Genomic DNA, 57,671 nt, shown 5'->3' with positions numbered 1-57,671 from the left:
TGGTCTCGTCCAGCTCCACCTCCAGCAGCGTGGAGGACTCGGATACGCGCAGGTACTCGTACTGGAAGGACGCCGCCACGCGCGCCTTCACCAACGTGTCGAGCGCGCTCGACACCTTCTGCTTGAGCTGCCCCCACTCCTGCTTCAGGTGGTCCAGGACGACCAGCTGCGGGTCCAGCCCCAGCCGCTCCAGGATGCCGCGAAGCTGGGCCTGCTCCTCGGCGCTGAGCACCTTGTCGAGGGCCTTGTCGACCAGCTCCTCCACCTTCGCCTCGGCCTGTCCGGTGATGGCCGTGAGCACCTCGCCGAGCCGCTTGCGCACCGCCTCCGCGTCCGCCAGCTCCACCTGGAGGTTGAGCCCCGCGCCCAGCGTGGCCTCGCGCGACTTCGCCTTGCGCACGGCCAGCTGGATGCGGCTCGCGGCGGGGCGGGAGAAGACGAGCTGGTAGTCGTCCGTGAGCGACACGCGCGCGCCCACCTTCGCGTCGAGCGCCGTCTTCAGCTCGATGAGCTCGCTGGTGCGCACGAAGGCCAGGTTCGCCAGGTTCGTGGTGAACAGGTCCGCCCAGTTCAGCTCGAGCCCCGCCTCCAGCGTCCCGCGCACCTGCCACGCCACCGCGTCACCCGGGCCCAGCTTGGTCAGGTCCGTGGACAACACCAGCAGCCGTGGATGCGACAGGTCCTCCTTCACCGCCTCGCGCATGTTCCGCGTCAGCGGGTGCGCACGGTAGTCGCTGAGCGTGGCGAACACCTCGCTCTTGCCCTGTCCGGACACGAACGGCAGCGAGCCGGTGGACCCCGCGGACTTGATGCGCGCCGTGGCCTGGTAGCGCATCCAGCCGGTCTCTCCTCCCAGCAGCAGCTGGGGCCGGGAGCCGTCGGAGGCCGGCGCGTTGGCGGCGGCGGGCTCGCCCACCACGCCGTTCTCGTCCACGTCACCGGGCGAGTTGAAGTTGCGCACCGTGGCCTCCACGGCCCCGTCGAACGACAGCGTGAAGTCCGCGAGGCTCAGCTTGGGCGGCAGGATGTTGTCCCGCGTGAGGCCCTCCTGCGCGAGCGTCACCCGGATGTCCTGGTCCTGCAGCTTCACGTCCGGAAGCTTCTCGGCCAGCGCCGGCGGAAGTTGGGCGAGCAGCGACTCGATGACCTTCATGGGCTTCCCCTCGGACGGAATGGATGGCCGCTCCAGCATGCTCCAGGTTCTACCGGGAGGCACGTGCTGTCGGTTCCAAGGGGTAATTCTGGACTGACGCGGAAGGCCGCCTGCCCACCGGGGCGCGGCGCTCACGCCTCGTCGGCGAGGCCGTACTCCTTGAGCTTGCGGGCGAGCGTGTTGCGGCCGATCTCCAGCACCTTCGCGGCGGCGGTGCGGTTGCCCTTCACGGCGTCCAGGACGCGCAGGATGTGCAGGCGCTCCACCTCGGCCAGGGACTTCAGGCCCGGCTCGGACGCGGCGGGCGCCAGGGTGCGCACGGGCTCCGCGGGCGTGCTCCCGGGGATGCGGTCCAGGTCCGGCAGGGGCAGGTGCTCCTCGAGGATCTCCCCCTCGCACAGCACCACGGCACTCTCGATGCAGTTCTCCAGCTCGCGCACGTTGCCCGGCCAACGGTAGCGCTTGAGCCGCTCCAGCGCGGCGGGGCTGAGACGGGGCGTCACCAGCCGGTGGCGCCGCGCGGCGGTGGCGACGAAGTGCCGGGCCAGCCGCTCGATGTCCTCGGCGCCGCGCTCGCGCAGCGGGGGCAGCACCACCTCCACGACCTTGATGCGGTAGTAGAGGTCCTCGCGGAAGCGGCCCTCGGCCACCATGCGCGCCAGGTCTCGATGCGTGGCCGCGACGATGCGCACGTCCACCTTGATGGCCTGCGTGCCGCCCACGCGCTCGAACTCGCGGTCCTGCAGGACACGCAGCAGCTTGCCCTGCACGGGCAGGGGCAGCTCGCCAATCTCGTCGATGAACACGGTGCCGTTGTCGGCCGCCTCGAACTTGCCGGGCATCCGGTGGTCCGCGCCGGTGAAGGCGCCCTTCTCGTGGCCGAACAGCTCGTTCTCGATGAGCGTGGCGGGCAGGGCGGCGCAGTCGACCTTGATGAACGGCTTGTCGCGGCGCGGGCCGTTGACGTGCACGGCGCGCGCGAAGAGCTCCTTGCCGCTGCCGCTCTCTCCGCGCAGCAGCACGGTGGCGTCGGTGGGCGCGGCCTTGCGCACCAGCCGGTAGATGCTCTGCAGCTGCGGGGACTCGCCGATGATGCGGTTGAAGAAGTAGCCCACCGGCGCCTGGGGCTGGTCCTTGGCGCGCTGCAGCTCCTGGTAGAGGCTGGTGCTCTGCAGGGCGGAGCTCACCTGCGACGCGATGGCGTCCAGCCGCTCGGTGTCCTCATGCGTGAAGCGGTCCGCGCCCCGGCGGTTGAGCACCTGGAGCACGCCGTACAGCGCGCCGTCCACGTCGCGCAGCGGCACCGCGAGCAGGCTGGTGGTGCGGTAGCCCGTCATCCGGTCGATGTCCGCGAAGAAGCGCTGCTCGCCGCGCGGGTCCGGCACGTTGATGGGCTGGCCCTGCTGGGCCACGGTGCCGGCGACGCCCTGGCCCAGCTTCACGCGAATCTGGGACACCTCCGGCAGGTGCGCCGCGCGGCTGAACAGCTCGCGCCGTGCGGGGTCCAACAACCACAGCGTGCCCCGGTCCGCCTGCATGGTGGCGGCGATGCGGTCCATCAACGTCTGGAGGAAGGCGTCGAGGTCCACCTCACGGCCCACCAGCGCCCCGAAGGGGAGGAGGACCTGGGTGACATCCGGGGCGGGGGGCATGGTGGGCAGGGGCGGGAGGATGAAGGCCGAAGCGTCACCATAGCATCCGTGTGGCATCGTCCGGCCCACCTCTCAGGCCGCGCGGCCCAGCACCAGTCGTTGGCCCTCGCGCGCCGGCTCGCACACCGGGAACAGCGTCCGCGCCTGCTCGGCCATGTCCTCCAGCACCTCGTCCGAGTGCGCCGGGTCATGGTGGAACAGGCACAGCCGCCGCGCGCCCACCGTCTTCGCCACGCCCGCCGCGTCCATCATCGTCGAGTGGCCCCAGCCCTTCTTCGGGATGCCCTTCTTCCCGTCGTACTCGTCGGGCGTGTACTGCGCGTCCAGACACAGCACGTCCGCGCCCTCGAACAGCCGCGCCACCTCCGGCGACAGGTCCTCCAGGCGCAGCTCCACGTCCGTGGCGTAGATGAACGAGTGTCCGTCCGCCTCCACGCGGTACGCCAGGCACCCCTGCGGGTGCGGCACGTCGATGGGCGTCACCTTGAACGGGCCCACCTCCACCGTCCTCGCGTGCAGCGCGGACAGGAAGTCCATCTTCGAGCGCATGGTGCTCAGCGGCACCGGGAAGTGCGGCGGCTGCATCTGCGCCGCCAGCTCCGACTGGAGCGCCTGCGCGCCATTCGCGCCGGGGCCGTACATCGTCAGCCGCGACGTGGGCAGGTACGCCGGGGTGAAGAAGGGGAAGCCCTGCACGTGATCCCAATGCAGGTGCGAGAAGAACATCGTCACGTCGTGCGGAATCGGCTCGCGCATCATCGACTCGCCCAGCGCGCGCAGGCCCGTGCCCGCGTCGAGGATCAGCCGGTGGCCCTGGCTCGTCACCTCCACGCAGGCCGTGTTGCCGCCGATGCGTGAGCCAGAAACCGCGATGCTGCCGCGAACGCCGTAGAACCGGATATCCATGATGTGCCTCCTCAAGCTGGCGGGCCTCCTCGGGAGGACGCCCTGATGCCCCGTGCTTCAGCACGTGGGATGCCATGGCCAAGTGGCTGGAATTATTGGCGAGAGGTCTGACATTCCGGGGCGCTGCACCATTCTGGAGCGCCCCCGGATGGTGCGGCCGTACCATTCCGGAGCGTCCGGAATTCATGGGTGTTCTGGGAGGTGCCGGGGCGTCGGAGGGGCTCGCCGGGAGGCCGGTGGCGGCGTGGGAGATCCGGTATAGGACGGGCCCATGGCGTTGATTGCGTTCTGCACCATCAAGGGCGGCGTGGGGAAGACCACGCTCTGCGCGCACGTGGCCTCGGCGCTGGCGGACGCGGGCCGGCGGGTGCTCGTGCTGGACCTGGACCCGCAGGCGCACGCGTCGCTGGTGCTGGGGTTGGAGAGTCGTGAGGGGCCGTGCCTCGCGGAGGCGCTGGGGCCGCGGCCGAAGTACCGGCTGGACGACGTGGTGGTGGCGTCACCGAAGCGTCCCACGCTCTTCATCGCGCCGGCGGCGCCGCGCATGGCGGCCCTGGAGCGCGAGCTGTTCCAGTGGGGTCACCGGCTGCAGGCGATTCCACGGGCGCTCAAGACGCTGAGCTGGACGCCGGACATCATCCTGGTCGACACGCCGCCGAGCATCGGCGCGTACACGGAGGCGGTGCTGGCGTTCGCGGACCTGGTGGTGGCGCCGGTGCCCACGGGCGCGTTCGCGCTGCAGGGGCTGGGCGAGATTGAGGCGGCGTGGCGCGACGTGCGCGAGGCGCAGGGCGGCGAGCTGGTGGCGGTGGTGAACCTGTGGGACCGGCGCACTCCGGCGACGAACGGGGCGATGGAGGAGGCGCTGAGGGACTCGACGGTGCCGGTGCTGCGGGCGCGCATTCCGCGCTCGGAGTCCATCAATCAGGCGGGGTTGGGCTACGAGGTGGTGTTCGACACGAGCCCCGCGGCGCCGGGGGTCGAGGAGCTGCGCTCGCTGGCGCAGGAGCTGGCGAAGCGGGTGGGGCTGCGCTGAGGGAATCGTCGACGCCCGTCCCTCTCGACGGACGGGACGGGCGCCTCAAGGGCCCTCAGAGGTGGTAGTGGCCCGAGGCCTCGGGCTGGTACGGCACGGCGACGATGCGCAGCCGCTTGGTGCGGCCGTTCGGCAGCGGCCAGACGATGGACTGGCCCACGGACAGGCCGATGAGCGCGCTGCCGATGGGCGCCAGCACGGAGATGCGGCCCTCGTCGCTGCGCGCGTCCTTCGGGTAGACGAGCGTCACCTGACGCTGCTCGCCGGTCTGCTCGTCCTCGAAGAGCACGGTGCTGTTCATCGTCACCACGCTGGGGGGCACCGTCTCCGAGCTGACGACGTGGGCCCGGCCCAGCTCCGACTCGAGCATCTCCACGAGCTCGGCCGTGCGGCCCCCTCCATGGTGGTCGATGACCTGGCGCAGACGGTCCAGGTCGGTCTCAGTCACGATGAGGGACTGCTCGCTGCTCATGGCGATGACTCCGGGGAAAAAGAAATGAGGATAGGGTGAACACTGGGGCAACGGTTGGGAGAAATATCTATTCCCGGCGAGCCCGGAGAGGGCTTGCGGGGTGGGGGGTCACTCCCGCTCGCGCGAGGCGGGGAGCCGCAGGACCCACCACTCGATGCCCTGGGCGCCGTCGTCCGCGAGGAAGAAGGTCTGCGTGTTCGTGGGCGTGAACACGTAGGGGAGCGAGCCTGTCGGGCCCGGGGCCAGCTCCTGACGCAGGAGGGTGCCCGCCGTGGTGCCGTTGGACTCCCAGAGCTCGGGGCCGGTGCGGCCGTCGTCGGCGTGGAAGAGGGCGAGCGCGCCGACCGAGGTCATCCAGCGTGGCTCGGAGCCCTGGGGGCCCGGGTTCAGGTCCTTCACGAGGGCGGCGCGCGGAACCCCTTTGTCGGCGCGCCAGGGCTCTCGTCCGTGGACCCCGTCCTCCGCGCTGAAGAGGACGCTGGGGCCCAGGAGCGTGAAGTCCTGGGGGTAGGAGCCGGAGGGACCGGGGTGCACGTCGAACACGAGCGCGGTGCCGGGACGGGTGGCGTCGGTGGACCAGGGCTCGCGGCCGACGCTGGGCTCGGTGGCGGCGAAGTAGACGCGATCTCCCGTCGCGGTGAAGGAGGCGGGGGACGAGCCCTCGGGGCCGGGCCAGAGGTCTCGGAGGATATAGGTGCCGGGCGCGGTGCCGTCGCTGACCCAGGGCTCCTCTCCCTGGCGTCCGTCGTTCGCGGCGAAGACGATGCGCTGGCCGCGCACGGTGAGCGATGAGGGGAACGAGCCCGCGGGCCCGGGGCGGATGTCCTTGACGAGCCGGGTGCCTGTCTCGGTGCCATCGCTGACGCACAGCTCCCAGCCCAGGTCGGGGATGTCGGCGGTGAAGAAGAGGCGCGAGCCCAACGGCGTGAGGTGACGCGGGGAGCTGTTGTCGACACCCGGGGCGAGGTCCCTCACGAGCACGGTGCCCTGCGGGGTTCCATCGGTGCGCCAGAGCTCCTCGCCATGGAGCGCGTCGCGGGCGTTGAAGTACGCGACGCCGTTCATCACCACGGGAGTGCCCGCGCCCTGACTGCTTCCGAGGCCGGGGCGGATGTCCTTGATGAGCGTGGTGCCCTCGGCGGTGCCGTCGGTGCGCCACAGCTCGCGGCCGTGCACGCCGTCATCGGCGAAGAAGAGGACCCAGGGGCCGAGGACGACGAAGCCGGAGGGCTCGGAGGAGAGCGGGCCGGGGCGGAGGTCCTTGATGAGCGTGGTGCCCTCGGCGGTGCCGTCGGTGCGCCAGGGTTCCTGGCCCACGCTGCCGTCGTTGGCGTCGAAGTAGAGGTTGCCCGCGCGGGTCACCCAGGCGTGGGGTTCCGGGCCGCCCGCGCCGGGGTGGATGTCCTGGATGAGGCGCGCGGGCGCGGAGGTGCTCAGGCGCGAGTCCTCGTCGTCGCTGGCGCGGGAGAGGCGTCGGGAGAGGACGCGGAAGTCGTAGCCGAGGTCTCTTGCCCACAGCTCCGCGCCGGTGGCCCGGGTGTTGGCGGTGAAGAAGACGCGTCGGCCGCTGACGGTGAAGTCGCGGGCGGAGGAGGAGTACGCGCCGGGGGCGAGGTCCTCCAGGCGCGAGGTGCCGCGTCCGGAGCCATTGCTGGTCCACGGCTCGTGGCCCTTCCCTGGCTCACGGGCGGAGAAGTACAGCCGGCCGTGGGTCGCGCGGAGGGACGCGAGCGCCGAGCCCTCGGGGCCAGGGGTGATGTCCTTGATGAGGACGGTGCCTTCGGTGGTGCCGTCGCTGCGCCACAGCTCGTCGCCGTGCTCGGGAGTCCACGCGGAGAAGTAGAGACGTCCCTCCAGGGCGGTGAGCTCGCGAGGGTTGGCGCTGCCGGGACCGGGGGCGATGTCGCGCACGAGGAGCGTGCCCTGCGGTGTGCCGTCGCTGCGCCACAGCTCGTCGCCGTGCGTGGGCGTATGGGCGACGAAGTAGAAGAGGGTGCCCACGGCGATGGCTCGTGGTGAGGCATTGACGATGGGGAGTGAGAGGTCCGCGACGTGCTTCGTGCCGTTCGTGGTGCCGTCGCTGGTCCAGAGCGAGAGGCGCGGAGGCTGCGAAGGGAGGTCGTCCTCGCGTTCGTGGCGCACGAAGAAGAAGAGCTGTCCGGCCACGTCGGTGAGCGCGCTGGGGTGGAGGATGATGCCGGGCGGGGCTTCGAGGCTTCGGACGGCGTGGGTGCCTCGGGGCGAGCCATCGCTGCGCCACAGGGTGTTGCCCATGAAGAAGAAGAGGTGGCCGTTCGACGGGGTGAGGTGCGTGGGGATGGCGTCCTCGGCGTGCTTGTCGAGGGCCTTGATGAGCTGCGTGCCGGAGAGGGTGCCATCGGTTCGCCAGAGCTCGGTGCGGGACGGGGTCTGCGTGGCGAGAAAGTAGAGCGAGTCCTCGAGCACGGTGAGCGCCTGGGGGCTGGAGCCCTCGGGGCCGGGCATGAGGTCCGTGACGAGGCGCGTGGTGGAGGCCTTGCCGTCGCTGCGCCACAGCTCCTCGCCGTGGGTGCCGTCATCGGCGACGAAGAAGAGGGTGTTGCCCAGGGCGGTGAGCTCGCGGGGGTGTGAGCCGAGGCGACCGGGGCGGAGGTCCTTGACGAGCAGGGTGCCCTGGTCGGTGCCGTCGCTCTTGAAGAGCTCGGTGCCTCGGGAGCGATCCGTGGCGACGAAGAAGAGCAGGCCGCCGACGTCGGTCAGCGCGTGCGGGTTGGAGCTGAGGCGACCTCCGGCCAGGTCATCCACGGGGTAGGGTGCGTCCTGGACTTCTGGCGCCCCGGCGAGGCCTTGGGTCGACTGGGATGGTGCATCCTGGTCCCCGCAGCACAGGCCCGTGAGCAGCAGCAGCAAGTACAGCGAGGAGCGGAGGAGCCGCGGGTCCATGGTGGGCACCGATGCGATGGGGCGCACAAAGGTGGCTTGTTCCAGGCGCGCGTGAAGCCACCCCCTGGGGAGGGGAAGTGTTCGCTCGGAGGAGTATGAGTGCGGGGGCACCCAGGTGATGTGGAAGGAGGAGTTGCAGCAGGATGGTCGGCCCTGGAGCGCGACATGCCCTTGTCCCCTGAGTCTCTGGCTGCGTACCTGACGCCCTTCGTTCCTCGCGACTACCGGTTCCTCTTCGAGTCGGAGGTGCTGGAGCCGGCGGACCTCGTCACGATCGGCTCGGCGTTGGCCTGGATGCAGGCGGGCCAGCACGATGAACTCGTGGGGTGGTATCGGGCACTGGGAGACGTGTTGTTCGAGCGGTTCAGCCTCGGGGCGCTACCGCAGCGACGAGCACTTCGCGAGCTGACCTCGGGGTCCGAGCTGCTCCGGGCGTTAGGCATCGTCGGCTCGCCCGACTGGGATGACGCCCTGGGCCGGTCCTGGTGGATGCGCGGCCTGCTGTTGGGCCTGCCTGAGGTCGGCTCGGGGGCTCTCGCGGGGAATCCGTATCAGTTGACCCTCGACCGATCACGGATGCCGGTGGAGCTTCATCCTCTAGCCTCCGTGGTAGCTGATGAGCTGTCCGCGCATGTGCGGTCCGCGAATGCGCTGGCTCGCAAGCTGGACCGCGCCATCGTCGCGCTATGGGGCTGCCCGGTGGAGCGACTGGACCAGCGCGTCACGGTGGCCGAGCTGGTCGTGGGTGGCTTGGAGTTGCAGATCTTCGAGCCGTAATGACCTAAGCCCCTGACGAGGTCTCTCCCTCATCGAGGACCTGTCGAGCCGCATAAACGGTGATTGCGAGAGTGCCTCGGAGACGAGCCATCTTCGTCAGGGTGTCGACCTGCAGGGGCCAGATTGTCGAATGGGGCTCGGTCCCACCCTCGATGCCGATGTCGAAGCTGCGGGTCGTGCACGCATCCCAGAGGTCTCGCGCTCGACCCTCGAGAGAATCGACGACTGCGCACAGCCCCTGGATGGCCTCATCGGGATTCGTGGGCTGCTCATTCAGCTCGAACGTCGCTCGGGGTCCCTCCTGGGACACGAGCACGAGCTTCTGCTCGAGGACCGGAATCAGTTCCTCGAGGTTCTGCCCCTCGACATCGAGGTCGACGTTCAGGAAGTCCGTGCGTGCCATGAGGCCCATCATGCTCAGAACGGACTGTCCGCGCCGCGCGTCGGCAACACGGAGACACCGCCAGACAGGTACGCGTCGATGGACTTCGCGGCCTCACGTCCGTCTGACAACGCCCAGACGATGAGGCTGGCCCCTCGGCTCGCATCACCCGCGCTGTAGACGCCCTCCGCCGACGTGGCGAAGCGTGAGTCCACCTGCACCGTGCCCCTGGGCGAAATCGCAACGCCCAGCTCCTCGAGCCCCGTGGTCTCCGGCCCCGTGAACCCCATCGCGAGGATCAACAGATCCACCTCGAGCGTCGTCTCCGAGCCCGGCACCTCCACGAGCCTCGCCCCTCCACCCACGGAGCGCTGCACCTCCACCTTCACCGCGTGCAGTCTCTCCAGCTTCCCCTCCGTTCCCTCCAGCCGCTTCGTCATCATCGCGAACGCGCGCTCGCCGCCTTCCTCCTGACTCGACGACGTCCGGAACACCACCGGCCACCGGGGCCACGGGTTCTCCGCCGAGCGAATCACAGGTGGCGCCGGGAACAGCTCCACCTGCCGCACGCTCTTCGCGCCCTGGCGCAGCGCCGTGCCCAGACAATCCGAGCCCGTGTCACCACCGCCCAGGATCACCACGTTCCTCCCCGACGCATCCAGCCGCGCCTGCGCCTCGCCGTGCCCACCCACGAGCCGGTTCTGGTGCTCCAGGTACTCCATCGCCTGCACCACCCCGGACAGCTCGCGCCCCTCCACCTCCAGCTCACGTGCCCGACGCGCCCCCATCGCCAGCAGCAGCGCGTCATGCCGCCCGCGCAGCTCGCGGAAGCTCACCGAGCCCCCCACGTCCACGCCCGTGCGGAACACCACGCCCTCCGCCTCCATCAATGCAATCCGCCGGTCCACCACGGACTTCTCCAGCTTGAAGTCCGGGATACCGTAGCGCAGCAGCCCGCCGACGTGCGCATCCCGCTCGTACACCGTGACGGTGTGCCCGGCCGCGTTCAGCTGCGCCGCCGCCGCCAGGCCCGCGGGCCCCGAGCCCACCACGCCCACCGTGCGCCCCGTCCTCCGCTGCGGAGGCCGAGGCTTCACCCAGCCCTCCGCGAACGCCCGCTCGGAGATCTCCTTCTCCATCTGCTCGATCGTCACCGCGTCCCGGTCGATGGCGAGCACACACGCCGCCTCGCACGGCGCGGGACACAGCCGCCCCGTCATCTCCGGGAACCCGTTGGTGCGACTCAGCAGCTCATACGCCTCGCGCCAGCGGCCCCGGTACACGGCCTCGTTGAAGTCCGGGATGAGGTTCCCCAGGGGACAACCCTGGTGACAGAAGGGGACACCACAGTCCATGCAGCGTCCGGCCTGTCGCTTCGCCTCCTCGGCCGCGAGCGGCAGCGTGAACTCGCGGTAGTCCCCGAGCCGCTCCTGCTTGTCCCGCTTCGGCGCGTGGACGCGGCCCCACTCAGTGAATCCGGTCGGCTTGCCCATCGCTCAGCCCCTCCCGCCCACGACGTGTTGGAGCTGCGCACCCACCGAGGTCTCCGGGGGCTTCTTCGCCGCGCGCCGCGCCTGCAGCACGCGCTTGTAGTCCGTCGGCATCACCTTCACGAACCGGGGCACCATCAGCTCCCAGTTGTCGAGCACCCGCCGCGCCAGCGAGCTGTGTGTATGCCGCAGGTGCCGCTCGATCATCCCGTGCACGAGCCAGATCTCCGACTCGTCCACCAACGACTCCAGCTCCACCATCTCCAGATTGCACCGCTGCCGGAAGGCCATCTCCCGGTCCAACACGTACGCCGTGCCGCCGCTCATGCCCGCCGCGAAGTTGCGGCCCGTGGGCCCCAGCACCACCACCACGCCGCCCGTCATGTACTCGCAGCCGTGGTCTCCCACGCCCTCCACCACCGCCTGCGCGCCGCTGTTGCGCACCGCGAAGCGCTCACCCGCGAGCCCGCGCAGGTACACCTCGCCCGCCGTCGCGCCGTAGAGCGCCGTGTTGCCCACCAGCACGTTCTCCTCGGCCACGAACCGGCTCGACGCGTGCGGGTAGACGATGATGCGCCCACCCGACAGCCCCTTGCCCACGTAGTCGTTCGCGTCGCCCTCCAGCTCCAACGTGACGCCGGACACCAGGAACGCACCGAAGCTCTGTCCCGCCGAGCCCTTCAGCCGCACGTGCAGCCGCCCATCCGGCAGCCCTCGCGCGCCATGCCTCCGCGCAATCTCGCCGGAGAGCATCGTCCCCACCGCGCGGTGCGTGTTGCTCACCGGCCGCGTCAGCAGCATCGCCGGGCCGCCCTCCAGCACGGCCTTCGCGTCCCGCAGCAGCTCGTGGTCCAGGTGGTCCGACACGTCCTTGGACCGGGCCTCGACGCAGTGCCGAGGCTCGCTCTCCGGAGCGGCCGGAGCCGCCAGCAGCGCGGACAGGTCCACCCGCCGCGCCTTCCAGTGGTCCACCGACGCGCGCTGGCGCAAGAGGTCCACCCGGCCCACCAGCTCCTCCAGGCTCCGCGCCCCGAGCTCCGCCATCTTCCGGCGCAGGTCCTCCGCGATGAGCAGGAAGAAGTTCACCACGTCCTCGGGCTTGCCCTGGAAGCGCTCGCGCAGCGCGCCATCCTGCGTGGCGATGCCCGCCGAGCACGTATTGAGATGGCACTTGCGCAGCATCACGCAGCCCACGGCCACGAGGCTCGCGGTGGCCATGCCGAACTCCTCGGCGCCCAGGAGCGCGGCCACCAGCACGTCGCGCGCGGTGCGCAGGCCTCCATCCACCTGGACGCGGATGCGCGAGCGCAAGCCGTTGTGCACCAGCACCTGCTGCGTCTCCGCCAACCCCAGCTCCCACGGCAGCCCCGCGTGGTGGATGCTCGAGATGGGGGACGCACCCGTGCCTCCCTCATAGCCCGAGACGACGACGCAGCCCGCGCCCGCCTTGGCCACGCCCGCGGCGATGGTCCCCACGCCCACCTCGCTCACCAGCTTCACGCTCACCCGCGCCGATGGGTTCGCGGACTGGAGGTCGTAGATGAGCTGCGCCAGGTCCTCGATGGAATAGATGTCGTGGTGCGGGGGAGGGGAGATGAGCGTCACGCCCGGCGTGGACCAACGCACGCGCGCGATGCGCTCGTCCACCTTGTGTCCCGGGAGCTGGCCGCCCTCACCGGGCTTCGCGCCCTGGGCGACCTTGATCTGCAGCTCGTCCGCGTTCACCAGGTACTCGGTGGTGACGCCGAAGCGCGCGCTCGCCACCTGCTTGATGGCGCTGCGGCGCAGGTTGCCGTCGTCGTCCGGCGAGTAGCGACGCGACTCCTCGCCACCCTCGCCGCTGTTCGAGCGCCCACCCAGCCGGTTCATCGCGATGGCCAAGGTCTCGTGGGCCTCCGCGCTGATGGAGCCGAACGACATGGCGCCCGTGACGAACCGACGCGCGAGCGACAGCGCCGACTCGACCTCATCGAGGGCCACCGGTTGACAGCGCTCCGTCGAGATCTCCAACAGCCCGCGCAGGTTGCAGTGCTCGCGCGTCTCGTCGTCCGCCAGTCGCGAGTACTCGGTGAACAGCGCCGCGTCGTTGCCGCGCACCGCCGCCTGGAGCTTCGCGATGGTGGCCGGGTTCCACTTGTGTCGCTCACCCTGGCGCCGCCACCGGTACTGGCCTCCCAGGGGCAGCTCGCCCTCGGGCTGCTCGAAGCCCCGGGCATGTCGCTCCGCCACCTCGCGCCCCAGCTCGGGCAGGCCCACGCCCTCCACGCGCGAGGACGTGCCGGTGAAGTGCCGCTCGATGAGCCCGCGCTCGAGCCCCACCGCCTCGAAGAGCTGCGAGCCCCGGTAGGATTGGAGCGTGGAGATGCCCATCTTGGACATCACCTTCATCAGTCCTTCCTCCACCGCGTGGACGTAGAGGTCCTGCGCCTTCTCCGCGTCCACGCCCAGCTCGCCCGCGTCCGCCAGCGCTCGCACCGTGTCCAGCGCGAGGTATGGATTCACCGCCGCCGCGCCGTAGCTGAAGAGGCAGGCGAAGTGATGCACCTCACGCGCCTCCGCCGTCTCCAGCAACAGGCCCGTGTACATGCGGATGCCGTCACGCACCAGGCGCTGGTGCACCGCCGACATGGCCAAGAGCGCGGGAATCGCCGCGTGCGTGACGTCCACGCCCCGGTCGCTCAAGAGCAGGATGCTCGCGCCCGCGTCCACGGCGTCCACCGCCGCGGCGCACAGCTTCTCCACCGCGTCCTCCAGCGCGCCCTCGCCACCCTCCAGCGGGTAGAGCAGCGACAGGCGCCGCGTCTCGAACAGGCCCTCGCCCCGGATGCTCGCGAGCCTCGCGAGCTGCCCGTTGGTGAGGATGGGGCCGGGCAGCGACAGCCGGTGGCACTGCTCCGGCGTCTCCTCGAAGGTGTTGCTCTCCGGGCCCAGCGCCGTGGCCAGCGTCATCACCAGCTTCTCGCGCAGCGGATCGATGGGCGGGTTGGTCACCTGCGCGAAGAGCTGGTGGAAGTACGAGAAGAGGCTCGGGGCCTGGTCGCTGAGCACCGCGAGCGGCGTGTCCGTGCCCATGGAGCCCACGGGCTCCTTGCCCGTCTCCGCCATGGGCGTCAGCACCGTGCGGATGTCCTCCACCGTGTAGCCGAACGCCCCCTGCAGCCGCGTCAGCTCGTCGCCGCGCAGCCGCTCCGGCGCGGCCACGGTGGGCAGGTCGTCGAAGGTGAAGACGTTGCGCTCCAGCCACTTGCGGTACGGCCAGCGTGTGCTGATGTCCCGCTTCACCTCCTCGTCCTCGAGGATGCGTCCCTCGGTGGTGTCCACCAGCAGCATGCGGCCCGGCGTCAGGCGCCCCTTGCGGCGCACCTGCGCGGGCGGCACGTCGATGACCCCCGTCTCCGAGGCCAGGATGATGCGGTCATCCTCGGTGACGAGGTAGCGCGCCGGCCGCAGGCCATTGCGGTCCAACGTCGCGCCGATGAGCTGCCCGTCCGTGAAGGCGATGGCCGCGGGCCCGTCCCACGGCTCCAGCAGCGCGGAGGAGTACTCGTAGAACGCGCGCTTCTCGTCCGACATCAGCGCGTCGCCCTCCCACGCCTCCGGAATCATCATCATCATCGCGTGGGGCAGGGTGCGCCCGCCCAGGTAGAGCAGCTCCACCATGTTGTCGAACTGCGCCGAGTCGCTCTTGCCCGGGACGATGATGGGCCACAGCGGCTCCAGGCTCCCGCCCAGCCGCGCCGTCTGGAGCAGCCCGCGCCGCGCCGTCATCCAGTTGCGGTTGCCACGCAGCGTATTGATTTCGCCGTTGTGCGCGATGAAGCGGAACGGCTGCGCCAGCTCCCACGTGGGGAACGTGTTCGTGGAGAATCGCGAGTGCACCAGCCCCAGCGCGCTGACGAACTCGGTGTGCTGCAGGTCCAGGAAGAAGCGCGGCAGGTCCGCGGGCAGGAGCAGGCCCTTGTAGATGAGCGTCTCCGACGAGAGGCTGGCGATGTGGAAGCGGCCCTTGGGGTCCACGCCGCGCGCCTGCACGCGGTTCTCCGTCAGCTTGCGGATGCGGTAGAGCTTGCGCTCGAAGGCGCTGGGTACCACGCGCCGCCGCGCGATGAAGAGCTGCCGGATGACCGGCGCGGCCTCCAGCGCCACCGGCCCCAGGTGCTCGGGCGCCACCGGCACGTCGCGCCAGCCCAGCACGCGCTGGCCCTCTTCGACCACCACCTCCTCGAGCGCCGCCTCACACGCGGCCCTCGCGTCCACCTCCTTGGGCAGGAACACCTGCGCTACGCCGTACTGCCGACGCGGGGGCAGCTCGAAGCCCAGGTCCGGCGCCTCGTGCTCGAAGAAGCGGTGCGGCAACTGCACCAGGATGCCGGCGCCGTCGCCCGTCCGTGGATCCTTCCCCGCCGCCGCCCGGTGACTCAGCCGGTTGAGCAGCTCCAGCGCGTCCTCGACGATTCCTCGAGAGCGCTCACCTCGCAGGTGGGCCACGAAGCCCACCCCGCAGGCGTCGTGTTCGGTCTCGGGCTCATAGAGGCCGTACCGGCCGGGGAGGATCGCGGTCATCAACTTCCCCTTTCCCGCCTGACGCGGGAGGTCATCGCTGTGTAGCTCTACGCTAACGCGTCGCGTCGACTCTCGTAAAGACGGGCAGGAGCAGGGGGCCGTCAGAGGGGCGGTGGGGCAGGGTGCCAACAGGGGGCCCCTCTCGGACGCAGGCTCGGGCCGTGGCCCGTCGGCGGATCCGCTATGAAGCGCTCCGCCCGGGCGAGCTCTCCTCGCGCGGCGTCATGAGGAGCGCGCCATGCCCTATTCACCCATCATCGGCACCCTGGGCTACGTGATGTCGCCGGATCAGCGCCGCGTGCTGCTCATCCACCGCAACGCGAGGCCGGAGGACGCGCACCTGGGCAAGTACAACGGCCTGGGTGGGAAGATGGAGCGCGACGAGGACGTGGCCGCCTGCATGCGCCGCGAGATTCGCGAGGAGGCCGGCATCGAGTGCACCCGCATGGTCCTGCGCGGCACGCTCTCCTGGCCCGGCTTCGGCAAGCAGGGCGAGGACTGGCTCGGCTTCGTCTTCCGCATCGACGCCTTCGAGGGCACCCCGCTGGAGCGCAACGCCGAGGGCACGCTGTCCTGGGTTCCCCTCACCGAGCTGCCTCGGCTGCCCATGTGGGACGGTGACAGGCACTTCCTGCCGCTCGTCTTCGACGAGGACCCCCGCGTGTTTCATGGCGTGATGCCGTACTCCGGCGGCCGCGCGGTGAGCTGGAGCTACACGCGCCTTTGAGGGGTGTCCGGGTGCTCTTTCCGCTCGGGGTACGGGCGCTATCAGCCTGTGTGGAAAATTTCCCGACTTCGCGCGCGGTGCGTTGACGACGCTCCCCGAGAGGCGTACTTCTGGGGAACTTCAGATAATGAGAATGATTCTCAATATCGGCGCTCACGCAGTCTCCGCCGAGGCCCCCACCTCGGGTGTCGCGACTCCGTCCGGAACCCTCTTCCGGATGGGCGAGTCGTCGGAGGGCGTGGGCGTCGGGTCCCGGTGGGGACGTGCGCTGGCGGTGGCGGTGGCGGTCCACGCGGGTGGGCTGGCCGCCGGGCTGGCGTTCGCGGCGCACCCGGTGGAGCGGGTGGTGGAGCCCGAGCCGGAGCTGGTGCTGCTGACCTTCAGGCCGCCGCCGCCGGCCTCGGGTGGACAGCCGCGGCAGGCGGCGAAGGAGCGCGCCTCGCGGCCCGCGCGAGCCCGGGTGGCGCGCCCGGTGGTGGAGCCTCGGGCGGTGGTGCCCCTGCCGGAGCCGAAGCCGGAGGTCGTCGAGCCGCCCAAGCCCGAGGAGTCGCCGGCCGTCGCCCAGGATGAGTCGTTGCCGGAGTCGGACTCGGGCGCCCGGACGGAGTCGGGGCCCGGGCCGGTGGTGGCGGGCGGTGTCGCGGGTGGGGTGGAGGGTGGCATGCAGGGCGGCATCGTCGGCGCGTCCGGCGGCGCGGGGGACGCGGTGGGGCTTGGGCAGGTCCTGCGGGCTCCGGTGGTGTTGAAGCAGCCCCGTCCCGAATATCCGCGACGTGCGCGGAGCGACGGCATCCAGGGGCTGGTGCTGGTGCGAATCATCGTCGGCACGGATGGCGAGGTGGAGACGGAGCACACGCGCGTCATCCGCTCGATTCCGTCGCTCGACGCGGCGGCCATCTCCGCCGTCAACCGGTGGCGCTTCACGCCGGCCATCGGCCGACTGGGGCGTCCCGTGCGTGTCATCCTCGAGCTCCCCGTTCAGTTCTCGTTGAAGTGAAGCAGCCCATGGCCCTCCCGTTTCGCAAGACGCTGTTCTGGATTCATCTCGTCGTTGGAGTCGTGGTGGGCATCGTCGTCGCCATCATGTCGGTGACGGGGGTGGCCATCGCCTTCGAGCACCAGGTGCTCGACTGGGCGGACTCCGAGGCGCGCACCGTGTCCGCTCCCGGGCCGGGGACGACGCGGCTGTCGCTCGAGGAGATGATCGCCAAGGTTCGCGACGCGAAGCCGGACGCGCAGGTGTCGGGTGTGACGGTGTTCCCGTCGGAGACCTCGGCGACGCAGGTGGCGCTGGGACGCGCGGGCGTGGTGTTCGTGAACCCGTACACGGGCGAGGTGCGCGAGAGCTCGGCGAAGGGCTGGCGCTCGTTCTTCCAGGTGATGGTGGAGTGGCACCGGTGGATCGCGCTGGGCGGCGACAACCGCGCGGTGGGCAAGGCCATCACCGGCGCGTGCAACGCGGGCTTCCTGTTCCTGGCGATCTCCGGCCTGTACCTGTGGTGGCCCCGCAAGTGGACGCTGAAGACGGTGCGTCCGGTGCTGTGGTTCCGGCGGGGGCTGAAGGGCAAGCCGCGCGACTTCAACTGGCACAACGTCATCGGCTTCTGGACGCTGCCCGTGCTCATCGTCCTCACGGCGTCGGGCATGGTCATCTCGTACAAGTGGGCGTCCGACTTCGTGTACACGCTGACGGGCAACGCCCCTCCGGCGCAGCAGGGACCGGGCTCGGCGGCCGTGAAGGTGGCGCCTCCGTCCGAGGACGCCGCGCGCAAGGACCTTGGTTCGCTGCTGGCCGTGGTGCAGGGGCAGGCCCCGACGTGGGAGAGCATCACGTACCGGCTGCCGTCGCCTCCGCGCGGGGCGGGTGGCAATGCGCCGGGTGCACCGCGAGGTGACGGTGAGGGCAAGGCTCCGGTTGCCGAAGTCGCGCAGCGAGCCGGCAACGAGTCCGCTCCCGGTGCCAGGCCCCAGCGTCGCGGCCCTGACGATGCGGGCAAGTCCGACGGCAAGGTGGACACCGTCAACTTCAACGTGAAGGTGGAGGACGGCTGGCCGTACTTCGCCGCCACGCAGTACGCGCTGAATCCCTTCTCGGGCGAGGTCGCCAAGCGCGAGGGCTACGCCGACTTCAACAGCGGCCGCAAGGTCCGCACCTGGCTGCGCTTCCTCCACACCGGCGAGGCGCTCGGCTGGCCCGGCCAGCTCATCGCCGCCATCGCCTCGCTCGGTGGCGTCTTCCTCGTGTGGACCGGCTTCGCCCTGTCGTGGCGTCGCTTCTTCCCGAAGCGCCAGCCGCGCCACATCGAGCCCGTGGCCACGGGCGCGTCGGAGACCCCCGTCTAGGTTCCATCGCACCGGGCGGGCGAGGTTCCCGCGATGCCCTCGGGCGTCATCAATTCCGACTTTGAAAATCGCAGTCATTCTCAAGATACATCCGAGACGACCCGTGAGGGTCGGGGAGTGGGGAGCGCCATGTCTTTCAGCAAGTCACGCAGCCCGGGGATTCGAACGAGCGTCGGTCATGTCGGAGGCGTCCGCGCGGCGCTGAAGCCGTGGGGGCCGGCGGTGGGGCTCGCCTCCGCGCTGGCCGCGGGTGGCGCGGTGGCCCAGGAGCCGGCCGTCGCTCCGGAGCCGGTGGCCGCGGAGGAGTCCGTCGTCGCGCAGCCCCAGGACGCGCAGCCCGCGCAGGGCGAGGCGCCCGGGACGCAGGGCACCGAGGGCCACTTCACGCTGCCCACCGTCGAGGTGCAGGCGGAGGCGGAGGGCTACCAGGTCCGCGAGAGCTCGCTGCCCCGCGCCCAGCGCGCGCTGGTCAACACGCCGCAGTCGGTGACGGTGGTCTCGGAGGCCGTGCTCGAGGAGCAGCAGGCCACGTCCGTGCGGGACGCGCTGCGCAACGTCTCCGGCATCACCATGAGCGCCGGCGAGGGGGGCCGTCAGGGTGACGCGTTCATCCTGCGGGGCTTCTCCGCGCAGAACGACATCTCCCGCGACGGCGCGCGCGACCTGGGCTGGTTCACGCGCGACACGTTCAACCTGGAGGGCGTGGAGGCCTACTTCGGCCCGTCCGCCGTCCTCTTCGGCCGGGGCTCCGCGGGCGGCGCCATCAACCTGGCGACGAAGAAGCCCCAGCGCACCAACTTCCAGGAGGTCGCCCTCAGCGGCGGCACCGCGCCCTCGGGCCGCCTGGAGGCGGACGTCAACCAGGTGCTGTCCGACGACCTCCAGGTCCGCGTCAACGCCATGGGCCAGCTCGCCTCCACCGCGGGCCGCGACGTCGTGCGTGACAACCGCCTGGGCCTCGCCCCGTCGCTGCGCCTGAAGATGGCGGAGTCCACCACGCTGGAGCTCGACTACCTCTTCCAGCGCGAGGACGGCATCCCCGACTACGGCGTGCCGTACTTCAACGGCCGCCCCGTCCCCGAGACGCTGGACGTGCCGCGCGAGAACTTCTACGGCGTGAAGGCCGACAAGGAGCGGGTGGACGCGCACGTCGCCACGGCCCGCGTCATCCAGGGCCTGGGGGACTCGCTCCAGTTCACCAACACGCTGCGCTTCGGCCGCGTGGACCGCTTCGCCAGCCCCACCGCGCCGCGCGGCCTCACGCCCGCCGCGGACCCGACGACCATCGGCCGCCAGCGCTTCCAGACGGAGACGGACAACTCCTACCTCTCCAACCAGGCCACCGTGGGCGGTGAACTCCAGACGGGGTTCATCAAGCACACCGCCAACGTGGGGCTCGACCTGTCCTGGGAGAAGCGCGGCCAGGCGCGTGACAACCTCAACGCCACCGGCCTGCCCACCGGCCCCAACCTCCCGGCGGACCTGTTCAACCCCGACGCGGAGCCGGACCTGTCCGCCGTGTCCCCGGTGTTCGCCAGCTCCAGCGTGAGCATCCAGCGCACCCTCGGCCTGTACGCCGCGGACCAGCTCCAGCTGGGCGAGTACGTGGAGGTGCTGGGCTCGCTGCGCTGGGACGTGTTCAACACGGACTACTCGCAGGTGGCCGCCTCGGGCGCGAAGACGCGCCTGCGCGCCAGCGACCACACGCTCAACTGGCGCGCGGGCGTGGTGCTGCACCCGGTGGACAAGGTCAGCGTGTACGGCATGTACGGCACGTCCTCCAGCCCGTCCGCGGAGCTGGGCTCGGTGTCCGCGGACACGATGAGCCTGGACCCGGAGAAGAACGCCATCCTGGAGGCGGGCGCCAAGGCGGAGCTGTTCGAGGACCGCCTGGGCCTGACGGCCGCCGTGTTCCGCGTGCGCAAGACGGACGCGCGCGTGCCCAACACGGACCCGGAGGGGCCGCCGCAGGTGCTCCAGGGTGAGCAGCGCGTGCAGGGCTTCAACGTCGGTATCGCCGGCACCATCGTCGAGCGCTGGAAGGTGCTCGCCAACTACACCCTGATGGACTCCGCCATCCTGGAGCACACCAACGAGTACCTCATCGGTCAGCGGCTCCCGAACACGCCGCGCCACAGCATCTCGCTGTGGACCACGTACTCGCCGCTCAAGGACTTCACGCTCGGCGGCGGCGCCGTCTTCCAGGACGTGACGAGCGTCAACAACCCGGCGAACGCCAACACGGCCACCAGCTTCGTGCCGAACTTCTGGCGCTTCGACGCGTTCGCGAGCTACGCCCTGGGCAAGGCGCAGCTCCAGCTCAACGTCTACAACCTCACCAACGTGCTGTACTACGACCAGTACTACGGCGGTCACGCCGTGCCCGCGGACGGCATGTCGGCCCTGCTGACGGCGCGGTACCGGTTCTAGTCTCCCAGGAGCGCGGTCATGATGTTGCACATCCCGAAGGTCCTGACCGCCTCCGAGGTGGCCCATTGCCGTCTGGTGATGGAGCAGGCGGACTGGGCGGACGGCCGGATCACGGCCGGCCACCAGTCCGGCCAGGTGAAGAAGAACCTCCAGCTCCCCGAGGGCGGCGCCGCCGCGCGCGAGCTGGGGGAGCTGGTGCTGGCGGGGCTGGAGAAGAGCGCGCTGTTCCTCTCCGCCGCGCTGCCCCAGCGCATCTTCCCGCCGCTGTTCAACCGCTATGACGCGAGCATGTCTTTCGGCTCGCACGTGGACAACGCCATCCGGCGCATCCCGGGCACCGGTCAGCGCGTGCGCACGGATGTGTCCGCCACGCTCTTCCTGTCGGAGCCGGACAGCTATGACGGGGGCGAGCTGGTGGTGGAGGACACCTACGGCCACCACGCCGTGAAGCTGCCGGCGGGGGACCTCATCCTCTACCCGGCGACCAGCCTGCACCACGTCACACCCGTGACGCGGGGCGCGCGGCTGGCGTCGTTCTTCTGGATTCAGTCGATGGTGCGCGACGTGTCCCAGCGCGCGCTGCTGTTCGACCTGGATGCGTCCATCACCCAGCTCCACCAGGAGGTGCCCTCAAGCCCCTCGCTGGTCATGCTGACGGGCGTGTACCACAACCTGCTCCGCCAATGGGCGGAGCCCTGAGTCGTCCGCTCAGCCCCGGTCCTTGCGGACGATGACCTTGCGGCCGCGAATCGTCGCCGCCTTCAGCGCGGCGATGACGCGGTTGGCGTCCGGCTCCGGCACCTCCACCAGCGAGAAGCCGTCGCCAATCTGGATGGCGCCGATCTGCGACGAGTCCAGGCCCGCCTCACCCGCGATGGCGCCCACCAGGTCCGCGGGGCGCATGCCGGCCTGACGACCCGCGCCGATCCACAGGCGGGTGACGTCCCACGTCGGGGCCGGGCCTCCACGGCGCGGTCCCCCGCGCTCGGGACGGCCAGGACCGGAGCGGCCCGCGGGAGCACCGGGACGGCCGGGGCGCTCCTTGCGGTCCTCCTTCGGCGCGACGGCGGGGATGTCCTCCTCCTCCTTCGCGCGGCCCTCGTCCTGGGCGTCCTGGAGCAGTTTCACCGCGGCGGCGGCGATGTCGAGCGGCTCGTACTCGCTGGCCAGGTCCTCCACCAGCCCCCGGAACGAGTCCTGTCCGCCCGCCACCAGCGTCTCGCGCAGGGTGGCGCGCAGGAGCTCCTGCCGCTTGGCGCGCAGGTCCGCCACGGTGGGGACGGTGGACACCTGGATGCGCTGGCCGGTGACCTTCTCGATGTTGCGCACGAGCCGGGCCTCGCGCGGCTCCACCAGGGTGATGGCCACGCCCTCGCGGCCGGCGCGGCCCGTGCGGCCGATGCGGTGCACGTACGCCTCCGGGGCGTTGGGCACGTCGAAGTTCACCACGTGGGACAGGCGCGGGATGTCCAGGCCGCGCGCCGCCACGTCCGTGGCCACGAGCAGGTCCGTGCCGTGGGACTTGAGCTGCTTGATGACCCTGTCCCGCTGCTCCTGCGTCATACCGCCGTGGAGCGCGTGCGCGCGCCAGCCCCGGCCGTTGAGCGACACGGTGAGGTCATCCACCTCCGTGCGCGTGCGGCAGAAGATGATGGCGGCGGTGGGGGACTCCACGTCGAGCAGGCGCCCGAGCGCGGCGATCTTGAACGCGCGCGGGACGATGTACGCCGTCTGGCGGATGCGCGGCAGCTCGCCCGGCTCCACCTTCTCCTTGGCGATGCGCACGCGCACCGGCTGGCGCAGGTGGCGCTCGGCGATGCTGGCGATGCGCGGCGGCAGCGTGGCGGAGAAGAGGGCCGTCTGGCGGTCCTCGGGCGTGCCGGACAGGATGGCCTCGAGGTCATCGGCGAAGCCCATGTCGAGCATCTCGTCGGCCTCGTCGAGCACCACGGTGCGCACGTTGTCGAGCTGCAGCGTGCCCCGGCGCAGGTGGTCCAGCGCGCGGCCCGGGGTGGCGACGACGACGTCCACGCCCCGCTTGAGCACGCGCAGCTGCTGGCCGATGACCTGCCCACCGTAGAGGGGCAGCACGGTGGCGCCGAGCTTCTGGCCGTAGCGGTGGATGGCCTCGGAGACCTGCATGGCCAATTCGCGCGTGGGCACGAGCACCAGCGCGGAGGTGGCGTGGGGGCCGGCCTCTCCTGGAACCAGGTGGTGCAGCAGCGGGAGGGCGAAGGCCGCCGTCTTGCCGGTGCCGGTGGCGGCGATGCCCAGCAGGTCCTTGCCGGCGAGCAGCGGCGGCAGGGAGGCGTTCTGGATGGGCGTGGGCTCCTCGTATCCGAGGGCGGTGAGCGCCTCCACGAGCTGGGGCTTGAGGCCCAGGGATTCGAAGGTGGCGTCGGGGGGCGAGGACGGCGGTGCGGAAGTCACGCGGGGCTTGTACCACCGGCCTCCGTCCTCGTGCCTCGAAGAATCGCCGTTCTGTCCCACATCTATCGCCCAGGCGTGCGTGTCGGCCTCAGCGGACAGGCAGTGTGCCCAGGTGGGTGACCTCCTGGATGGCGCCCCGGGAGACCTGGAAGAGGGCGAAGGCCTCCGCGCCCTGCTCCACGCTCGCCAGACAGCAGACCGGGGACTCCGCGCCGGAGGCCCACTTCAAGGTGCCCCGATAGCGTTTGTGCAGGTGGCCGCAGACGACGAGCCGGGGCTGGAGCGCCTCGGCCACCAGTCGGGCGTACTCGTTGCCCACCGCGTCCGCATGGGGGCTGCGGCGCTGGTGCTCGAAGTCCTGGCGGTCCTCGGCGGCGACGAGGCCGGAGGGCCAGTCGTGGACGAGCAGGATGTCCGCCCGCTCCAGCCCCAGGGCCTGCTCGATGTCCTGCTCGTTGAAGCACGCATAGTCCTTGTTGGAGACGGTGCCGAGCAGGGACAGGGCGGGGTGGGGCTTCTGGAAGCCGGGGGCGTCGTGGATGCCCGAGAGGCCGGCGATGCGCAGGCCGCGGGTCTCCACGACGCCGACGCGGCCCAGGTAGCGGCAGTTTGAGGTGAGCAGGAAGCCCTCGGGGGCCGTGTCCAGGTAGCCGTGGGGCTCGTGGTTGCCGCCGATGAAGTACACGGGCCAGGGGAAGCGCCGGCGCTTCTGGTGGTAGTGCGCGAAGTCGCCCAGCTGTTTGTAGCGAGCGGGGGCGGCCATCGTCGCCAGGTCCGCCTCGTCGCGGTGCGGCTCGAAGTCGCCGACCTGGAGGACGAAGGCCAGCTCCCGGTTCGCGCTCTTCGCCCAGGACTGGAGGGTGGACACCATCCGGTCCATCCGGCCGTGCACGTCGCCCACGGCGGCGAAGCAGAAGGTGTCGGGAGGCGGGGCCATGGGGGACTCCAGCATGGCGCATCCGCGCGCCGGACGGCGCAGCGACGCGGTGGGCTGGCGACGGCTGACCGGGCGTTGGGTCTCAGCCGACGAGCGAGGGCCAGTTGCGGCCGACCCAGGCGCGCTGTTCGACCTCTTCGCGCCACCGCGGGTCTTCCCGGTCGATGCGGCGCGAGGTGGCGAAGAGGGCCTCGAGCGCCGCCAGCATCCGCTCGGTGAAGGGGGTGTCCTCGACGACGAGCAGGGCCTCGCTCTCCCAGTAGGCGGCGGTGACATCCAGGTTGGCGCTGCCCACCGCGACGGCCCGGGTGTCGCACACGAGGAGCTTGGCGTGGACGTGGGGGAAGAGGCGCTCCAGCTCCGGCTCCCAACCGGGGCGCGAGCGCAGCGCCAGCTCGTGGGCGATGCCGCCCTCGGCGATGACCGCGTCCAGGCGGCTGCGGACGTAGCGGTCAGCCACCTCTCGAATCGCGCCCCCGGGGAAGTAGGTCCGCGCGTCGCCGTGATGGGGCCGCACGCTGCCGAAGAGGACCTCCACGCGGACACCGCGCTTCAGGGCGGCGATGAGCGCGTTCTGGATTTCGAGCAGCAGGGGGAAGGTGTTCACCAGGACCAGCCGTGAGCGCGCATGGCGGATGAGCGCGAGCTGCGTGTCCAGGGTGTGCGTGTCCTTGAGTCCCTCGTGCAGGGCGATTCGGGCCGCCATCGTCCCCGCCGGCGCGCAGGGCGTCAGTGGGAATGGCTCGCCGCCCGCGCGGGTCCACTCCGCGAGGAACGCGCGCTCCAGGTCGGTGACCAGCGGACCTTCCAGTCTCGCGCCGCAGTCGAGCCAGGGGATGTCGCGGTAGTGTGTATCCCGGCGCAGCTGCACCTCGTCGAAGCCCGTGTAGTACGGCGCGCCGAGGTTCCGACCCGAGACGAACGCATGCGTGGAGTCGACGAGCGTGAGCTTGCGATGGTTGCGCTGCTTGAGCTCGTAGAGGTTGGGGCCTCCGACGAGCGGAGCAATCGCGCGCACCTCGACGTTGGGTGTCCCGGAGAGACCGACGAGGGCGGGGTTGAGCGCGCCGAAGGAGTCGTGCCCGCTGTAGAGCGCGTCGGCGAGGAAGCGCACGCGGACACCTCGGGTGGCGGCCCGCTTCAGCGCCTCGGTGATGCGGGCGGTGATGGGGTCGTCCTCGACGATGTAGCACTGCCAATGGACGGTGGTCCGCGCCCCGTCGATGGCGGCCAGGACCGATTCGCGGGCCTGGGCGTTGTCGAGCTCGAAGTCGATGTGATGGCCTGCCATGCGCGGGCTGCATCCGGCGAGCGTCAGGTCCCGGGCCCAGGCATCCTGCTCGGACGGGAGGGGGAGCGGCTCCAGGGGCGTGTTCCGGGGCAGGGCCTCGCACTCCTCGGGGCTGAGCGTGCGGATGGCGGGGTGGACGGGCTTGTAGGTGTCGCGGGTGATGACCGCGGCGATGGGGACGTGCGCGGCGGCGAGTCGGGTGGCGACGCGCAGGAGTCGCTGTCCATCGACCTGTCGGGGCACGTCGTCCGCCCGCGCATCGTCGAGCCACGCGCTGGCGTCGAGCAGCAGAGGCCACGCCAGGTCGGGCAGGTGCTCACGCAGCCGCGCGCGCTGTTCGTCGAGCGAGTCGCTGTCCCGCATCCGCACGAAGACCAGGTGGCACCGGTCCTCGGCGAGCTCGCGGACGGCGAGCAGCGTGTCCTCCTCGACGAGGCTGTCGACCAGCAGCAGCGGCTTGTCCGGGGCGAGCACGTAGCCGGGCACCAGCTCCCGCGAGGCGGAGGTGTCCGAGAAGGAGAACGCCAGGGGATGCAGCCCGCGCAGGTGCCCGAGCCACGCGGCGTCGAGGATGGCGGTGCCTCCCTGGTAACGGACCTCGCCGAGCGCGGCGCCATTCGCGAACACCGTCACGAGGCCCGGCTCCAGGAGGCTGACGCTCGACAGGAGGCCGACGCGCTCGACGGCGAAGCGCGGGGCCAGGCCGGGAGCCACCAGCGCATCGGAGACGGCGGGGTGGTCCTCGAAGAGCGTCAGCCCCGTCTGGGTTCGCGGCAGGAGGAGGGTGGGGACGCGGGCCTCCTGGAGCGCGCGGGCGCCCGTCATCCCGACGTACAGGGCCTCCAGGTCCGCGAGGGAGTCGGTGGGGACGACGAGCAGTCCCGCGCCCGAGCGCAGGGCGACGTCGTCGAAGGCCTCCGCACGGCTGCTGGCGGCGTTCGCGGTGAGGGACTCGACGAGCAGCGTCTGGGTGATGCCCAGCGCCTTCGAGAGCGCCTGGAGCTCTCCGGTCTGCTCCGGCGCCAGGCCCGTGGTGAGCGCGATGAGCTCCGAGGGCTGGGCGCAGTGGGACAGGAAGCTGGCCACGGCTCCGAGTCCCCGGCCATCGGGCGCGATGGCCAGGGCCATGCGTGAGGGCTCGGTGCTGGCCGTGTCCGGCGCGCGCCCCAGGGAGAGCACGGGCAGGTGCTCCCGGAGGACGAGCCGCAGCATCGCGCCCACCCGGGCCCTGGGAGACGTGTCCAGCAGGGGGCCGAGCACGACGAGCCCGGCGCCGTGTCGGCGCGAGACCTGGACCAGGTCGCTGATGTCGAGATGGGTCTCCAGTGCGCCGGTGACCTGGATGGCGGGGCTCCAGTCCTGGAGCGTGTGCCGGAGCCGGTCCAGCACGGTGAGGCTGGTGGGCGGAGGTGCCTCCAGCTCGCTGCGCTCGGGGACCAGTCCGTACAGATAGACGGCCTCGGGCTCGGACGTCAGTCGCCGCACCGCGTGAAGGACGTGCTCGGACTCGGAGCCTGCATCGAAGACGACCACCAGACGTCGGAACATGGGGTGCGCGATTCCCGGGACGGACCTGGGCCGCGCCTTCACCGACGCTCGGCTCCGGGACGACCCTGGAGCCATCATGCCGGGAACCGGCCCGGTTGGCGTCACTGGAACGAGGGAGCAGGAACTCCGGAGGCCACGTCGGACAGGGGAAGACTGCCACCTCGCGAAGTCGTGCGCCGGACGAAAGTGATTGCCTCGGTCAAGGAGTCTGGTTTGTCGCGTGCCAAGACTCAGGGCATGGCCCATTCAATGCGTTGCGGGAGGCAGTGGGTGGCGCTCGTCGTCGCGAGCATCATCCTGGGCTGTGGGCGTGACGTGTCGGAGCACCGGGAGGGGATTCGAGCTGGGACGTGCTACGGCGGGGCACGACATCGATGCGTGGATGTCGAGCTACTCGCCCTGACGCCGAGGCGCGCTGGCCTCGTGACATCGAAGGCTATGACGGCTTCCTCGCCTCGACGAGGAAGCGCGTCGTGGTCGCGACGAAGGGGCCACCTCGTTGGAGGCGCTCGTGCAGGGCTCGCAGTTGGGGGCGGTACTGGTCCACGGTGAAGCCCGGGACCATCCAGATGACCTTGCGCAGGAAGTAGATGACCGCGCCGATGTCGAAGAACTCGGTGCGAAGGTGCTCCAGGCGCAGGTCGATGACCTCGAGCCCCGCGGCCTCGGCCTCCGCGCGAGCATCGTCGGGGTGCCGCTTGCGGTGGACCTCCGCCGGGAGCGGACCGAGGAAGTACTCCACCAGCTCGAAGACACTCGCGGGGCCGACCTGCTGCGAGAAGTAGGTCCCGCCCGGTTGCAGGACACGGGAGATCTCCCGCCACCACGTCGTCACGGGATGGCGGCTGACGACCAGGTCGAAGGCCTCATCCGCGAAGGGCAGGGGAGGCTCGTCCGGGTCCGCCACCACCACGACACCCCGGGGATGGAGCAGTCGGGTGGCCTTGGCGACATTGGGAGGCCAGGACTCGGTGGCCACGATGAGGCGGGGCAGGGGCGCCACGCCCGCGAGCACCTCACCGCCGCCGGTCTGGATGTCGAGCGCCGCCGAGGCTCGGGCCATCCTCGCGCCCAGCTGCTTCTGGTAGCCCCAGGAGGGCCGCTGCTCGGTCGCGCGTCCGTCGAGCCAGGAGAAGTCCCAGCCCTCCACCGAAACGCTCGCGGCTTCCGCCTCCAGGTCCTCATAGCTTCGAGACATGGTCTGGGTTCCTACCGGGGCCCTCTCGCCGTGTCACGGCAAGGCGTCACGTCAGTCCTTCCAGAGGATCTTCCACGGGTGCTTGCGCAGATCCGTGACGAGCGTTCTGAGCTCGTCATACAGCGTGGGATCCTGCAGGACCGCGCCCGCCGTGCCTTCTCCGGCCTCGATCCGGGCCAGCACCCGGTCCGCGCGGGCCGCGATGCTGTCGAGCTGTCCCGCCGCGGCCGTGAGCTTCTCCAGCGCCAGCTTCACGCGCTGCCCGTCCTCGGGCCCCAGGGAGCCGGTGAGGGCCGCGAGCCCATCCAGCGTCGTGCCCGCGGACTTCGTCAGCCCGGGCAGCTCGCCCCTCAGCACCGCCGCCGTCGCCGCCGCATCGTCGAGCAGTCGCGCCGCCTTGCCTCCCGGCTGGAGCGCCTCGCGCGCGAGCTGTGAGAGCTGGCGCAGGTCCTTCGACGCCGCCGCCAGCTCGGAGGCCAGCACCTTCACGTCACCCCGGTTCTCCGTCAGCACCTCGTCCAGCGTCCGCGTCAGCCGCGAGATGTTCGCCACCAGCCCCGTCACCGCCTCCGGGTCCTTCTCCAGCATCTCGGAGAACATCTCGATGAAGCGCGAGAGCTTCTCCGCCAGCAGGTCCAGCCGGGGCGCATCCGTGCCGCGCACGGCCTGGCCCGCGGGCAGCGCGCTCGACTGCGTGCCCGGGTTCAGCTCCAGGTAGGGCTCGCCCAGCAGGCCCACCGTCGCCACCGTCACCCGCGCATCCGAGCGCAGCGCGCCGAGCGACTCCGGCGACACCGCCAGCTCCATCCGGACGGGCAGGGGACGGCCCTGGGCATCCCGACGCTCCGGCATCAGCCGGATGGCCTGCACGCGCCCCACCTGCACGCCGCCCAGCTTCACCGGCGCCCCCTCCACCACGTTGCCCGTGTGGCCGAAGTCCACCGGCAGCACCGTGCTGGAGCCGAACGACAGCTCGCCCATCAACCACAGCAACACCAGCACGCCCATCACCGCCGCCAGCACCAGGGCGCCCACCTTCAATTCCAACCGTCGCTCATCCATCCGTCGCACCCTCCATGAACGGCGCCGTCAGCACGCGAAGCTCCGGCGCGGAGGACTCCAGGAAACCCTCGGGCGGCCCCAGGTACGCGCACTTCCCCTGGGCCACCACCAACACCCGGTCCGCCAGCCCCCGCAGCTGGCGATAGTCATGCGTCACCACCAGACCGCCCAGCCCTCGCGCCTTCAGCGAGGCCATGACCTCTTCCACCTGCGTCGCCGCGCGCCGGTCCAGCCCCGTGGTGGGCTCGTCGAGCAGCAGGTAGCGCGGTGAGAGCACCAGCGCCCGCGCAATGGCGGTCCGCTTCTTCGCGCCGGGCCCCAGCTCGGGCGGCAGCCGGTCCGCCCACTCGAGCAGCCCCACCTGCTCCAGCGCGGACTCCACGGCCTCCGCGGGAGCCGTCGGGTCCGCCAGCCACACGTTCTCCCGGAGCGTGCGCCAGTCGAGCAGGGCGGGGCCCTGGACCAGGTACGGCGCCCGGCGCCGCAGCTTCACCAGCTCCCGCTCCGGCCGCGTGTCCACGCGCTCGCCCCACAGCTCCACGCTGCCCGAGTCCGGCCGCAGCAGGCCCACCGCCATCCGACACAGCACGCTCTTGCCCGAGCCGCTCGCGCCCGCGATGAAGGTCAGCCCCCGCGTGGACACCTCCGCCGTCACGCCGTCCAGCACGCGCCGCCCCCCCTCGAACGCGACGCGCACGTCCGTGAAGCGCAGCGTGTCCGGAGGGGCGTCGTCCGCAATCACAGGCGCACGAGGTGGAAGGCGAGGGACACGGCCAGGTCGATCAACAGACACCCCAGGCTCGCGGCGACGACGCCGTCGGTGGTCGCCTCGCCCACGGCCTCCGCGCCTCCTCGCGCGCCCAGGCCCGCGACGGCCGCCGCCAGCGGGATGTACAGCCCGCACGCCACGGCCTTCAGCCCCGCGGCGAGCACGTCCCAGCCATCCACGTAGCGCGGGTCCATGAAGGCCCGGCCATCCACGCCGAAGACGAGCCCCGCCACCGCCGCGGCGGACAGGGTCGCGGCCACCGTCCCCAACAGGCTGAGCAGCGGCACACCCAGGACGCCCGCCACCACGCGCGGCGCCACCAGGTCCGAGTAGGGGTCCCCCGCCGACATCTCCAGCGCCTCCACCTGCTCGTTGACGCTCATGGTGGACAGCTCCGCCGCGTGGCTCGCCCCGGCGCGGGACGCCGTCAAGAGCGCGGACACCACCGGCCCCAGCTCGCGAATCAGCAGCTCGAAGTACGCGGGCCCCAGCACGGCCACGTTGCCCACGAAGCGCCGCGCCTGGCTGTTGGCGATGGTCACCAGCACCGCCCCGAAGAACGCCATGCCGGTCATCACCAGCCACACGCTGCGCCCACCCAGCTCGTGGAGCTGCACCAGCGACTCGCGCCAGGACACGCCCTCGCGCAGCCCCGCCCGCGTCGTGCGCGCGAACAGCACCACCGGCGCGCCGAAGAAGCGCAGCACCCGGTTCATGTCATCCACCCGGCGAGCACGAGCGTGAGCACGAAGTCGAGCAGGAAGATGGCCGCGCACCCGCGCACCACCGCGCTCGCCGCCGCGCGTCCCACCGCCTGGGCGCCTCCCCGCGCGGACAGCCCCACCGCCGTGGACACCAGCGAGATGGCCAGGCCGAAGGCCCCCGTCTTCAGCACGCCGCCCAGGATGTCCAGCGGGCTCAGCATGTGCGCGAAGGTCCCGAAGAACGTCCGCAGCGGCAGGTCCAGGGTGAGCAGCGCGGCCAGGGCCTCGAACAGGATGGCCACCAGGAACGTGAAGGTGCTCATCGCGAGCATGCTCAGCTCCATCGCCACCACGCGCGGCGCCACGAGGATGGCGAAGGGGTCCAGGCCGATGCCGCGCAGCCCTTCAATCTGCCCGCCCACCTGCATGGTGGCCAGCTCCGCCGCGTTCCTCGCGCCGATGCGCGCGGACATGATGAGCCCCAAGAGCAGCGGACCGAACTCCCACAGCACCCCGTAGCCCGCGGCCCACCCGAGGAACGCCCGCGCCCCGAAGCGCTGGATGTACAGCCCCGACTGCAGCACGACGATGACGCCCGCCAGCGCCGCGGTGGCCAGGGCCAGGGGCAGCGAGTCGTAGCCGAACTGCACCAGCGCCCGCGCCAGCTCGCGTCGCTCCAGCCGCGGCAGTCCCAACACCGTGCGCGCCGCGACGAGGGCCAGCGCGCCCGCGCCGCGCACCGCCTCCAGCCCCACCGCGCCCGCGCCACGCACGGTCCTCAGCCCGGGGCTCTCGACGCGCGGCGATGGGCTCACGGGAGCACCTCGTCCTGTTCGCGCTCCAGCTCCGGCGCGGGTGCCCCGTCGTATATCAACCGCCCGCCTCGCAGGTAGAGCCAGCGGGGCAGGGGAAGGTCCACCGGGGCCTCGGGCGCGGCGACCAGCAGCGTGCCTCCGCGCGAGACCTCCAGCAGCACCCGCGCCACCTGCCGCGCCGTGCCCGGGTCCAGGCCCGCGAAGGGGTCATCCGCCAGCAGCACCGACGGACGCGCCGCCAAGGCCCGCGCCAGCCCCGCGCGCTTCTTCATGCCTCCGGACAGCCGCTCCGGCAGCGTGTCCGCCGCGTCCGTCAGGCCCACGGCGCGGAGCACCTCGTCCGCGCGCGCCTGCGCCTCGTCGTGGGGCACGCGCCGACGCGTGAGCGGGAAGAGGACGTTCTGGCGCACCGTCAGCGAGTCGAACAGCGCGTCCGTCTGGAACACCATGCCGAACGAGGCCTGCCGCGCGCGGCGCTCGGCGGCGGACAGGCCCGCCACGTCCTGGCCATCCCACAGGACGCTTCCGCTGAACGCGGGCGACAGCCCCGCGAAGGCCTTCAGCAGCGTCGTCTTGCCCGCGCCCGAGCGGCCCAGCACCACCGCCTGTGTGCCCGGAGGCAGCGCGCACGCCACCTCCGCGAGCACGGTGCGCGCGCCATGCCTCACCGTCAGGCCTTCCGCACGCAGGTCCATGGTGGAACCCGGCTCCCGCCGCTCAGGGCTTCCAGCGCGTGAGCAGGCCGTCGTGGCCGGCGGCCCAGACCTCGCCCGGGCCGAAGCCGCCCAGCGCGTTCACCGTCTCCGACGGGGTGGCGACGGTGCTCCACGCGACGCCGTTGAAGAAGTGGAGATCATCCACCTCCGACGACGCCGCGTAGATGCCCGTGCGGCCGAACGCGAGGATGTCCCGCAGGTTCGGCACCGTGCCCCCGTTCACCGTCAGCGCCGGCTTCTGGGTCCACGTGCCTCGCGCCTTCTCCAGGAGCAGGCCGTGCTCACCCGCCACGTAGAGCATGTGGGGGGTGAGCACCTGGACCGCGTTGAGGTAGCCCGTGGTGGTCTCGGGGAGGCCCAGCGCCTCGCGGGTCCAGGTCGTCCCCGTCTGGGGCGAGCTCCAGGCCACCGGATGCTGTTCGCCGTTCACCGTCTCCGCGCCGACCACCACCAACGCCTCGGCGCTCAGGCCGTGGATGTCCCGCAGGTTCGCCGCGAATCGGGTGATGATCGTCGGGTCCGGCTGGTTCCCCGAGGCGCCATGGTCGTAGCTCCAGGACACGACGTGCCCCCCGCTGGAGACGCCATAGACGGTGAAGACGTTGCTCTCCGGGTCCGGGAAGCCCACCAGCCCGTTGATGGAGCCCGGCTGGCCACTGGGGCGGGTCTCGCAGGCGGTGTTGAGCTCGCCGGGCATCGACGTGGCGAACCGTCCGTCGCTCGAGCCCAGGAACACGCGTCCGTTCGGCGCGGCCCATGCGGACCGCCAGTCGCCCGCGCAGTTCGTCGCGGCCGTGAAGGTGTTGCCGGCCACATGGACGACGCGACCGCTCCTGCCGGCCAGCCAGCCCCGTTCCGCTTGATAGTTGGCCACCGCGTCGAACCGCGCGCTCGTGTCGTTGAGCACCGTCCGCTCGTTCCAGGACACCGCGCCGCAGCTCGGCAGCCCGTTGTCCACCCCACCGGCGCAGTCGTTGTCCAGGCGGTCGCAGACCTCGGTGCCGCTCTCGGACACCTGCTCCGAGCCCTCGTCGCAGTCACCGGACTCCGTCACCGCGCCAGGCTCGGGTGGAGTGCAGCTCAACCCCAGCGTGGGGCCACCCTGGCCGTCACCGTCGTCATCCGCGAAGTACTCCTCGGGCACCAGCGCGCTGACGCAGTCCGCCACCTCCGCGGACTGACACTGCCGTGTTCCCGCGCAGCGCTGGGCCGTGACGCAGCTCGCGCCCACGTTGAACGCGTCGTTGTCCGGGGTGCCATCGCAGTTGTCGTCCTTGCCGTCGCAGCGGAACTCCGACTGGCCCGGATGCACGAGGATGTCCTCGTCGTCGCAGTCGCCCGCGCGCGTCGCGAAGCCCACCGGCGCCGCGCAGCCGGTCTGGGGCGCGGCGCTCGCATCCCCGTAGCCATCCCCATCCACGTCCACCCAGTACTGGACACTTCCGGGCGCATCGCTCTCGCCCGCGACACAGTTGTTGTCCACGCCGTCGCACACCTCGGTGGCGCCGGGGTGCACGTCCGGGCGCGCGTCGTCGCAGTCGGTGCCCGGGTAGTCGCCCTTCATGGCGAAGAAGCCGTCGTCGTCCAGGTCCTCGGCGCGCAGATCCAGCTTCAGGTCCGTCAGGTTCTCCTCGGGAAACTGCACCTCCGCGGACTGCCGGGCGATGACGGGACCCTCGCACGAGCCCTCGTGTGCCTCGGCGATCACCCGGAGGTCCGGACTCCAGCCCGCCTGCTTCAGGATGACGCCGACGCGCGTGTCGCTCCGGGCCTCCGCGTTCACCGTCACCACGCCCGACTCCCGGCGCGTCGGCTCCCGGCGATCTTCCACGGCGAGCGTCAGGCACTGTGGCCGGAAGGTCGCATACGTGATGAAGACCCGGAGCCCCCCTTCGTTGGTCGAGGTCTTGCTCTTGCAACCCGTCATCGAAAGTGTCAGCAGCCCTACACCCACCAGGAATAAACGCATCATCAATGCATTCTCCGGCGCGCCGAGGCGCCCACTGTCGTGACGCCCCGTCGTAAACCCCAGGACATCCGGAACTCCCCCTTAGACCGCCGTGCTGGCATCGTCCAGCAGCCCACTCCGCCGGGTTCGCCGTTTCGCTCGTCGGGCCCCAGCACGCACACCCCGCACTCCGTCGGCCCGAGCCTCGACTTCCCGCTCATGTCCACTGTCCGAACCGCCCTCGTCGCGCCCCTGTGTGCCTGGATGGTGCTCGCCCCCTCCCAGTCCCAGGCGCTCCAGAGCGACGCTCCCGTGGCTCCCACTCCCTCGCGCGAGGCTGCGGATTCCGCACCCGGGGCTGCGAAAACCGCACCGGCCGCTGCGGATTCCGCACCCGCGGACGCCACCCCCGCGGGCGCGGCGCTGACGTTCGAGCAGGCGGTGGCGATGGCGGCCGAGCGCAACGAGTCCGCGCTCGCCGCCCAGCAGCGCGCCAATGCCGCCCAGGCCCGGGTGTCGCGGGCCCGCGCGTTCTTCTTCCCGGAGCTGACGGCCACGGGCACGTACACGCGCCGCCCCAACCAGACGACGCGCGAGGTCGGCGGACAGCAGGTCGTCATCCAGCGCTACAACGCCTTCGGCGCGAACATCGTCGCGCGGATGACGCTCTTCGACGCGCGCGGCTTCCCGCTGTACCGCGCCGCGAAGCGCGAGAGCGAGGCCGCGGGCATGGAGTCGGTGGAGGCCCGGCGGCAGGTCTCGTTCGAGGCCGCCAACGCGTTCCTCATCACGCTGCAGGAGCAGCAGGTCTTCCAGGCCGCCGAGCAGCGCATCGCCTTCGCCCGCCAGTCGCTCGCGGACGCGCAGGCCCGCGCCAAGGGAGGGCTCGCCAGCACCAACGACGTCACCCGCGCCGAGGTGGAGGTGGCCACCGCGGAGGTGGAGCTCATCAGCGCCCGGAACCTGGCGCAGACGAGCCGCCTGGAGCTGGGCTTCCTGCTGGTGGACCCGGTGGAGGGCGCGCTCGCGGCGCCCCAGCAGCTGCTCGACGACGCGGCCCGCCCGCTGGACACGCACGACGGCATCATCCCCGGCGCGGTGGAGCGGCGCCCGGACATCCTCGCCGGCCAGCTGCGCGTGGAGTCGCTGGAGGCCAACGCGTGGGAGCCGCTCGCGCGGCTGTTGCCCGCGCTCGGCGTGTCCGCCACGTACCGGCTCACCAACGAGCAGGGCCTCGCGGGCCGCACGGGAGATGGCTTCCTGGCCGCGGACCTCACGTGGAACCTGTTCGACGGCGGCGAGCGGTACGCGGAGCGCCACGAGCGGGTGGCCCTGGCGCGCGCCGCCAGGCTGGAGCTGGAGCAGGGCACGCGCCGCGTGGACGTGGACATCCAGCGGGCGCGGGTGGCGCTGGAGAACGCGCGGGCGGCGCTCACGCAGAGCGAGCTGGCGACGCGCGCGGCGAAGCAGAACGCGGAGGAGCAGGGCATCCTCTACCGCCAGGGGTTGTCCACGGCGTTGACGCTGGCGGACGCCTCGCTGCGGCTGTTCGAGGCGGAGGTGGCCCTGGCCCGGAGCCGGTACTCGCTGGGCGTCGCCCTGCTGGGCTTGAGGGCGGCAGTCGGACTCGATCCTTTGGGGAAGGAACCGTGAAGGTGATGCGACGCGCAGGAACGCTGACCTTGGCCGTGGCGATGCTCGCCATGGGGGCATGCAAGAAGGACGCGGAGGCGTCGAAGGGCGAGGCGCCCGCGGCGGGCGGAAAGGCGGGCGGTCGCCCCGGCGCTGGTGGCGGCCGGGGCCCCATCCAGTTCCCCGTCGAGGTCGCCCCCGTGGAGGCCCGCGACGTCGAGTACGTGGTGAACGCGGTGGGCTCCGTGGAGGCCTTCGAGCGGGTGCAGATCACCGCCCGCGTGGCGGGCGCCGTGGAGCGCGTGCTCTTCATGGAGGGGCAGGCGGTGAAGAAGGGGGATGTGCTCGCGGAGATCGAGCCCGCCCGCTACGCCATCGCCGTGCGCGCGGCCGAGGCCTCGCTCGCCAAGGCCCGCGCCTCGTTGGTGGAGGCCCAGGCCGGCGCCGAGCGTCGCACCGCCGTCAACGAGGCCAGCCCCGGCCTGTTGCCCGCCGAGCAGCTGGAGACCTTCACGGCGCGCGCGCGCACCGCGGAGGCGGACGTGGCCTCCGCGCGGGCCCTGCTGGACCAGGCGCAGCTCAACCAGCGCGACGCCTATGTCCGAGCGCCCATGGACGGCGTGCTCCAGACGCGCACGGTGCAGACGGGGCAGTACGTCCAGCCCGGCCTGGTGCTGGCGACGCTCCTGCGCCGCGACCCGCTGCTGTTGCGCTTCACGGTGCCGGAGGCGGACGTGGCGCGCATCAAGCCGGGGCTCCCGGCGCGCTTCACGGTGCGCTCGGAGAGCGGCTCGTTCACCGCGAAGATCACCCACGTGGCGCAGGCCGCGGACGAGGCCAACCGCCTGGTGCCGGTGACGGCCGAGGTGTCCGCCGAGGACGCGGCGAAGCTCAGGCCCGGTGCGTTCGCGTCGGTGGCGGTGCCGGTGGAGACGCGCGGCGGCAGCCCGGTGGTGCCGCAGACGGCGGTGCGCGCCAGCGAGCGGGGCTTCCTGGCCTTCGTGGTGGACGGCGAGAAGGCGCGCGAGCGGGTGCTGGAGCTGGGCATGCGCACGGCGGATGGACGGGTGGAGGTCCGCGAGGGGCTCAAGGCGGGCGAGACGCTGGTCATCCGCGGCGGCGAGGCCCTGCGTGATGGCGTGACGGTGAGGGTGGTGCAGCAGAAGAAGCCCACCCTGACGGCGGAGCCGCGCGCGGAGGACGGCGGCCAGGGAGCGCGGCGATGAACCTGACGGAAGCGTGCATCAAGAAGCCCGTCCTGGCGTGGATGATCATGGCGGCCACCATCGTCTTCGGACTGGTGGCGGCGCAGCGCATCGGCATCAGCCAGTTCCCGGACGTCGACTTCCCCACCATCAACATCAGCGTGACGTGGGAGGGCGCCAACCCCGAGGCCGTCGAGACGGACGTCATCGAGCCCATCGAGGAGGCGGTGACGCAGGTGGAGGGCGTCACCAGCATCACCTCCAGCGCGCGCCAGGGCGGCGCCAACATCACGGTGGAGCTGGACCTGTCGCGCAACGTGGACATGGCGCTGCAGGAGGTCCAGACGAAGATCAGCCAGGCGCAGCGCCAGCTGCCCGAGGACATCGACCCGCCCATCGTCACCAAGACGAACCCGGAGGACCAGCCCATCATCCAGGTGGGTGTGTCCGGGCCCTTCTCCCAGCAGGTGGTGAGCGACTTCGCCCGCTACCGCGTGAAGGAGAAGCTGCAGACGGTGCCGGGCGTGGGCGAGGTCTCCGTCGGTGGCTCGCTGGACCGCAACGTCCGCATCTGGGTGGACTCCGCGAAGCTGGACGCGCTCGGGCTGACGGTGACGGACCTCACCTCCGCGCTCCAGCGTGAGCACGTGGAGCTGCCCGCGGGGCGCATCGAGGCCGAGGGGCGCGAGGTCAACGTGCGCGTGCTCGGCGAGGCGCTGGACCTGGAGACGCTGCGCGACATCGTCGTGCGCGAGCAGGGCGGCCAGCCGGTGTACCTGCGCGACGTGGCGCTGGTGGAGGACGGCTTCGAGGACGTGCGGCGCATGGCGCGCGTCAACGGCACGCCCGCCCAGGGCCTGGGCATCCGCAAGCAGCGCGGCGCCAACGCGGTGTCCGTGGCGCAGGGCGTGCGCGAGGAGCTGGCGCGCATCCAGAAGGACGCCCCGGAGGGGATGGACGTGGCCATCCGCTTCGACACCACCCAGTACATCGAGGAGAGCGTCCACGAGATCGAGTTCGAGCTGATGCTGGCCTGCATCCTCACGGCCTTCGTCTGCTGGCTCTTCCTGGGCTCGCTGTCGAGCACGATGAACGTGGTGCTGGCCATCCCCATGTCGCTGTTGGGGACGGTGGCCGTCATCTACTTCCTGGGCTTCACGCTCAACACCTTCACGCTCTTGGGCCTGGCGCTGGCGGTGGGCATCGTGGTGGACGACGCCATCATGGTGCTGGAGAACATCTTCCGGCACTCGGAGGAGGGGAAGGACCGGGTGCGCGCGGCGCGAGAGGGCACCGCGGAGATCACCTTCGCGGCGCTCGCGGCCACCGCGGCCGTCATCGCCATCTTCCTGCCCGTCGTCTTCATGAAGGGCGTCATCGGCAAGTTCTTCCTCCAGTTCGGCGTCACGCTGTGCGTGGCGGTGATGCTGTCGTACGTGGAGGCCATCACCCTGGCGCCGGCGCGCTGTGCGCAGCTCCTGAAGACGTCCCGTGAGGGGCGCAGCAAGGTCGGCGTGTGGGTGGACAAGGCCTTCACGAAGCTGGAGCACGCCTATGGCCGGGCGCTCGGGTGGGCGCTGGTGCGGCCGTGGCGGGTGCTGGCCGGGGCGCTGGTCATCCTGGCGGCGAGCGTGTTCGCCTTCCGCGCGCTGCCCGGTGAGTTCGTGCCGTCGCAGGACCAGAGCCGGCTGATGGTCCGCATGCAGACGGCGGTGGGCAGCAGCATCGAGGAGACCAACCAGCTCTTCCAGAAGGCGGAGGCGTTCGCCGCCTCGCGCCCGGAGGTGACGAGCGTCTTCGCGTTGGTGGGCGGTGGTGGTGGCGGGGTGAACTCGGGCTTCATGATGCTCACGCTCAAGCCGCCCGACCAGCGCATGACGCAGTCGGAGTTCCAGCAGGTGCTGCGCAAGGAGCTCAACGGCTACCCGGGCCTGCGCGCGGTGGTGCAGGACCTGTCGCAGCAGGGCTTCTCCGCGCAGCGTGGCTTCCCGGTGGAGTTCAGCGTGCGCGGCTCGGACTGGGACGAGCTGGTCAAGGCCAGCCAGGAGATGCGCGACAAGGTCCAGGCCAGCGGCAAGGTGGTGGACGTGGACACCGACTACCAGCTCGGCATGCCGGAGCTGCGCATCACCCCGGACCGGGCGCGCGCGGCGGACCTGGGCGTGCCGATGCAGACGGTGGCGACGACCATCAACGCGCTGGTGGGCGGCGTGCGCGTGGGCAAGTACAGCACGGGCGGGCGCCGCATCGACGTGCGCCTGCGCCTGCTCGCGGGGCAGCGCTCGCGTCCAGAGGACCTGGCGCTGCTCAAGGTGCGCACGGCCAGCGGCGCGCTGGTGCCGCTGTCGGCGCTGGTGTCGCAGGAGGAGCGCCCGGCGCTGCAGGCCATCACCCGCCGGGACCGCGAGCGCGCCATCAGCATCTTCGCCAACGTGGCGCCGGGCTCCAACCAGGAGGAGGCGCTGGCCACGGTGGAGAAGCTGGCGAAGGACCTGCCGGGCGGCGTGCGCGTGGTGCCGGGAGGCGCGAGCGTGGCGTTCCGCGACTCGATGGGCAGCCTGTTCTTCGCGCTCTTCCTGGGGATTGGCGTCGCGTACATGGTGCTGGGGGCGCAGTTCAACTCGTTCCTGCATCCGGTCACCGTGCTGACCATCCTCCCGCTGTCGGTGGCGGGCGCGGCCTTCGCGCTCTTGGGTACGGGCAGCACGCTGAACATCTTCAGCATGATTGGTCTGTTGCTGTTGATGGGCATCGTGAAGAAGAACTCCATCATCCTGGTGGACTACGCGCTCCAGCAGCGGGAGCTGGGGCTGGGCGCGGTGGAGGCGATGCAGCGCGCGGGGCCGGTGCGCCTGCGTCCCATCCTGATGACGTCCACGGCGACGATGATGGCGGCGGTGCCGGCGGCGCTGGCGTTGGGCGCGGGCAGCGAGACGCGCGCGCCCATGTCCATCGCGGTGCTGGGGGGGCTGTCGGTCTCCACGGTGCTGAGCCTGGTGGTGGTGCCCGCCTTCTACGTGGTCGCCGACCGAATGAAGACGCGGCTGGCCCACTGGCGCGGCAAGCGTCCGGATGACGAGGAGGGCAGCCCCGCCGCCCACGGTCGTCCGAGCGGCGATGAGCCTCGCCCCGCGGCGCACGGCTGAGCTCGGCTGAGATGACGACGCGGGCCGGCTCCGGAGCTCACCGGTGCCGGCCCTCCGCTTTTCAGGCGGAGGGGGCGAGCATCTCCTCCGTCGAAGACGCAAGGGGTGCACCTGACCCAGGGTGTCTGATTTGTGCTGGGTCATCGACTCCTGGAGGATGTGTGGAGCCCGGTCATCCTTTGCTCGGACACCCACACGAATGGAGATCCACCATGAAGTGCTTGATGCCGTGGTTGATGGCGCTCGCTGCCAGTCTGAGCCTGGGTTGTGGAGGCGGAGCCACCGACGTGGCCGACGAGCGAGCGATGGCCAATGTCCTGGAGTGCAGCCCCGGGCTGCCCAGCTGTGAGGACGTCCGACAGATGGGCTGCCCCGAGCCTGGGATCACGCCCTGCTGCCATGAGTGGTCGTACGACAGCTTCTGTGTGTGCGAACGGCTCCAGGGTTCCCCCAGTTGTGGGGGCATGCCCCTTCGGCCCGAGTCGCCGTCGGCACACTGAGCCTTCCCGGGTAGACGAGAGGCCGGACGTCGCGCCGTCGCGATGCCCGGCGGGTCGAGGAGGAGGCCCGTGGCCCCTCGCTGAAGGCCGCCGGCGCCGTGGACACCGTGACTGACACGCCCGTGAAGCGCGCGTGTGTCCACGGCGAGCAAGGAGACGACCCCATGGCGCAGGAGACGGAGCTTCCTCCCAACATCATCCCGGTGAAGGAGCGCGACGAGTCGCTGGACCTCCAGGCGTTCCTGGACGAAATCGGCAACAGCCAGGAGGTCCGCGTCAACAAGCTGGACGGCCGGACCGCCGCTCACGCCGTGCTGTGCACGCTGGCGCGCAGGCTGTCGGACGGTGAGGACGTCAAGCTGATGCGCGCGCTCGGCGACGACATCGGCGAGCTCATCGGCGAGTGCACCATCCTGCGCGGCCCCTCGCACGCGAAGCGCATGAAGCGCGAGGAGTTCATCTCCGACGTGGCGGACCACCTGGGCATCAAGGTGGACCAGGCGTTCCGCGTGATGACGGTGGTGTTCACCGCCGTGAGGGACCGCATCCCCGAGGACGAGGTGGCCGCGGTGGCCTCGCAGCTCCCCGCGGACCTGGCCGACAGCTTCCGCCGGCCGGTGTAGCCCCGCCGTGGGCCCGGCCCCGGAGAGCCTCCCCGGGGCCGGGCGCCATCCCTCCGTTGCTACGGCTCGTTGAGGATGATGAGACCGCGCGCCGAGTCCACGACGTACACGTAGCCGTCGCCGGGGATGCGCACGCCGAAGGCGCCCTCGAGGCTGCCGGCCCTTCGACCCGGGTCGTCCTCGCGGAAGGTGTTGAAGTGCGCGACCTGACGGGGTTGGGTGGGGTGGGAGACATCCAGCACGCGCAGGCCCTCCTGGTACCAGGCGACATAGAGCCGGTTGCCACGCAGGAGCATGTTGTGGATGGACGTGGGCGGCCGCATCCGGAACGTGCCGATGAGCGGGATGTTCGTCGGGTCCGTCACGTCGAGCACGCGCACGTGGGTACCGGGGCCCTCTCCGCCCTCGAAGGCGAGGGTCCTGCCCGCGAACGTGCCCACCGCGCTGTGGTGCGCATACACGAAGCCCCCGGGCGGCGTGTAGTTGCCGAGGTGCTGGACGTTGTCCAGGTCCGTGATGTCCATGATGGAGTAGCCCGAGTCCGCGTTGCTCACGTAGAGCCGGTTCTCGTACACGAAGACATCATGCGGGCCGCCGCTGAAGCCTCCCGGTGTCGGCGTGACGAGCTGGAGCAGGGTGGGCGCGAGCGGCGTGGTGACGTCGTAGACGTAGGTGGCCACGCCCGCGCTGTTGGCGTAGAGGCGGTCGCCGTCGACGAGCACGGTGTGGACGTGGGCCGGGCCCTCGGCGCGGCGGACGAAGACGGGATTGGCCGGGTCCGTGATGTCGAAGACGACGAGCCCCGACGAGTCGCTGGCGATGTAGAGCGCGTCGCCCTTCGCCCAGACGCCGTTCCACGCGCCATCCCCGGGGATGTTGACGGTCTTGACGAGCGTGGGGTTCGTCCGGTCCCTCACGTCGAACACGGAGAGCCCACCCAGCCGAGGGGCCCGCTCCAGCGAGACGACGTAGGCGTGCTCCTTGGTGACGTAGACGTCCACGGGCAGCCCGAGGGGCGTGGAGGCCTCACCCAAGCGCGCGAGCCCGCCGGAGGACTCGCCCTCGCCGGGGGCCCAGGTCATCCGGTGGGCCTCGAAGGTGCCGAGCGTCTTGCTGTAACCGCTGATGGGGCTGTCGGTGCACGACACGTAGCAGCCGGTGATGATGCCCGGCGCGGGGACATGGCAGCCGGCGAACGCGGTGGTGGTGACATTGTCGCCCGACGGGGTCCGGAGGGTGCGGCGGCCCGCGACGAAGAACGTGCCGCCCTCCGTCACGCGGGCCAGCAGGGGCGCGTTGCTCATCGAGTCCGCGGACCCATCCAGGCTGAGCTGGAAGGCGCTGCTCCCGTTGCCGACGGCGGTGGAGTTGGGGCGGCCCGGGCGGACGCGCAGCTCCGAGCGGGTGGTGAGCTGATAGATGCCCTTGCCTTCGATTCCGGAGAGCTGTTCGGTGGAGCAGCTCGACACGTCGAAGGTCGACAGGCTCTGGCAGAGCTGCGGGTCCAGGTTCTCGGCGTCGAGGAACTGGCACGTGTCGTAGCGGCCCTTGTCGATCCAATCGCCCCGGTCCTGCAGCACGGTGTACGTGCCGTCCCACGGCGGCGGTCCGCTGTCGGGCGTGCCCGCGTCCTCGGGAGGCGGACCGGCATCAGGTGTGCCCGCGTCCTCGGGAGGCGGGCCGCCGTCCTGTGTCCCCGAGTCGGGAAGCGTGCCCGCGTCCTTGCCGGAGTCAGAGTCTCCGCAGGCGATGAGGAGTGGGAGGAGGACACAGAGGAAGCGCCACGGGGATGTCGTCATGAAAGGCCTCGGGAAGACCACCCGGAAGGAGCGAATGGTGCCTCCAGGAATGGCGAGGCGCGCTCCTTGTGCCAAGGCGCGCTCCCGATGCTTGCCGGATGACGACGGAATCGCGGCCACGTGCCGTGAACGCCGCCCGCGGGACCCGCCGGGCCGTGTCCTTGCAACGACACGGCCCGGGGCCAGCGCTACAGCTCGTTGACGATGATGAGGCCACGTGACGAGTCGACGAGGTACACGAAACCGTCCCCAGGGATGCGCACACCGAAGGCGCCCTCGAAGATGCCGTTGCCTCGCCGCGGGTCGGTCTCCCGGTAGGTGTTGAAGTGGGCGATCTGCCGGGGCTGCGTGGGGTGGGAGACGTCCAGCACGCGCAGGCCCTCCTGGTACCACGCGACATAGAGCCGGTTCCCGCGGAGCAGCAGGTTGTGCATGGACGTGAGGGGGCGCATGCGGAACGTGCCGATGAGCGGGATGTTCGTCGGGTCCGTCACGTCGAGCACTCGCACGTGGCTGGCCGAGAACTCGCCGCCCACGAAGGCGAGGGTGCGCCCCGCGAAGGTGCCCACCGCGTTGTGGTGGGAGAAGACGCCGAAGAATCCCGGCTGCAGGTAGTCACCGAGGTGCCGGACGTCGTCCAGGTCGGAGATGTCCATGACGTGGAAGCCGGTCGTGTCGTTGCTGATGTAGAGCCGGTCGCCGTGCACGAAGACGTCATGTGGACCGCCGGTGTAGCCCTCGGGTGCCCACGTGATGAGCTGGAGCAGCGTCGGAGCGAGGGGCGAGGTGATGTCGTAGACGAAGGTGCCCGTGCCGGGTGAGTTGGCGAAGAGCCGCTCCCCCTCGACGAGCACGGTGTGCACGGCGTCAGGGCCCTCGCCATGGCGGACGAAGACGGGATTGGCCGGGTCCGTGATGTCGAAGACGATGAGCCCCGAGCTGTCGCTGGCGACGTAGAGCGCGTCACCCTTCGCCCAGACGCCGTTCCACGCGCCATCTCCGGCGATGGTGACCGTCTTGACGAGCGTGGGGCTCGTCCGGTCCTTCACGTCGAACACGGAGAGGCCACCGAGCATGGGCCCAGTGCTCACCGACACGACGTAGGCGTGTTCCTTGGCGACGTAGACGTCCACGGGCATGCCGACGGTCGTGGAGGCCTCTGCCACGAGCGCCAGCCCGCCGGAGGCCTCGTTCTCGCCGGGAGCCCAGGCCATCCGCTCGGTCCTGAAGGTGCCGACCGACTTGTTGAAGCCGTACATCGGATGGCTGTTGCAGGACACGTAGCAGCCGGTGATGACGCCAGGAGAGAGAACGTGGCAGCCGGCGAACGCGGTGGTGGTGACGCTGTCTCCCCAGGGGCTTCGGGCGGTCCTCCTCGCCGCGAGGAAGAACGTGCCGCCTTCCGTGACGCGGGCGATGATCGGCGCGGGGCCGTACGCGTCCTGGGTGCCATCCGCGCTGAGCCGCAGGCCGGCGAAGGAGTTGTAGACGGAGTCCGATGGAGGCCGGGTGGAAGAGTAGGACGCTTCCTCGCGGAGGTTGAGCTGGAAGATGCCCTGGTTCTCCACGCCGGAGAGCTGCTCGGTGGAGCAGCTCGACAGGTCGAAGGCCGCGATGCGCTCACACCGCTGCGGGTCCAGGTCCTCGGGCGTGACGAACTGGCACGTGTCATGGCGACCGGTGTCGATCCAATCACCCCGGTCCTCGAGCGCGGTGTACGTCCCGTCCCAGGGAGGACGGCCTGCATCGGGCACCCCCGCGTCGGGCGTCCCCGCGTCCTCGGGAGGCGGGCCGCTGTCCGCGGTGCCCGCGTCGGAGCCCGAGTCCGGGAGCGAGCCCGCGTCATCTCCCGAAGGGGAGTCGTCACAGGCGGACAGCAGCAGGAGCAGGAGGGGGATGCAGCGCCAGGGGCCCAACGGATGCGGCGATGGCTTCATGGAGCGCCTCGGGAGCCCCCCGCGACAGTGCGGGCGGCCTTCCCGAATAGGCGAGTGCGGGCTCCTGGTTCCATCGTGGGTTTCCGCTGTTTTCGGACAGCGGACAGCGGCAACCATGACTCGGGTCCTGGAGGACCTGTCGCGCGCGACGCCTACAGCTCGTTGAGGATGATGAGTCCGCGGGACGCGTCGACCAGGTACACGTAGCCGTCCCCGGGGATGCGCACGCCGTAGTTGCCCTCGAAGACGGAGTGCTCGCGCCCCGGGTCGTCCTCCCGGAAGGTGTTGTAGTGCGCGACCTGCCTGGGCTGCGTGGGGTTGGAGACGTCGAGCACGCGCAGGCCCTCGTGGTACCAGGCGACGTAGAGCAGGTTCCCGCGGAGCAGCAGGTTGTGCATGGACGTGGCGGCGCGCATGCGGAACGCGCCGATGAGTGGGATGTGGGCCGCCGGGTTCGTCACGTCGAGCACGCGCACGTGGGAGCCCGGGAACTCTCCGCCCTCGAAGGCGATGGTCTTCCCCGCGAAGGTGCCCACCGCGCTGTGGTGCGCATAGGTGGCGAGCCGAGGCAGGAAGTAGCTGCCCAACTGGCGGACGTCGTTCAAGTCGGCGACGTCCATGATCTGGAAGCCATCGCTTCCGTTGCTGACATAGAGCCGGTCCTCGTACACGAAGACATCGTGGGGACCATCGCCGTAGCCGCCCTCCACGGTCGGCCGGACGATCTGCAGCAGCGTGGGGTCCACGGCGTTCGTGACGTCGTAGACGTAGGTGCCGGTGCCGGGGGCGTTGGCGTAGAGCCGGTCGCCGTCGACGAGCACGGTGTGGACGGTGGTGGGGCCCTCGGCGCGGCGCACGAACGTGGGGTTGGCCGGGTCGCTGATGTCGAGGATGACCAGCCCGGAGGAGTTGCTGGCGACATAGAGCGTCTCGTCCTTCGCCCAGACTCCGTTCCACGAGGTGTCACCCGGGAAGCTGAGCGTCTTGACGAGCTTGGGGGCCGTGCGGTCCCTCACGTCGAAGACGGAGAGGCCGCCCAAGAGGGGCGGGCGGTCCAGCGAGACGACGTAGGCGTGCTCCTTGGCGATGTAGAGGTCCGCGGGGCGGATCATCGTGGTGGCGGCTTCGCCCACGCGAGCGAGGCCGCCGGAGGACTCGCCCTCACCGGGGGCCCACGTCATCCGGGTGGCCTCGAAGGTGCCGAGCGTCTTCGAGTAACCCGTCACGGGGTTTTCGACGCAGGACACGTAGCAGCCGGTGATGACGCCGGGTGAGGGGACGTGGCAGCCGGCGAACGCGGCGGTGGTGACGAGGTTGCCGGTGGTGAGCGCGAGCGTGCGACGGCCTGAGAAGAAGAAGGACCCGTTCCCGGTGTCCCGCGTGAGCAGGGGCCCGGAGCTCAGCGCATCCTTGGAGCCGTCGGCGCTGAGGCGGAAGCTGATCGACCCACCGGAGACGAACGTGCTGGTGGGTCTGTCCGGGCGCACGCGCCGCTCCGCGCGGAGCACGACCTGGTAGATGCCCTGGTTCTCCACGGTGGAGAGCTGGGCGGAGGAGCAGCTCGACAGGTCGAAGCTCGTGGGGCGCTGGCAGAGCTGCGGGTCCAGGTTGTCGGCGTCGATGAACTGGCACGCGTCATATCGGCCGGTGTCCACCCAGTACCCCAGGTCCTCCAGCTCCGTGTAGGTGCCGTCCCATGGCGGCCCCGCATCGGGAGTGCCCGAGTCCCCGGGTGGGTGCGACTCACCGCAGGCAGACAGGAGGAAGGGGAGCAGGACGCACAGAGAGCGCCGTGCTCCGCGCGAGGGAGTCGACATGGGGGCCTCGGAGATGGCGCCGCCCGCGCAGGTGCGGGCGGTCATCCTGGATACGCCACGGGGGCCCCATGTTCCCCGGCGCTCCGCCGATGCTTGCCGGATGATGCAGAACGCGAGGACGCGGGGGCTTGCCCTTGCAAACCTCCCCGTCGTCGGTCCTCCGCGTCAGGCGCCCTTGGCCAGCTCCGCGTCGATGGCCTGCACCAGGCGCGGGTCCTCCGCGGTGACGTCCGGAGCGAAGCGCGCGGCGACACGACCATCACGGCCGATGACGAACTTCTCGAAGTTCCACTGGACCTCCGGGATGGGGTTCGCCTCGATGCCGTAGCCCTTGAGACGCGCGCGCATCGGGCCCTCACCGGTGGCGTCCGGAAACGCGCGGGTCAGCTCCTGGTAGAGCGGGTGCTTGTCCTCGCCGACGACGGAGATCTTGGAGAACAGCGGGAACTTCACCGCGTAGTTGAGGTCGCAGAACTGCTTGATCTCCTCCTCGGAGCCCGGCTCCTGGCCCATGAAGTTGTTCGCGGGGAAGCCCAGCACCTCGAGCCCCTTCGCGCGCTTCTCCTCGTAGAGCTTCTCCAGGCCCGCGTACTGCGGCGTCAGGCCGCACTTGGAGGCCACGTTCACCACCAAGAGGACCTTGCCCTTGAACTGTCCCAGCGTGCTGGGAGCGCCATCGATGGACTTCAAGGGGATGTCGAAGAGGTTGCTCATGTTCGGCTCGCTTCCGGAGGAAAGTGGGGAGGGGTTCCCGGGTGGGTCGACCCGCGAGGTATACAGGACGAAATCGCCGGTCTCGGCAAGCAACATCCCGGGAGCCGGACGTGGCTTTCAGACGCCCGGTCCACCAGTGGACGCGGCCTTCCTGCTCACCCCTGGCGAGGCTCGTGCCGTCGAAGTGGAGCCGTGACACGGTGACTTTCCACCGTGGGATGACCGGGCGGGCATGGGCCGCGAATTGAATCGCGTCCTGGCGGCAACGAGGGTTGCGCCTCCATGCGCACGGCGGCAACTTCCCCCTCCGCACCATCCCCCCTCAGGAGAGAGACGCATGCGTTTCCTGTCGATGCCCCTCATCGTCGCCGCCCTCCTCGTTGGTTGCAGTGACGATCCAGATCCCACGCCGACACCTGACTCGGGCACGCCACAGCAGGACTCGGGCACCCCACAGCCGGACGCGGGGAATCCGCCGGAAGACGCGGGCACGCAGGAGCCTGACGCGGGCAATCCGCCGGAAGACGGGGGCACGCAGGAGCCTGACGCGGGCAATCCGCCGGAAGACGGGGGCACGCAGGAGCCCGACGCGGGGCCCCTGCCCAGCGGGCCTCCCGTTCCGCAGGGGCCGCCCAACGTGCCCGAGTTCCCTCCGGCCTTCCCCGGCCAGACGCGCGCTCCGGCGGTCCAGTCGCAGACGCAGTTCCAGGTCACCGAGGTGGCCTCCGGCATCCGGAATCCCTGGGGCCTCGCCTTCCTGCCCGACCAGCGCATGCTGGTGACGGAGAAGCCCACGGGGCGGCTCTACATCGTCACCCATCAGGGCGAGAAGTCGGCCGCCGTCACGGGCCTGCCCGCGGTGGATGGCCGGAACCAGGGAGGCCTGCTCGACGTGGAGGTCGGTCCCGACTACGCGGAGAGCCGGCTCATCTACTGGACCTATTCCGAGCCGCGGCAGGGCGGCAACGGGCTGGCGGTGGCGCGCGCGAAGCTGGTGGACGGCGCGCAGCCGGCGGTGGAGAACGTCCAGGTCATCTTCCGCATGATGCCCACGCTCGAGTCGACGCTGCACTCGGGCGGACGGCTGGTGTTCACGCCCGACGGCAAGCTGTTCGTCACGCTCGGCGAGCGCTCCATCCTCGACGGCCGCAAGCAGGCGCGGGACGTGAAGAGCCACTTCGGCAAGGTGGTCCGCATCAACCCGGATGGCTCCGTGCCGCAGGACAACCCCTACGTGAACACGCCGGAGGCGAAGCCGGAGATCTGGTCGGTGGGTCACCGCAACATCCTGTCGGCGGCGCTCGATGGGCAGAACCGCCTGTGGATCGTGGAGATGGGACCGCAGGGGGGCGACGAGCTGAACCGGCCCGAGGCGGGCAAGGACTACGGCTGGCCCACCATCGGGTACGGCGAGGAGTACTCGGGCGCGCCCATCCACGACAGCCCCGTGGGTGAAGGCATGGAGCAGCCGGTGTACTACTGGGACCCGGTGATTGCCCCCTCGGGGATGACCATCTACTCGGGGACGCTGTTCCCGGAGTGGCGCGACAACATCTTCGTGGGAGGGCTGGCGGCCCAGGCGCTGGTGCGGCTGATGGTTCGCAATGACCGCGTCATCGGCGAGGAGCACCTGCTCAAGAACCGCAACGAGCGCATCCGCGAGGTGGTGCAGGGCCCCGAGGGCGCGCTCTACCTGCTCACCGATGCGACCAACGGCAAGGTGCTCAAGCTCACGCCGCGCTGAGCCTTCATCATCCACGGCAGTCCCCGCGCTCCCCAGGCGAAGCAAGCCTCGGGGAGCGCGGTCGTTTTGATGGCGAGTGGACGTGTCGAGCGTCTCGCGGGGCCGTGCGTCACGGACGTGACGCAGGTGGCGCCCTCGATGCTCACGAGCCCGCAGAGGCGCGCCGAGCCGTTCATCGGCGCACAGGCGCGCGTTCAGGAGGCGTCGCCGCGCGGAGCACTCGCTTGTCGGGGGTGGCCCCCGAAGTCAGTGTGCCGCGCGATTCCCGTGAGGCGTCGACGGGCGAGGAGAAGTCCTCCGCGTGCTCGGCGTTCCACGGTGCACCTCCACCCGTCACATCGAGGACTCGCCATGCGTTCGAGGTTGGGTCATGTCGTCCGCTGCATCCGCGCCGGGTCGAGCGCGGTGCTGTTGCTCCTGTCCAGCCTCGCGTCGGCGCAGCCTCCCGTGAGCGAGCCTCCTCCCCGCGCGGTCCTCTTCCAGGGCGTGCGCGTGTTCGACGGCAAGTCGAAGGGGCTGTCCGGGCCCGTCAACGTCCTGGTTCAGGGCAACAAGATCGCGCGCATCTCGAGCAGCCCCATCGCGCGCACGGGCGAGGTGCGAGTCATCGAGGGCAAGGGGCGCACGCTCATGCCGGGACTCATCGACGCGCACTACCACATGATGATGGCCTCGGTGCCGCTGACCGTGGCGCTGGCGGGGCCGGAGGGGTACCTCACGTTGGTGGCCGCGCGTGAGGCGAAGGCGACGCTGCTGCGAGGCGTCACCAGCGTGCGCGACATGGCCGGGCCGGTCTTCAGCATCAAGCGGGGCATCGATGAGGGGCTCATCGAGGGCCCGCGCATCTGGCCCTCGGGCGCGATGATCTCGCAGACCAGCGGCCATGGGGACTATCGTCGGGCGGAGGCGCTCCCGCGGACGGCGATGTCCTCGCTGACGTTCGCGGAGCGCGTGGGTGGGGCGGCCATCGCGGACGGGCAGGACGAGGTCCTGCTCCGGGTCCGTGAGCAGCTGATGCTGGGGGCCTCGCAGATCAAGCTGGCGGCGGGAGGCGGTGTGTCCTCGGACCACGATCCGCTGGATGTGTCGCAATACACGGAAGCCGAGCTCCGGTCCGCCGTGGAGGCCGCGGAGAACTGGGGGACGTACGTGGCCGTGCATGCGTACACGCCGCGCGCCATCCAGACGGCCATCCGGGCGGGGGTGAAGGTCATCGACCACGGGCAGTTGATGGATGACGCCACCGCGAAGCTCATGGCGGAGAAGGGGGTCTGGCTGAGCCTGCAGCCGTTCCTCGACGACGAGGACGCGACGCCCTTTCCGGAGGGCTCGGACAATCGGGAGAAGCAGCTGGAGATGACGCAAGGCACGGACAAGGCCTATGCGTTGGCGAAGAAGTACAAGCTGAAGACGGCGTGGGGGACGGACTCGTTGTTCGACCCGAAGGTGGCGGCGAGGCAGGGCGCGCAGCTGGTGAAGATGACGCGGTGGTACACGCCGGCGGAGGCCCTGCGGATGGCCACGGGCACCAACGCGGAGCTGCTGGCGCTGTCGGGCAAGCGCAGCCCCTACAAGGGTCGACTCGGCGTCGTCGAGGAGGGGGCGCTCGCGGACCTGTTGCTGGTGGACGGCGACCCGGTGGCGAACTTCGAGTTGATCGCCAACCCCGAGAAGAACTTCCTGGTCATCATGAAGGACGGGAAGATCTACAAGGACCTGCTCGGCCCGTGAGCTGTATAGAGGGCGACCATGACGACGTCCGATGCACCACGCTCGCCGCGAGTGAGCATCCGTCCCGCGACGCTGGCGGATGCCGCGACGCTGACGGAGCTCGGGGAGAGGACCTTCAGGGACACCTTCGCCGCCGAGAACACGCCGGAGAACGTGGAGGCGTTCCTGGCCTCGCACTACAGCCGTGCGATCCAGGAGGAGGAGCTGCGGGAGCCTCGCAACCTGTACCTGCTCGCGGAGGTCGACGGAGTCCCCGCGGGCTTCGCGCTCCTTTGCGACGGCGCCCGTGAGCCGAGTGTGCGGGCCGAGCGCCCGGTGAACCTGTCGCGCCTCTATGTCGACCGCGCCTTCCTCGGTGCGAAGGTGGGCGCCGCGCTCATGCGCCGCTGCCTGGATGATGCGAGGAGGCGGGGGCACGACGTGTTGTGGCTCGGTGTGTGGGAACGCAATACGCGCGCGCGGGCCTTCTACACGCGCTGGGGTTTCATCGAAGTGGGGGAGATGCGCTTCGTGCTCGGGACAGACCCGCAGCGCGACCTGGTGCTCGCCCTCGCGCTTTGAGCCGCGTCCGCAGGACCTCTCGCACGACTCGCCTCAGCGAGCGATGCAGGCGGTCGACCTCGTGCAGGTGGCTGAGGATCTCGCGGCGCGTCAAGCGAGGGGCCGACGACGGCGTTTGCTGCCGGTCCCTGCCGAACGGCCGCGGGTCATCCATACCTCTGGAGTGGTATTCCGGCCCCTCCCGCCACCGACTACTTTCAGCAAATCAAGGAAGCGCGGGAAGCGCTCCGACTGGCGCCTGTGTATTGGCGCCTGACCGTGAATGGCAGTCGATGTCCACCCATGGTGGCGCGAGAGACTCGGTATCGTGTCGCGGGGGGCCCGGCGTTGTCATGTCGGTCGCGACGGGACAGGATGAATGAGGTGTCCATGCCTGCCCATGCGGCGTTGGCCATGGGTTCACCGAGGGGGGCACATGCTGGATCCAGAATCTCTTCGTGTCGCGCATGAGCGGACCACGAGAGTCTTTCGGTATCTCCAGGCGCTGAACCGTCATCGCAACCCCGCTCCGCGCCAGCTTCGGGATCAACCGTGGAGCCTGAGCCTCGCGACGCTGCCCGCGCATCCCTCCATCCTGTTCGTGCGCGATGCGAGCGCCGCGAGTGAGGGGGCTGAAGGGACGGAGGGCTCCGACGCGGACCTCATCCTCCGGGTGCGCCGCCCGCGGCTGGTGCCTCCCCCAGCTCCGCCTCCTCCTCTCGCGGAGTGGCTGACCACGCCCTGGGATGACCCACTCGTGGAGCCCGGGACGGCGGCGTCTCGCGACGAAGTGGATGACCAGGGCGCCACGCGCAGGGTGTCGTTCGACGAGCGTCCCGAGCGCGTCGAGGCCCTTGCGAGCTGGATGCCCCGTCACGCGGCCTGGGCGAGTGAGGAGCGGCAGGCGCGCGCGGCGCTGAGGATCTTCGAGCAGCTCTATGAGCTTCATGGCCGACTCGAACGAGAGGGAGAGCGGCTCGAGTTGCTGGTCGCCGATGGCATCCTGAGCTGGCGCCAGACGACGGGCGGATTGTTCCATCCCGTGCTGCTCCAGCGCGTCCAGTTGCGGTTCAACTCCCGGGTACCCGAGTTCACGGTCTCCGACAGCGGGCGTGGCGTCGACCTCTACTCGGAGCTGTTCAGCCACCTGGAGGAACTCGACGGGAGGATTCTGGCGAGGTGTCGCGAGGAGCTCCAGGCCGGCGGGGTGAAGCCCCTGGGCGGTGAGCAGACCTCGAGCTTCTTGCGACGTCTGCTCATCCAACTGTCCGCGCGCGGGGAGCTACTCGAGCATGGCCGGCCGAGCGAAGACGCCGACCCGCCGCGCATGGGGCGAGAGCCCGTGCTGTTGCTCCGCAGCCGCAGCCTCGGTTTCGCCAGAGCCCTCGAGGGCATCCTGGAATCCCTCGAGAAGCGCCCGGACCTGCCGTCCGCGCTGGCCCGGGTGGTGGGCTGTGACGTGCCGAGCCCGCGCGAGGAGGCGGGCTCCAAGGGAACCCGAGGCCACGCTGGCGAGGTCGTGGATGTCCTGCTGAGCAAACAAGCCAACGCGGAGCAGGAGGAGATTGCCAGCCGGCTTGCTCGGAACGGCTGTGTCCTCGTCCAGGGGCCTCCGGGGACAGGGAAGACCCACACCATCGCGAACCTGATTGGTCATCTGCTCGCCGAGGGCAAGAGCGTCCTGGTGACCAGCCATACCACCAAGGCGCTGCGGGTGCTTCGAGGCCAGGTGGTGCCGGAGCTCCAGCCGCTGTGTGTGAGCGTCCTCGACAACGACCTCGACAGCCGAGCCCAGCTCGAAGGCGCTGTCTCCGCGATGGCGGAGCGATTGTCCGTGAGCAATGGCACGCGGCTGGACAGGGAGGCGTCCTCCATCGCGGAGCATCGCGAGCGGCTGAAGGATGAGCTTCAGCAGGCCCGACAGGAGCTGCTCCAGGCACTCTCCGACGAGTATCGAGACGTGGTGGTGGCGGGGCAGAGCTGGTCTCCCTCGGAGGCGGCCCGACGGGTCGCGGCCGAGCCGACGCAGCACCTCTGGCTGCCGGGGCCGGTGATGCTCGGTGCCGCGCTTCCCCTATCGGAGGACGAGGTCCGGGAGCTGTATCGCGGCAACGCCGTTCTGACGCCTCAACACGAGACAGAGCTGGCGTGTCCACTCCCGAGGCTCGACGAGGTCATGTCCCCTGGGGAGCTTGGGGGATTGCTGGAGAAGCGGAAGTCGCTCCGGGTGGAGGCGGAGGGCGCTCTTCCCAATCTCTGGCAGGGGCCTGCCCGGGCGGAGGACACCGTGGACCTGACGGAGCTGGCCAGACGCTGCCTTCGCGCCTTCGACCCATTCGAGGACGGTCTGCCCTGGAAGCTCGCGGCGGTGTCAGCGGGTCTGGCGGGGGACCGGGAGGCGGCTCCCTGGCGGTCCCTCATCGACGCCATCTCCGACGTGCGTGCCATGGAGCTGGCGACCCGGGAGTCCTTGTTCCAGCATGCCCCTGTTCCAGCACAGGATCTGTCCATGGACGAGCAGCTCTCCGTGCTCGCGGAGCTCCAGCGGCACCTCGAGGCGGGAGGGACGCTGGGGGCGTTCACGCTGCTCACGCGCTCCTCGTGGAAGCGAGTGATTCGGGGCTGCCGGGTCGAGGCGGGAGCGCCTCGGGAGCTGGCCCACTTCGCGGCGCTCTCCGCGTGCCTCTCGCTCCGCAAGCAGCGGCAGGTGCTGGCGCGGCGCTGGGATGCTCAGATGGCCGCGTTGGGCGCGCCGCTTTCGTCCGAGCTGGGAGAAGCGCTGGAGGAGCGGCTGCTCGAGTTTCGCGATGAACTCGGCCGGTGCCTGGACTGGGCGGAGTCCGTCTGGCGTCCGTTGGACAAGGCGCTGAGCACGAGCGGGATGCGCTGGAAGGAGCGGTTGGACGCGGAGCCCATCAATCCAGCGCCCCATGGGATGTTCCAGCGGCGGCGCGACGCATTGGTACGAGGCATCGCGCCTGCCCTGCGTGCGCGGGCACGTGAAATCGAACTGGAACGGGTCCGCGAGAAGCTGCGACAGGCTCGGGCCCGGCTCGAGGCGTGGGGTGGAATCTCCGCGGGTTCCGTCATCGTCCGGAGCCTCGCGAAGGCGCTGGAAGCGCGGGATGGCGAACTCTACGCCCGCGCGTTCGTGGGGCTCACGGAGATCCTGGAGAAGCGGCGGGCACTCACGCGACGACAGGAGCTGCTCACGAGGCTGAAGGCGGCCGCCCCGGGTTGGGCCTCCGCCATTCGCGAGCGTCGGGGCGTCCACGCGCGGGAGCGGCCCCCGGGAGCCCCCCAGGCCGCGTGGTGCTGGCGGCAGCTTCACGACGAGCTCGAGCGCCGCGGCGGCGTGCAACTGGCCAGCCTCCAGTCGCGCATCGAGGTGCTGTCGGAGGAGCTGCGCAAGTGCACCGCGAAGCTCATCGAGCGTCGTGCCTGGGCCTCCCAGGCCCATCGGACGACGTTGGGGCAACAGCAGGCGCTGGTGGGCTGGTTGGACATCCAGCGGCGCATCGGGAAGGGGACGGGAGTCCGGGCGCCTCGCTTGCGTGCGCAGGCGGCGCAGTTGATGAGCGAGTGTCAGCGCGCCGTGCCGGTGTGGATCATGCCGCTCACGCAGGTGGTGGAGAACTTCACGGCGGCGACCCGGTTCGATGTCGTCATCATCGACGAGGCGAGCCAGTGCGATGCGATGGGGCTCATCTCCCTGTACCTGGCGGACCGCGCGGTGGTCGTGGGAGACCACGAGCAGGTGAGCCCCTCTGCGGTGGGGCAGAACGTGGGCATGGTCGAGCAGCTCATCGCCGAGCACCTCGCCGGAATCCCCAACGCCGTGCTCTATGACGGAAAGATGTCGGTCTACGACCTCGCCCGGCAATCCTTCAGCGGCATGGTGTGCCTGCTGGAGCACTTCCGCTGCGTCCCGGACATCATCGAGTTCAGCAATCAGCTGTCCTACGAGGGGCGCATCAAGCCGCTTCGGGAGGCGGCGAGCGCCAAGGGACTTGCTCCCTTGAACATCCATCGGGTCGAGGGGCATGCCCAGGCGAAGGTCAACGAGCGGGAGGCCATCGCGGTGGCCTCCCTCATCGCCGCCGCCGTGGAGCACCCCGCCTATGCGGGGCGCACCTTCGGCGTCATCTCGCTCGTCGGAGAGGAACAGGCGTTGAAGGTGGATTCGTTGCTTCAGGCGCACCTGTCTCCGGCCGAGTACGAGCGACGGCGCGTATTGTGCGGAAGCGCCGCCCAGTTCCAGGGCGACGAGCGGGACGTGATGTTCCTGTCCATGGTGGACAGCCCCGATGGGGACGGCCCCCTGAGTCGACGGGAGACGCAGGACTTCAAGCAGCGCTTCAACGTCGCGGTGAGCCGGGCCCGGGACCAGCTCTGGGTCGTGCACTCGCTCAATCCCTCCATCGACCTGCAGCCCGGGGATTTGAGGCGCAGGCTGTTGGAGCATTGCGCGCAGCCGCAGGGGGTCGAGCGGGCGCTCCTGCGTGCCGAGCCCAAGACGGAGTCTCCCTTCGAGAAGGAGGTGCTCGCCCTCCTGGTCCGCGCGGGCTATCGGGTGACGCCGCAGTGGCGCGTGGGACACTACCGCATCGACCTGGTGGTCGAGGGGGGAGGGCGCCGGCTGGCGGTGGAGTGTGATGGAGATCGCTACCATCCCCTCGAGAAGCTCCCGGATGACATGGCACGTCAGGCGCTGCTCGAGCGGCTCGGGTGGCGGTTCGTGAGGATTCGAGGCAGCGCGTTCTTCCGGGACCCCGAGGCCGCGATGCGACCGGTCTTCGCGAGGCTGAAGGAACTGGAGATTCCTCCAGAGGGAGCTCCACCGGAGGAGGCCGCTCCGGTCGAGGACGCCCTGCGCGCGGAGCTCGTGCGCCGCGCCGAGGCCATTGCACGGGAGTGGGAGGCCTCACCCGAGCGCTCCCGGGCTCCGAAAGAGGCGCGCGCCTCCCGTGTCGGACGCCCGCCTCGCGGTGGTGCGCCGAGCAAGAAGAGGAGCGAGGCCACTCCAGGAGAAGAGGTGCCCGACCAGATTCCGACGCTCCTGCCGCTCGAGGTACCACTCCCCGCGGCGCAAGTCGTCACTCCCCGGCGGCCCAGGGGGGGGAGCTTGAGGGCGGTGCCGCGAGAACAGGACAAGCCCCTCGCCGAGAAGGATCCGCTCCCCGCCGCTTTACGGCGCCTGCTGACGCCTCAAGACTTCCTGTGCCAGTCGTGTCGGGGAGAGCGACGGCTCTGGATCGGAGAGCGGGGGCCCTTCCTCAAGTGCGCGGCCCAGAAGTGCTTGAAGACGGAGAGCGTGAGGTTCGAAGTCCTGGTGCTCGCGCTGGAGCTGCGGGCGCGATGCTCGTGTGGTGCGTTCCTCCACGTCGCCCGAGGAGTGGGAGGCGCACCACGACTGGAATGCACCGGGGCGGGGTGCTCCAAGCGCTGGCCATGGCGGCAGTTCCGCGATCAACTTCGGGGCCGCAAGATGGATGAGCCCGCGCCAGTGCTACTTCCGCTTCGGCCCCTTCAAGTACTTGCTCAGCCGGACCTTGCCGAGCCCACGACCACCGAACAGATACCAGGTGATGGCCGCGCCAAAGAGCGCCGCGGCCAGGGCGATGCCTAGGGCCCCGAGCACCGGGATGTTCCCGTACATCCACGGCTTGGGCGCGAAGGAGATGAACGCCCCCACGATGAGGCCGCAGGCGCACAACCCCATGAACATGATGACCGACGCGCTGCGCAGGTTCTCGTTCAGCTTCTCGAACTGGTCCGCCCGCACCGTCACCGTGAACTTGCCCGACTCCATGTCCAACAAGATCTGCGACAGCTGCGTGGGCAGGTCCGCCGCCATCGACTGGATGCGCAGCAGCGTGCGCATCAGCCCGCCCTGCAGCTGCATCGGGTCATACCGCCCCGCGAGCAGCTCCTTCGCGTACGGCAGCACCACCTCCACGATGTTCATCTCCGGGTACAGGCTGCGCAGCATGCCCTCCGTGGACACCGACG

The 57,671-nt window shown here is 70.6% G+C and carries 38 protein-coding genes (2 of these 38 running past the window's edge); 15 read left to right on the top strand and 23 right to left on the bottom strand.

Annotation, left to right across the window (positions count from 1 at the left end; translation table 11 throughout):
• The 3 genes from K8640_RS21310 to K8640_RS21300 all read right to left on the bottom strand — a co-directional run.
• Positions 1 to 1,153, bottom strand: partial view of a hypothetical protein gene (locus tag K8640_RS21310; protein WP_223748700.1) — the start only. It extends 1,184 nt beyond the left edge of the window; the window shows 1,153 of its 2,337 coding nt (coding positions 1–1,153); the start codon lies at positions 1,151 to 1,153; the stop codon falls past the left edge of the window.
• Positions 1,154 to 1,284: 131 nt separating this feature from the next.
• Complete coding sequence (locus K8640_RS21305) at positions 1,285 to 2,862, bottom strand: sigma 54-interacting transcriptional regulator (protein WP_223748699.1); 1,578 nt, start codon at positions 2,860 to 2,862, stop codon at positions 1,285 to 1,287.
• 15 nt (positions 2,863 to 2,877) lie between these two features.
• Positions 2,878 to 3,711, bottom strand: coding sequence for an MBL fold metallo-hydrolase (locus tag K8640_RS21300; protein ID WP_223748698.1), 834 nt, complete (start codon positions 3,709 to 3,711; stop codon positions 2,878 to 2,880).
• A 271-nt stretch (positions 3,712 to 3,982) separates the two neighbouring features.
• Between K8640_RS21300 and K8640_RS21295 the strand changes: the two genes are divergently transcribed.
• Entirely contained in the window at positions 3,983 to 4,747 is a 765-nt protein-coding gene (locus K8640_RS21295) for a ParA family protein (RefSeq protein WP_223748697.1), read from the top strand.
• A 55-nt stretch (positions 4,748 to 4,802) separates the two neighbouring features.
• Here K8640_RS21295 and rnk read toward each other — a convergent pair whose 3' ends face one another.
• The gene (rnk, locus tag K8640_RS21290) at positions 4,803 to 5,219 is read right to left on the bottom strand and encodes a nucleoside diphosphate kinase regulator (RefSeq protein ID WP_223748696.1); all 417 of its coding nucleotides are present in this window, start codon (positions 5,217 to 5,219) and stop codon (positions 4,803 to 4,805) included.
• Between the two features lie 108 nt (positions 5,220 to 5,327).
• Positions 5,328 to 8,141, bottom strand: coding sequence for an ELWxxDGT repeat protein (locus tag K8640_RS21285; protein ID WP_223748695.1), 2,814 nt, complete (start codon positions 8,139 to 8,141; stop codon positions 5,328 to 5,330).
• A gap of 165 nt (positions 8,142 to 8,306) precedes the next feature.
• Here K8640_RS21285 and K8640_RS21280 point away from each other — a divergent pair, with 165 nt between their 5' ends.
• Positions 8,307 to 8,918, top strand: a complete 612-nt coding sequence (locus K8640_RS21280; RefSeq protein ID WP_223748694.1) for a hypothetical protein — start codon at positions 8,307 to 8,309, stop codon at positions 8,916 to 8,918.
• Positions 8,919 to 8,922: 4 nt separating this feature from the next.
• Here the strand turns inward: K8640_RS21280 and K8640_RS21275 are convergent, their stop codons facing one another.
• Genes K8640_RS21275 through gltB form a run of 3 tightly spaced genes read right to left on the bottom strand, consistent with a single transcriptional unit; the run spans position 8,923 to position 15,353 of the window.
• Positions 8,923 to 9,321, bottom strand: coding sequence for a hypothetical protein (locus K8640_RS21275; RefSeq protein ID WP_223748693.1), 399 nt, complete (start codon positions 9,319 to 9,321; stop codon positions 8,923 to 8,925).
• Positions 9,322 to 9,335: 14 nt separating this feature from the next.
• Positions 9,336 to 10,793 (bottom strand): glutamate synthase subunit beta, encoded by a 1,458-nt coding sequence (locus K8640_RS21270; RefSeq protein ID WP_223748692.1) that lies wholly within the window; start codon positions 10,791 to 10,793, stop codon positions 9,336 to 9,338.
• A gap of 3 nt (positions 10,794 to 10,796) precedes the next feature.
• The gene (gene gltB, locus K8640_RS21265; RefSeq protein WP_223748691.1) at positions 10,797 to 15,353 is read right to left on the bottom strand and encodes a glutamate synthase large subunit; all 4,557 of its coding nucleotides are present in this window, start codon (positions 15,351 to 15,353) and stop codon (positions 10,797 to 10,799) included.
• A gap of 238 nt (positions 15,354 to 15,591) precedes the next feature.
• On the opposite strand from gltB, the gene K8640_RS21260 reads away from it, so the two are divergent.
• The 5 genes from K8640_RS21260 to K8640_RS21240 all read left to right on the top strand — a co-directional run bounded on the left by K8640_RS21260 (position 15,592) and on the right by K8640_RS21240 (position 21,552).
• Positions 15,592 to 16,080, top strand: coding sequence for an 8-oxo-dGTP diphosphatase (locus tag K8640_RS21260; RefSeq protein WP_223748690.1), 489 nt, complete (start codon positions 15,592 to 15,594; stop codon positions 16,078 to 16,080).
• A 133-nt stretch (positions 16,081 to 16,213) separates the two neighbouring features.
• Complete coding sequence (locus K8640_RS21255; RefSeq protein WP_223748689.1) at positions 16,214 to 17,077, top strand: energy transducer TonB; 864 nt, start codon at positions 16,214 to 16,216, stop codon at positions 17,075 to 17,077.
• Between the two features lie 8 nt (positions 17,078 to 17,085).
• Positions 17,086 to 18,423, top strand: coding sequence for a PepSY domain-containing protein (locus tag K8640_RS21250; RefSeq protein WP_223748688.1), 1,338 nt, complete (start codon positions 17,086 to 17,088; stop codon positions 18,421 to 18,423).
• Positions 18,424 to 18,552: 129 nt separating this feature from the next.
• Positions 18,553 to 20,853: a TonB-dependent siderophore receptor gene (locus tag K8640_RS21245; RefSeq protein ID WP_223748687.1), complete on the top strand. Its 2,301-nt coding sequence runs from the start codon at positions 18,553 to 18,555 to the stop codon at positions 20,851 to 20,853.
• Between the two features lie 18 nt (positions 20,854 to 20,871).
• Positions 20,872 to 21,552, top strand: a complete 681-nt coding sequence (locus K8640_RS21240) for a Fe2+-dependent dioxygenase (RefSeq protein WP_223748686.1) — start codon at positions 20,872 to 20,874, stop codon at positions 21,550 to 21,552.
• Positions 21,553 to 21,561: 9 nt separating this feature from the next.
• Here the strand turns inward: K8640_RS21240 and K8640_RS21235 are convergent, their stop codons facing one another.
• The 10 genes from K8640_RS21235 to K8640_RS21190 all read right to left on the bottom strand — a co-directional run bounded on the left by K8640_RS21235 (position 21,562) and on the right by K8640_RS21190 (position 34,295).
• Complete coding sequence (locus tag K8640_RS21235) at positions 21,562 to 23,283, bottom strand: DEAD/DEAH box helicase (protein ID WP_223748685.1); 1,722 nt, start codon at positions 23,281 to 23,283, stop codon at positions 21,562 to 21,564.
• Between the two features lie 88 nt (positions 23,284 to 23,371).
• Entirely contained in the window at positions 23,372 to 24,220 is an 849-nt protein-coding gene (locus tag K8640_RS21230; RefSeq protein WP_223748684.1) for a metallophosphoesterase, read from the bottom strand.
• Positions 24,221 to 24,302: 82 nt separating this feature from the next.
• On the bottom strand, positions 24,303 to 27,059 hold the full coding sequence (locus K8640_RS21225) for a phosphatidylserine/phosphatidylglycerophosphate/cardiolipin synthase family protein (protein WP_223748683.1): 2,757 nt from the start codon (positions 27,057 to 27,059) through the stop codon (positions 24,303 to 24,305).
• Between the two features lie 436 nt (positions 27,060 to 27,495).
• The gene (locus K8640_RS21220; RefSeq protein WP_223748682.1) at positions 27,496 to 28,257 is read right to left on the bottom strand and encodes a class I SAM-dependent methyltransferase; all 762 of its coding nucleotides are present in this window, start codon (positions 28,255 to 28,257) and stop codon (positions 27,496 to 27,498) included.
• 51 nt (positions 28,258 to 28,308) lie between these two features.
• A complete protein-coding gene (locus tag K8640_RS21215; RefSeq protein ID WP_223748681.1) occupies positions 28,309 to 29,319 on the bottom strand; it encodes an MlaD family protein in 1,011 nt (336 codons plus the stop codon).
• Positions 29,312 to 30,058, bottom strand: coding sequence for an ABC transporter ATP-binding protein (locus K8640_RS21210; RefSeq protein WP_370640374.1), 747 nt, complete (start codon positions 30,056 to 30,058; stop codon positions 29,312 to 29,314). The genes K8640_RS21215 and K8640_RS21210 overlap by 8 nt, the downstream gene beginning before the upstream one ends.
• Positions 30,058 to 30,804: an ABC transporter permease gene (locus K8640_RS21205; RefSeq protein WP_223748679.1), complete on the bottom strand. Its 747-nt coding sequence runs from the start codon at positions 30,802 to 30,804 to the stop codon at positions 30,058 to 30,060. The genes K8640_RS21210 and K8640_RS21205 overlap by 1 nt, the downstream gene beginning before the upstream one ends.
• On the bottom strand, positions 30,801 to 31,607 hold the full coding sequence (locus tag K8640_RS21200) for an ABC transporter permease (RefSeq protein WP_223748678.1): 807 nt from the start codon (positions 31,605 to 31,607) through the stop codon (positions 30,801 to 30,803). Before K8640_RS21200 ends, K8640_RS21205 begins: the two co-directional genes overlap by 4 nt.
• Positions 31,604 to 32,302 (bottom strand): ABC transporter ATP-binding protein, encoded by a 699-nt coding sequence (locus K8640_RS21195; RefSeq protein ID WP_223748677.1) that lies wholly within the window; start codon positions 32,300 to 32,302, stop codon positions 31,604 to 31,606. The genes K8640_RS21200 and K8640_RS21195 overlap by 4 nt, the downstream gene beginning before the upstream one ends.
• A 22-nt stretch (positions 32,303 to 32,324) precedes the next feature.
• On the bottom strand, positions 32,325 to 34,295 hold the full coding sequence (locus K8640_RS21190) for a putative metal-binding motif-containing protein (RefSeq protein WP_223748676.1): 1,971 nt from the start codon (positions 34,293 to 34,295) through the stop codon (positions 32,325 to 32,327).
• Positions 34,296 to 34,490: 195 nt separating this feature from the next.
• On the opposite strand from K8640_RS21190, the gene K8640_RS21185 reads away from it, so the two are divergent.
• From K8640_RS21185 to K8640_RS21170, 4 genes are all read left to right on the top strand, one after another.
• Positions 34,491 to 35,924 carry a TolC family protein gene (locus tag K8640_RS21185; protein ID WP_223748675.1) on the top strand — a complete coding sequence of 478 codons (1,434 nt, stop codon included), beginning with the start codon at positions 34,491 to 34,493 and terminating at the stop codon, positions 35,922 to 35,924.
• A gap of 5 nt (positions 35,925 to 35,929) precedes the next feature.
• Positions 35,930 to 37,129 (top strand): efflux RND transporter periplasmic adaptor subunit, encoded by a 1,200-nt coding sequence (locus K8640_RS21180; protein ID WP_223748674.1) that lies wholly within the window; start codon positions 35,930 to 35,932, stop codon positions 37,127 to 37,129.
• A complete protein-coding gene (locus K8640_RS21175) occupies positions 37,126 to 40,254 on the top strand; it encodes an efflux RND transporter permease subunit (protein WP_223748673.1) in 3,129 nt (1,042 codons plus the stop codon). The genes K8640_RS21180 and K8640_RS21175 overlap by 4 nt, the downstream gene beginning before the upstream one ends.
• 598 nt (positions 40,255 to 40,852) lie before the next feature.
• A complete protein-coding gene (locus tag K8640_RS21170) occupies positions 40,853 to 41,377 on the top strand; it encodes a DUF2267 domain-containing protein (protein ID WP_223748672.1) in 525 nt (174 codons plus the stop codon).
• 59 nt (positions 41,378 to 41,436) lie between these two features.
• Here the strand turns inward: K8640_RS21170 and K8640_RS21165 are convergent, their stop codons facing one another.
• The 4 genes from K8640_RS21165 to K8640_RS21150 all read right to left on the bottom strand — a co-directional run bounded on the left by K8640_RS21165 (position 41,437) and on the right by K8640_RS21150 (position 47,644).
• A complete protein-coding gene (locus K8640_RS21165) occupies positions 41,437 to 43,176 on the bottom strand; it encodes an LVIVD repeat-containing protein (RefSeq protein WP_223748671.1) in 1,740 nt (579 codons plus the stop codon).
• Between the two features lie 188 nt (positions 43,177 to 43,364).
• Positions 43,365 to 45,113 (bottom strand): LVIVD repeat-containing protein, encoded by a 1,749-nt coding sequence (locus K8640_RS21160; protein WP_223748670.1) that lies wholly within the window; start codon positions 45,111 to 45,113, stop codon positions 43,365 to 43,367.
• Between the two features lie 152 nt (positions 45,114 to 45,265).
• Positions 45,266 to 46,975, bottom strand: coding sequence for an LVIVD repeat-containing protein (locus tag K8640_RS21155; protein WP_223748669.1), 1,710 nt, complete (start codon positions 46,973 to 46,975; stop codon positions 45,266 to 45,268).
• A 120-nt stretch (positions 46,976 to 47,095) separates the two neighbouring features.
• Positions 47,096 to 47,644: a glutathione peroxidase gene (locus K8640_RS21150; protein ID WP_223748668.1), complete on the bottom strand. Its 549-nt coding sequence runs from the start codon at positions 47,642 to 47,644 to the stop codon at positions 47,096 to 47,098.
• A gap of 337 nt (positions 47,645 to 47,981) precedes the next feature.
• Here K8640_RS21150 and K8640_RS21145 point away from each other — a divergent pair, with 337 nt between their 5' ends.
• The 4 genes from K8640_RS21145 to K8640_RS42895 all read left to right on the top strand — a co-directional run bounded on the left by K8640_RS21145 (position 47,982) and on the right by K8640_RS42895 (position 57,288).
• On the top strand, positions 47,982 to 49,388 hold the full coding sequence (locus tag K8640_RS21145; RefSeq protein ID WP_223748667.1) for a PQQ-dependent sugar dehydrogenase: 1,407 nt from the start codon (positions 47,982 to 47,984) through the stop codon (positions 49,386 to 49,388).
• 351 nt (positions 49,389 to 49,739) lie between these two features.
• A complete protein-coding gene (locus tag K8640_RS21140; protein ID WP_223748666.1) occupies positions 49,740 to 51,119 on the top strand; it encodes an amidohydrolase family protein in 1,380 nt (459 codons plus the stop codon).
• 18 nt (positions 51,120 to 51,137) lie between these two features.
• Complete coding sequence (locus K8640_RS21135; protein WP_223748665.1) at positions 51,138 to 51,680, top strand: GNAT family N-acetyltransferase; 543 nt, start codon at positions 51,138 to 51,140, stop codon at positions 51,678 to 51,680.
• Positions 51,681 to 52,095: 415 nt separating this feature from the next.
• Positions 52,096 to 57,288, top strand: a complete 5,193-nt coding sequence (locus K8640_RS42895; protein ID WP_305070671.1) for an AAA domain-containing protein — start codon at positions 52,096 to 52,098, stop codon at positions 57,286 to 57,288.
• Here the strand turns inward: K8640_RS42895 and K8640_RS21120 are convergent.
• Positions 57,169 to 57,671 carry the final stretch of an AarF/ABC1/UbiB kinase family protein gene (locus K8640_RS21120; protein WP_141324077.1) on the bottom strand. The gene runs 1,189 nt beyond the window's last position, so 503 of the gene's 1,692 nt are visible here — the last part of the coding sequence; its start codon lies beyond the right edge, outside the window; it ends in the stop codon at positions 57,169 to 57,171. The genes K8640_RS42895 and K8640_RS21120 overlap by 120 nt on opposite strands.

The sequence above is a fragment of the Myxococcus sp. XM-1-1-1 genome, from assembly GCF_020037095.1.
Lineage (GTDB): Bacteria > Myxococcota > Myxococcia > Myxococcales > Myxococcaceae > Myxococcus > Myxococcus fulvus.
This window is presented reverse-complemented; position numbering and strand designations above follow the sequence as displayed.

What these genes read in the sequence shown, in the direction of transcription:
- K8640_RS21305 (WP_223748699.1), bottom strand. Translation starts at nt 2,862, where the DNA reads ATGCCACACGGATGCTATGGTGACGCTTCGGCCTTCATCCTCCCGCCC.
- K8640_RS21300 (WP_223748698.1), bottom strand. Translation starts at nt 3,711, where the DNA reads ATGGATATCCGGTTCTACGGCGTTCGCGGCAGCATCGCGGTTTCTGGC.
- K8640_RS21295 (WP_223748697.1), top strand. Translation starts at nt 3,983, where the DNA reads ATGGCGTTGATTGCGTTCTGCACCATCAAGGGCGGCGTGGGGAAGACC.
- rnk (WP_223748696.1), bottom strand. Translation starts at nt 5,219, where the DNA reads ATGAGCAGCGAGCAGTCCCTCATCGTGACTGAGACCGACCTGGACCGT.
- K8640_RS21285 (WP_223748695.1), bottom strand. Translation starts at nt 8,141, where the DNA reads ATGGACCCGCGGCTCCTCCGCTCCTCGCTGTACTTGCTGCTGCTGCTC.
- K8640_RS21280 (WP_223748694.1), top strand. Translation starts at nt 8,307, where the DNA reads ATGCCCTTGTCCCCTGAGTCTCTGGCTGCGTACCTGACGCCCTTCGTT.
- K8640_RS21275 (WP_223748693.1), bottom strand. Translation starts at nt 9,321, where the DNA reads ATGGCACGCACGGACTTCCTGAACGTCGACCTCGATGTCGAGGGGCAG.
- K8640_RS21270 (WP_223748692.1), bottom strand. Translation starts at nt 10,793, where the DNA reads ATGGGCAAGCCGACCGGATTCACTGAGTGGGGCCGCGTCCACGCGCCG.
- gltB (WP_223748691.1), bottom strand. Translation starts at nt 15,353, where the DNA reads ATGACCGCGATCCTCCCCGGCCGGTACGGCCTCTATGAGCCCGAGACC.
- K8640_RS21260 (WP_223748690.1), top strand. Translation starts at nt 15,592, where the DNA reads ATGCCCTATTCACCCATCATCGGCACCCTGGGCTACGTGATGTCGCCG.
- K8640_RS21255 (WP_223748689.1), top strand. Translation starts at nt 16,214, where the DNA reads ATGATTCTCAATATCGGCGCTCACGCAGTCTCCGCCGAGGCCCCCACC.
- K8640_RS21250 (WP_223748688.1), top strand. Translation starts at nt 17,086, where the DNA reads ATGGCCCTCCCGTTTCGCAAGACGCTGTTCTGGATTCATCTCGTCGTT.
- K8640_RS21245 (WP_223748687.1), top strand. Translation starts at nt 18,553, where the DNA reads ATGTCTTTCAGCAAGTCACGCAGCCCGGGGATTCGAACGAGCGTCGGT.
- K8640_RS21240 (WP_223748686.1), top strand. Translation starts at nt 20,872, where the DNA reads ATGATGTTGCACATCCCGAAGGTCCTGACCGCCTCCGAGGTGGCCCAT.
- K8640_RS21230 (WP_223748684.1), bottom strand. Translation starts at nt 24,220, where the DNA reads ATGGCCCCGCCTCCCGACACCTTCTGCTTCGCCGCCGTGGGCGACGTG.
- K8640_RS21225 (WP_223748683.1), bottom strand. Translation starts at nt 27,059, where the DNA reads ATGTTCCGACGTCTGGTGGTCGTCTTCGATGCAGGCTCCGAGTCCGAG.
- K8640_RS21220 (WP_223748682.1), bottom strand. Translation starts at nt 28,257, where the DNA reads ATGTCTCGAAGCTATGAGGACCTGGAGGCGGAAGCCGCGAGCGTTTCG.
- K8640_RS21215 (WP_223748681.1), bottom strand. Translation starts at nt 29,319, where the DNA reads ATGGATGAGCGACGGTTGGAATTGAAGGTGGGCGCCCTGGTGCTGGCG.
- K8640_RS21205 (WP_223748679.1), bottom strand. Translation starts at nt 30,804, where the DNA reads ATGAACCGGGTGCTGCGCTTCTTCGGCGCGCCGGTGGTGCTGTTCGCG.
- K8640_RS21195 (WP_223748677.1), bottom strand. Translation starts at nt 32,302, where the DNA reads ATGGACCTGCGTGCGGAAGGCCTGACGGTGAGGCATGGCGCGCGCACC.
- K8640_RS21190 (WP_223748676.1), bottom strand. Translation starts at nt 34,295, where the DNA reads ATGATGCGTTTATTCCTGGTGGGTGTAGGGCTGCTGACACTTTCGATG.
- K8640_RS21185 (WP_223748675.1), top strand. Translation starts at nt 34,491, where the DNA reads ATGTCCACTGTCCGAACCGCCCTCGTCGCGCCCCTGTGTGCCTGGATG.
- K8640_RS21180 (WP_223748674.1), top strand. Translation starts at nt 35,930, where the DNA reads ATGCGACGCGCAGGAACGCTGACCTTGGCCGTGGCGATGCTCGCCATG.
- K8640_RS21175 (WP_223748673.1), top strand. Translation starts at nt 37,126, where the DNA reads ATGAACCTGACGGAAGCGTGCATCAAGAAGCCCGTCCTGGCGTGGATG.
- K8640_RS21165 (WP_223748671.1), bottom strand. Translation starts at nt 43,176, where the DNA reads ATGACGACATCCCCGTGGCGCTTCCTCTGTGTCCTCCTCCCACTCCTC.
- K8640_RS21160 (WP_223748670.1), bottom strand. Translation starts at nt 45,113, where the DNA reads ATGAAGCCATCGCCGCATCCGTTGGGCCCCTGGCGCTGCATCCCCCTC.
- K8640_RS21155 (WP_223748669.1), bottom strand. Translation starts at nt 46,975, where the DNA reads ATGACCGCCCGCACCTGCGCGGGCGGCGCCATCTCCGAGGCCCCCATG.
- K8640_RS21150 (WP_223748668.1), bottom strand. Translation starts at nt 47,644, where the DNA reads ATGAGCAACCTCTTCGACATCCCCTTGAAGTCCATCGATGGCGCTCCC.
- K8640_RS21145 (WP_223748667.1), top strand. Translation starts at nt 47,982, where the DNA reads ATGCGTTTCCTGTCGATGCCCCTCATCGTCGCCGCCCTCCTCGTTGGT.
- K8640_RS21140 (WP_223748666.1), top strand. Translation starts at nt 49,740, where the DNA reads ATGCGTTCGAGGTTGGGTCATGTCGTCCGCTGCATCCGCGCCGGGTCG.
- K8640_RS21135 (WP_223748665.1), top strand. Translation starts at nt 51,138, where the DNA reads ATGACGACGTCCGATGCACCACGCTCGCCGCGAGTGAGCATCCGTCCC.
- K8640_RS42895 (WP_305070671.1), top strand. Translation starts at nt 52,096, where the DNA reads ATGCTGGATCCAGAATCTCTTCGTGTCGCGCATGAGCGGACCACGAGA.